At 73.4% G+C, this 55,422-nt stretch carries 56 protein-coding genes and 7 tRNA genes (2 of these 63 cut by a window edge); 29 read left to right on the top strand and 34 right to left on the bottom strand.

Annotation, left to right across the window (positions count from 1 at the left end; all coding sequences use genetic code 11):
* Positions 1-584 carry the 5' portion of a phosphatidylinositol phosphate synthase gene (gene pgsA / locus E4N63_RS27570; protein ID WP_125623833.1) on the bottom strand. 88 nt of this gene lie to the left of the window's left edge, so the window shows 584 of its 672 coding nt (coding positions 1-584); its start codon is at positions 582-584; its stop codon lies off the left edge, out of view.
* A gap of 208 nt (positions 585-792) precedes the next feature.
* Between pgsA and E4N63_RS27565 the strand changes: the two genes are divergently transcribed.
* On the top strand, positions 793-3,012 hold the full coding sequence (locus E4N63_RS27565; RefSeq protein WP_230241937.1) for an elongation factor G-like protein EF-G2: 2,220 nt from the start codon (positions 793-795) through the stop codon (positions 3,010-3,012).
* A gap of 155 nt (positions 3,013-3,167) precedes the next feature.
* Positions 3,168-4,811, top strand: coding sequence for a hypothetical protein (locus tag E4N63_RS27560; protein ID WP_125623835.1), 1,644 nt, complete (start codon positions 3,168-3,170; stop codon positions 4,809-4,811).
* A 148-nt stretch (positions 4,812-4,959) separates the two neighbouring features.
* Here E4N63_RS27560 and rpsN read toward each other — a convergent pair whose 3' ends face one another.
* The gene (gene rpsN, locus E4N63_RS27555) at positions 4,960-5,265 is read right to left on the bottom strand and encodes a 30S ribosomal protein S14 (protein WP_125623836.1); all 306 of its coding nucleotides are present in this window, start codon (positions 5,263-5,265) and stop codon (positions 4,960-4,962) included.
* Positions 5,265-5,501 (bottom strand): 50S ribosomal protein L28, encoded by a 237-nt coding sequence (rpmB, locus tag E4N63_RS27550; protein WP_125623837.1) that lies wholly within the window; start codon positions 5,499-5,501, stop codon positions 5,265-5,267. The genes rpsN and rpmB overlap by 1 nt, the downstream gene beginning before the upstream one ends.
* 98 nt (positions 5,502-5,599) lie before the next feature.
* On the opposite strand from rpmB, the gene rpmG reads away from it, so the two are divergent.
* The 4 genes from rpmG to rpsR are packed head-to-tail and all read left to right on the top strand — an operon-like array spanning position 5,600 to position 7,491.
* Positions 5,600-5,764 carry a 50S ribosomal protein L33 gene (gene rpmG, locus E4N63_RS27545; protein WP_230241936.1) on the top strand — a complete coding sequence of 55 codons (165 nt, stop codon included), beginning with the start codon at positions 5,600-5,602 and terminating at the stop codon, positions 5,762-5,764.
* A 10-nt stretch (positions 5,765-5,774) separates the two neighbouring features.
* Positions 5,775-6,041 carry a type B 50S ribosomal protein L31 gene (locus tag E4N63_RS27540; RefSeq protein WP_125623839.1) on the top strand — a complete coding sequence of 89 codons (267 nt, stop codon included), beginning with the start codon at positions 5,775-5,777 and terminating at the stop codon, positions 6,039-6,041.
* Entirely contained in the window at positions 6,038-7,198 is a 1,161-nt protein-coding gene (locus E4N63_RS27535) for a GTP-binding protein (protein ID WP_230241934.1), read from the top strand. The genes E4N63_RS27540 and E4N63_RS27535 overlap by 4 nt, the downstream gene beginning before the upstream one ends.
* Before the next feature lie 44 nt (positions 7,199-7,242).
* The gene (rpsR, locus tag E4N63_RS27530; RefSeq protein ID WP_125623840.1) at positions 7,243-7,491 is read left to right on the top strand and encodes a 30S ribosomal protein S18; all 249 of its coding nucleotides are present in this window, start codon (positions 7,243-7,245) and stop codon (positions 7,489-7,491) included.
* Between the two features lie 49 nt (positions 7,492-7,540).
* Here the strand turns inward: rpsR and E4N63_RS27525 are convergent, their stop codons facing one another.
* From E4N63_RS27525 to E4N63_RS27510, 4 genes are all read right to left on the bottom strand, one after another.
* Complete coding sequence (locus tag E4N63_RS27525) at positions 7,541-8,098, bottom strand: HIT domain-containing protein (protein WP_125623841.1); 558 nt, start codon at positions 8,096-8,098, stop codon at positions 7,541-7,543.
* 121 nt (positions 8,099-8,219) lie between these two features.
* Positions 8,220-10,199 (bottom strand): threonine--tRNA ligase, encoded by a 1,980-nt coding sequence (gene thrS, locus E4N63_RS27520; RefSeq protein ID WP_230241931.1) that lies wholly within the window; start codon positions 10,197-10,199, stop codon positions 8,220-8,222.
* Between the two features lie 238 nt (positions 10,200-10,437).
* Positions 10,438-10,512, bottom strand: a tRNA-Val gene (locus E4N63_RS27515).
* A 63-nt stretch (positions 10,513-10,575) separates the two neighbouring features.
* Entirely contained in the window at positions 10,576-11,025 is a 450-nt protein-coding gene (locus E4N63_RS27510; protein ID WP_125623843.1) for an SRPBCC family protein, read from the bottom strand.
* Between the two features lie 367 nt (positions 11,026-11,392).
* Here E4N63_RS27510 and E4N63_RS27505 point away from each other — a divergent pair, with 367 nt between their 5' ends.
* Positions 11,393-14,182, top strand: coding sequence for an SCO7613 C-terminal domain-containing membrane protein (locus tag E4N63_RS27505; protein ID WP_230241929.1), 2,790 nt, complete (start codon positions 11,393-11,395; stop codon positions 14,180-14,182).
* A 161-nt stretch (positions 14,183-14,343) separates the two neighbouring features.
* Here the strand turns inward: E4N63_RS27505 and E4N63_RS27500 are convergent, their stop codons facing one another.
* The 5 genes from E4N63_RS27500 to E4N63_RS27480 all read right to left on the bottom strand — a co-directional run bounded on the left by E4N63_RS27500 (position 14,344) and on the right by E4N63_RS27480 (position 17,402).
* Positions 14,344-14,784: a VOC family protein gene (locus E4N63_RS27500; protein ID WP_125623845.1), complete on the bottom strand. Its 441-nt coding sequence runs from the start codon at positions 14,782-14,784 to the stop codon at positions 14,344-14,346.
* A gap of 165 nt (positions 14,785-14,949) precedes the next feature.
* Positions 14,950-15,555 (bottom strand): hypothetical protein, encoded by a 606-nt coding sequence (locus E4N63_RS27495; RefSeq protein WP_230241928.1) that lies wholly within the window; start codon positions 15,553-15,555, stop codon positions 14,950-14,952.
* Positions 15,497-16,042, bottom strand: a complete 546-nt coding sequence (locus E4N63_RS27490) for a YcxB family protein (RefSeq protein WP_230241927.1) — start codon at positions 16,040-16,042, stop codon at positions 15,497-15,499. Before E4N63_RS27490 ends, E4N63_RS27495 begins: the two co-directional genes overlap by 59 nt.
* Positions 16,043-16,290: 248 nt before the next feature.
* Positions 16,291-16,872: a GTP cyclohydrolase I FolE gene (gene folE, locus E4N63_RS27485; protein WP_228429688.1), complete on the bottom strand. Its 582-nt coding sequence runs from the start codon at positions 16,870-16,872 to the stop codon at positions 16,291-16,293.
* Between the two features lie 86 nt (positions 16,873-16,958).
* Positions 16,959-17,402 (bottom strand): DoxX family membrane protein, encoded by a 444-nt coding sequence (locus tag E4N63_RS27480; RefSeq protein WP_125623849.1) that lies wholly within the window; start codon positions 17,400-17,402, stop codon positions 16,959-16,961.
* Positions 17,403-17,568: 166 nt separating this feature from the next.
* Between E4N63_RS27480 and E4N63_RS27475 the strand changes: the two genes are divergently transcribed.
* The 11 genes from E4N63_RS27475 to E4N63_RS27425 all read left to right on the top strand — a co-directional run bounded on the left by E4N63_RS27475 (position 17,569) and on the right by E4N63_RS27425 (position 32,188).
* Positions 17,569-18,234 carry a helix-turn-helix transcriptional regulator gene (locus tag E4N63_RS27475; protein ID WP_374112896.1) on the top strand — a complete coding sequence of 222 codons (666 nt, stop codon included), beginning with the start codon at positions 17,569-17,571 and terminating at the stop codon, positions 18,232-18,234.
* Positions 18,235-18,437: 203 nt separating this feature from the next.
* Positions 18,438-19,082 (top strand): DUF4291 domain-containing protein, encoded by a 645-nt coding sequence (locus E4N63_RS27470; protein WP_230241925.1) that lies wholly within the window; start codon positions 18,438-18,440, stop codon positions 19,080-19,082.
* A gap of 316 nt (positions 19,083-19,398) precedes the next feature.
* A complete protein-coding gene (locus tag E4N63_RS27465; protein WP_230241924.1) occupies positions 19,399-23,196 on the top strand; it encodes a WGR and DUF4132 domain-containing protein in 3,798 nt (1,265 codons plus the stop codon).
* Positions 23,193-24,335, top strand: coding sequence for an AAA family ATPase (locus tag E4N63_RS27460; protein WP_230241923.1), 1,143 nt, complete (start codon positions 23,193-23,195; stop codon positions 24,333-24,335). Before E4N63_RS27465 ends, E4N63_RS27460 begins: the two co-directional genes overlap by 4 nt.
* Before the next feature lie 93 nt (positions 24,336-24,428).
* The gene (locus tag E4N63_RS27455; RefSeq protein ID WP_230241922.1) at positions 24,429-27,131 is read left to right on the top strand and encodes a DUF5682 family protein; all 2,703 of its coding nucleotides are present in this window, start codon (positions 24,429-24,431) and stop codon (positions 27,129-27,131) included.
* Entirely contained in the window at positions 27,128-28,267 is a 1,140-nt protein-coding gene (locus E4N63_RS27450) for a VWA domain-containing protein (RefSeq protein WP_125623853.1), read from the top strand. The genes E4N63_RS27455 and E4N63_RS27450 overlap by 4 nt, the downstream gene beginning before the upstream one ends.
* Positions 28,268-28,379: 112 nt before the next feature.
* Positions 28,380-28,976: a hypothetical protein gene (locus E4N63_RS27445; protein WP_230241920.1), complete on the top strand. Its 597-nt coding sequence runs from the start codon at positions 28,380-28,382 to the stop codon at positions 28,974-28,976.
* Positions 28,977-29,133: 157 nt separating this feature from the next.
* Complete coding sequence (locus E4N63_RS27440; RefSeq protein WP_230241919.1) at positions 29,134-29,439, top strand: hypothetical protein; 306 nt, start codon at positions 29,134-29,136, stop codon at positions 29,437-29,439.
* Between the two features lie 135 nt (positions 29,440-29,574).
* Complete coding sequence (locus tag E4N63_RS27435) at positions 29,575-30,882, top strand: hypothetical protein (protein ID WP_230241918.1); 1,308 nt, start codon at positions 29,575-29,577, stop codon at positions 30,880-30,882.
* A gap of 197 nt (positions 30,883-31,079) precedes the next feature.
* Positions 31,080-31,973 (top strand): helix-turn-helix transcriptional regulator, encoded by an 894-nt coding sequence (locus tag E4N63_RS27430; RefSeq protein ID WP_230241917.1) that lies wholly within the window; start codon positions 31,080-31,082, stop codon positions 31,971-31,973.
* On the top strand, positions 31,970-32,188 hold the full coding sequence (locus tag E4N63_RS27425; protein WP_125625857.1) for a DUF397 domain-containing protein: 219 nt from the start codon (positions 31,970-31,972) through the stop codon (positions 32,186-32,188). Before E4N63_RS27430 ends, E4N63_RS27425 begins: the two co-directional genes overlap by 4 nt.
* Before the next feature lie 77 nt (positions 32,189-32,265).
* Here the strand turns inward: E4N63_RS27425 and E4N63_RS27420 are convergent, their stop codons facing one another.
* The 5 genes from E4N63_RS27420 to E4N63_RS27400 all read right to left on the bottom strand — a co-directional run bounded on the left by E4N63_RS27420 (position 32,266) and on the right by E4N63_RS27400 (position 36,386).
* A complete protein-coding gene (locus E4N63_RS27420) occupies positions 32,266-32,646 on the bottom strand; it encodes a VOC family protein (protein WP_125625856.1) in 381 nt (126 codons plus the stop codon).
* A gap of 189 nt (positions 32,647-32,835) precedes the next feature.
* On the bottom strand, positions 32,836-33,348 hold the full coding sequence (locus E4N63_RS27415) for an ATP-binding protein (protein ID WP_230241916.1): 513 nt from the start codon (positions 33,346-33,348) through the stop codon (positions 32,836-32,838).
* A 442-nt stretch (positions 33,349-33,790) separates the two neighbouring features.
* Positions 33,791-34,363 carry a dihydrofolate reductase family protein gene (locus E4N63_RS27410; RefSeq protein ID WP_125625854.1) on the bottom strand — a complete coding sequence of 191 codons (573 nt, stop codon included), beginning with the start codon at positions 34,361-34,363 and terminating at the stop codon, positions 33,791-33,793.
* 362 nt (positions 34,364-34,725) lie between these two features.
* Entirely contained in the window at positions 34,726-35,199 is a 474-nt protein-coding gene (locus tag E4N63_RS27405) for a carboxymuconolactone decarboxylase family protein (protein WP_125625853.1), read from the bottom strand.
* 284 nt (positions 35,200-35,483) lie between these two features.
* Positions 35,484-36,386 carry a helix-turn-helix transcriptional regulator gene (locus E4N63_RS27400; RefSeq protein ID WP_230241915.1) on the bottom strand — a complete coding sequence of 301 codons (903 nt, stop codon included), beginning with the start codon at positions 36,384-36,386 and terminating at the stop codon, positions 35,484-35,486.
* Positions 36,387-36,528: 142 nt separating this feature from the next.
* Between E4N63_RS27400 and E4N63_RS27395 the strand changes: the two genes are divergently transcribed.
* Complete coding sequence (locus E4N63_RS27395; RefSeq protein ID WP_230241914.1) at positions 36,529-37,449, top strand: oxidoreductase; 921 nt, start codon at positions 36,529-36,531, stop codon at positions 37,447-37,449.
* A gap of 292 nt (positions 37,450-37,741) precedes the next feature.
* Here E4N63_RS27395 and E4N63_RS27390 read toward each other — a convergent pair whose 3' ends face one another.
* Positions 37,742-38,638, bottom strand: coding sequence for a Stk1 family PASTA domain-containing Ser/Thr kinase (locus E4N63_RS27390; protein ID WP_230241913.1), 897 nt, complete (start codon positions 38,636-38,638; stop codon positions 37,742-37,744).
* 334 nt (positions 38,639-38,972) lie between these two features.
* A complete protein-coding gene (locus tag E4N63_RS27385; RefSeq protein ID WP_230241912.1) occupies positions 38,973-39,515 on the bottom strand; it encodes a hypothetical protein in 543 nt (180 codons plus the stop codon).
* Positions 39,516-39,842: 327 nt separating this feature from the next.
* On the opposite strand from E4N63_RS27385, the gene E4N63_RS27380 reads away from it, so the two are divergent.
* Positions 39,843-40,550: a S1 family peptidase gene (locus tag E4N63_RS27380; RefSeq protein WP_230242678.1), complete on the top strand. Its 708-nt coding sequence runs from the start codon at positions 39,843-39,845 to the stop codon at positions 40,548-40,550.
* Positions 40,551-40,659: 109 nt separating this feature from the next.
* Here E4N63_RS27380 and E4N63_RS27375 read toward each other — a convergent pair whose 3' ends face one another.
* The 6 genes from E4N63_RS27375 to E4N63_RS27350 all read right to left on the bottom strand — a co-directional run bounded on the left by E4N63_RS27375 (position 40,660) and on the right by E4N63_RS27350 (position 45,378).
* Positions 40,660-41,301, bottom strand: a complete 642-nt coding sequence (locus tag E4N63_RS27375) for a hypothetical protein (RefSeq protein WP_230241911.1) — start codon at positions 41,299-41,301, stop codon at positions 40,660-40,662.
* Between the two features lie 7 nt (positions 41,302-41,308).
* Positions 41,309-42,157 carry a carbohydrate ABC transporter permease gene (locus tag E4N63_RS27370; protein ID WP_230241910.1) on the bottom strand — a complete coding sequence of 283 codons (849 nt, stop codon included), beginning with the start codon at positions 42,155-42,157 and terminating at the stop codon, positions 41,309-41,311.
* Entirely contained in the window at positions 42,154-43,230 is a 1,077-nt protein-coding gene (locus tag E4N63_RS27365) for a carbohydrate ABC transporter permease (RefSeq protein WP_374112844.1), read from the bottom strand. Before E4N63_RS27365 ends, E4N63_RS27370 begins: the two co-directional genes overlap by 4 nt.
* A 13-nt stretch (positions 43,231-43,243) precedes the next feature.
* The gene (locus tag E4N63_RS27360; RefSeq protein WP_230241909.1) at positions 43,244-44,506 is read right to left on the bottom strand and encodes an ABC transporter substrate-binding protein; all 1,263 of its coding nucleotides are present in this window, start codon (positions 44,504-44,506) and stop codon (positions 43,244-43,246) included.
* A gap of 195 nt (positions 44,507-44,701) precedes the next feature.
* Positions 44,702-44,776 (bottom strand) — tRNA-Val (locus E4N63_RS27355).
* 53 nt (positions 44,777-44,829) lie between these two features.
* Positions 44,830-45,378 carry a TIGR02611 family protein gene (locus tag E4N63_RS27350; RefSeq protein ID WP_374112843.1) on the bottom strand — a complete coding sequence of 183 codons (549 nt, stop codon included), beginning with the start codon at positions 45,376-45,378 and terminating at the stop codon, positions 44,830-44,832.
* 188 nt (positions 45,379-45,566) lie between these two features.
* On the opposite strand from E4N63_RS27350, the gene E4N63_RS27345 reads away from it, so the two are divergent.
* Positions 45,567-45,980 (top strand): SsgA family sporulation/cell division regulator, encoded by a 414-nt coding sequence (locus E4N63_RS27345; protein WP_003959770.1) that lies wholly within the window; start codon positions 45,567-45,569, stop codon positions 45,978-45,980.
* 217 nt (positions 45,981-46,197) lie between these two features.
* A complete protein-coding gene (locus tag E4N63_RS27340; protein WP_125626063.1) occupies positions 46,198-46,758 on the top strand; it encodes a CGNR zinc finger domain-containing protein in 561 nt (186 codons plus the stop codon).
* Between the two features lie 47 nt (positions 46,759-46,805).
* Here E4N63_RS27340 and E4N63_RS27335 read toward each other — a convergent pair whose 3' ends face one another.
* Both E4N63_RS27335 and E4N63_RS27330 read right to left on the bottom strand, forming a co-directional pair.
* Complete coding sequence (locus E4N63_RS27335; protein ID WP_019708792.1) at positions 46,806-47,030, bottom strand: hypothetical protein; 225 nt, start codon at positions 47,028-47,030, stop codon at positions 46,806-46,808.
* An 88-nt stretch (positions 47,031-47,118) separates the two neighbouring features.
* On the bottom strand, positions 47,119-47,616 hold the full coding sequence (locus E4N63_RS27330) for a hypothetical protein (RefSeq protein ID WP_230241907.1): 498 nt from the start codon (positions 47,614-47,616) through the stop codon (positions 47,119-47,121).
* A 197-nt stretch (positions 47,617-47,813) separates the two neighbouring features.
* Here E4N63_RS27330 and E4N63_RS27325 point away from each other — a divergent pair, with 197 nt between their 5' ends.
* Positions 47,814-48,338, top strand: coding sequence for a DsbA family protein (locus E4N63_RS27325; protein WP_230241905.1), 525 nt, complete (start codon positions 47,814-47,816; stop codon positions 48,336-48,338).
* An 86-nt stretch (positions 48,339-48,424) separates the two neighbouring features.
* Here the strand turns inward: E4N63_RS27325 and E4N63_RS27320 are convergent, their stop codons facing one another.
* The 3 genes from E4N63_RS27320 to E4N63_RS27310 all read right to left on the bottom strand — a co-directional run bounded on the left by E4N63_RS27320 (position 48,425) and on the right by E4N63_RS27310 (position 51,308).
* Positions 48,425-49,261 (bottom strand): GNAT family N-acetyltransferase, encoded by an 837-nt coding sequence (locus E4N63_RS27320; RefSeq protein ID WP_230241904.1) that lies wholly within the window; start codon positions 49,259-49,261, stop codon positions 48,425-48,427.
* Positions 49,262-49,377: 116 nt separating this feature from the next.
* Positions 49,378-50,202, bottom strand: coding sequence for an aminotransferase class IV (locus E4N63_RS27315; protein WP_125626060.1), 825 nt, complete (start codon positions 50,200-50,202; stop codon positions 49,378-49,380).
* A complete protein-coding gene (locus tag E4N63_RS27310) occupies positions 50,199-51,308 on the bottom strand; it encodes a chorismate-binding protein (RefSeq protein ID WP_185831345.1) in 1,110 nt (369 codons plus the stop codon). The genes E4N63_RS27315 and E4N63_RS27310 overlap by 4 nt, the downstream gene beginning before the upstream one ends.
* 174 nt (positions 51,309-51,482) lie before the next feature.
* Between E4N63_RS27310 and E4N63_RS27305 the strand changes: the two genes are divergently transcribed.
* From E4N63_RS27305 to E4N63_RS27285, 5 genes are all read left to right on the top strand, one after another.
* A tRNA-Gly gene (locus tag E4N63_RS27305) sits at positions 51,483-51,555 on the top strand.
* Between the two features lie 30 nt (positions 51,556-51,585).
* A tRNA-Cys gene (locus tag E4N63_RS27300) sits at positions 51,586-51,656 on the top strand.
* Position 51,657: 1 nt separating this feature from the next.
* Positions 51,658-51,729: transfer RNA gene (locus tag E4N63_RS27295), tRNA-Val, on the top strand.
* Positions 51,730-51,799: 70 nt separating this feature from the next.
* A tRNA-Val gene (locus tag E4N63_RS27290) sits at positions 51,800-51,871 on the top strand.
* A gap of 12 nt (positions 51,872-51,883) precedes the next feature.
* Positions 51,884-51,955, top strand: a tRNA-Val gene (locus E4N63_RS27285).
* A 78-nt stretch (positions 51,956-52,033) separates the two neighbouring features.
* On the opposite strand, the gene E4N63_RS27280 is transcribed toward E4N63_RS27285, so the two are convergent.
* The 4 genes from E4N63_RS27280 to E4N63_RS27265 all read right to left on the bottom strand — a co-directional run bounded on the left by E4N63_RS27280 (position 52,034) and on the right by E4N63_RS27265 (position 54,781).
* Positions 52,034-52,327 carry a zf-TFIIB domain-containing protein gene (locus E4N63_RS27280; RefSeq protein WP_078649978.1) on the bottom strand — a complete coding sequence of 98 codons (294 nt, stop codon included), beginning with the start codon at positions 52,325-52,327 and terminating at the stop codon, positions 52,034-52,036.
* 63 nt (positions 52,328-52,390) lie between these two features.
* The gene (locus tag E4N63_RS27275) at positions 52,391-53,062 is read right to left on the bottom strand and encodes a phosphotransferase family protein (protein ID WP_374112842.1); all 672 of its coding nucleotides are present in this window, start codon (positions 53,060-53,062) and stop codon (positions 52,391-52,393) included.
* Positions 53,063-54,083: 1,021 nt separating this feature from the next.
* Entirely contained in the window at positions 54,084-54,317 is a 234-nt protein-coding gene (locus tag E4N63_RS27270; RefSeq protein ID WP_125624158.1) for a hypothetical protein, read from the bottom strand.
* 224 nt (positions 54,318-54,541) lie between these two features.
* Positions 54,542-54,781, bottom strand: coding sequence for a hypothetical protein (locus tag E4N63_RS27265; protein WP_030542042.1), 240 nt, complete (start codon positions 54,779-54,781; stop codon positions 54,542-54,544).
* A 204-nt stretch (positions 54,782-54,985) separates the two neighbouring features.
* On the opposite strand from E4N63_RS27265, the gene E4N63_RS27260 reads away from it, so the two are divergent.
* Positions 54,986-55,422, top strand: partial view of a serine/threonine-protein kinase gene (locus E4N63_RS27260; protein ID WP_125624157.1) — the start only. It continues 910 nt past the right edge of the window; only the first 437 of its 1,347 coding nucleotides appear in the window; it begins with the start codon at positions 54,986-54,988; its stop codon lies off the right edge, out of view.

The raw sequence follows: 55,422 nt of genomic DNA, 5'->3' as shown, positions 1-55,422 counted from the left end.
CCGAGGGTGACGGCGCTGCCGAGGGCGACGATCCACAGCGCTATGGGCAGCAGGATGTCGATGCCGGGGACGCCGAAGGCGTGCAGTCCGGCGAGTCCGGCCGCGACCAGCGTGATGACCAGCCGCTCGGCCCGCTCCACCAGCCCGTTGACGTTCACCGGCAGCCCGATGCTCTCGCCCCGCGCCTTGGTGTACGAGACGACCTGGCCGCTGGCGAGGCAGAAGATGGCGATCGCGCACAGCAGCAGGTCCTCGCCGCGGCCCGCGTACCAGAGGGCGAGCCCGCCGAAGACCGCGGCGTCCGCGACCCGGTCGAGGGTGGAGTCAAGGAAGGCGCCCCAGCGGCTGGACCGGCCGGCCTGCCGGGCCATGTTGCCGTCGACCAGGTCGGAGAAGACGAAGAGAGTGATCACGACCGTGCCCCAGAAGAACTCTCCCAGGGGGTAGAAGACCAGGGCTCCCGCCACCACCCCGCCGGTGCCGACGAGGGTGACCGCGTCGGGGCTGATCCCGAGCCGGAGCAGCAGAGCGGCGAACGGCGTGAGAACACGCGTGAAGAAAGCACGCGCGTACTTGTTCAGCATGGCCTTCCCGGGGGGTCGCTGGAGCCGGGCGGCCGGGGGGCCGCCGGGTGGCCCATCGTAGCCACGTCCGTGTCACCCGCCGCCGCGGTCCCCGGGGGCGGGGACCGGACGGCCCGTTCCCCGGGGTGCCGGTGGACCTATGGACGCCCCGTGTCCCCGGTGCAAAGCTCGAATGACCTCAACACGTGCGGACCGGGAGGCGGTACACGTGGGTAATACAGGCGTCAGGACACACCCCGGGGCCGCGGGCAGGGCAGTCGCGGCCGACCGGCCCACCGCGATACGGAATGTGGTGCTGGTCGGCCACAGCGGCTCGGGCAAGACGACTCTGGTGGAGGCGCTGGCCCTCACCGCGGGAGCGGTGAACCGGGCCGGCCGCGTGGAGGACGGCACCACGCTCTCCGACCACGACGAGATCGAGCACCGGCAGGGCCGGTCGGTGCAGCTGTCCCTGGTCCCCGTGGAATGGGGCGGAATCAAGATCAATGTGCTGGACACCCCCGGCAGGGCGGACTTCGTCGGGGAACTCAGGGCCGGTCTGCGGGCAGCGGACGCGGCCCTTTTCGTCGTCTCCGCGGCGGACGGCGTGGACGGCGCCACCCGCATGGTGTGGGACGAGTGCGCCGCCGTGGGCATGCCGCGCGCCCTGGTGGTGACCCACTTGGAGTCGGGGCGGAGCGACTTCGAGGAGATGACCGCCGTCTGCCGCGAGGCGTTCGGCGGTGACGACCCCGACGCGGTGCTCCCCCTGTATCTGCCGCTGCGCGACGGCCCGCGGGACACCACCGGAGGCTCCGGGAACGGGAGTTCGACGGTCACCGGACTGATCGGCCTGCTCTCGCAGCAGGTGTACGACTACTCCTCCGGCACCCGGGTGGCGGCCGATCCGGAGCCCGGTCAGCTGCCGCTGATCGAGGAGGCACGCAACCGGCTCATCGAGGGGATCATCGCCGAGAGCGAGGACGAGACCCTCATGGACCGCTATCTGGCGGGTGAGGACATCGACCTCAGGACCCTCACCGAGGATCTGGAACGAGCCGTCGCGCGCGGCACCTTCCACCCCGTCCTGGCCGCGGCTCCCCCCGCCGCCGGCGCCCGGCAGGGCATCGGCACCGTCGAGCTGCTGGAGCTGGTCACCGGCGGCTTCCCGACCCCGCCGGAGCGCCCGCCCCTGGCCGTCACCACACCGGAGGGGGAGCCGAGGCCGCCGCTCACCTGCGACCCCGGGGGCCCGCTGGCCGCCGAGGTCGTCAAGACCTCCTCCGACCCGTACGTGGGCCGGGTCAGCCTGGTCCGGGTGTTCTCCGGGACGCTGCGGCCCGACGCGACCGTGCACGTCTCCGGGCACGGCCTGGCCGACCGCGGGCACGAGGACCACGACGTGGACGAGCGCGTCGGCGCCCTCTCCGCGCCCTTCGGCGCCCAGCAGCGCCCGCTGGAGCGGGCCGTCGCCGGGGACCTGGCCTGCGTGGCCAAGCTGAGCCGGGCGGAGACCGGGGACACCCTCTCCGCCAGGGACCATCCGCTGCTGCTGGAGCCCTGGGTGATGCCCGACCCGCTGCTGCCGGTCGCGGTGCGGGCGCACAGCAAGGCCGACGAGGACAAGCTGTCCCTGGGCCTGGCGCGGCTCGTCGCCGAGGACCCGACCATGCGGCTGGAGCAGAACCCGGAGACCCACCAGGTGGTGCTCTGGTGCCTGGGCGAGGCGCACCGCGATGTCGCGCTGGAACGGCTCCGCAGCCGCTACGGCGTCCGGGTCGACGCCGTGGCGCACCGGGTGCCGCTCCGGGAGACCTTCGGCGCGAGGGCCACCGGGCGCGGCCGGCACGTCAAGCAGTCCGGCGGGCACGGGCAGTTCGCGATCTGCGAGATCGAGGTCGAACCACTGCCCGGCGGTTCGGGCATCGAGTTCGCGGACAAGGTGGTGGGCGGCGCCGTCCCCCGGCAGTTCATCCCTTCGGTGGAAAAGGGGGTGCGCGCCCAGGCCGAGCGCGGGGTCGCCGCCGGCCACCCGCTGACCGACATCCGGGTCACCCTCCTCGACGGCAAGGCGCACTCGGTGGACTCCTCCGACGCCGCCTTCCAGACGGCGGGCGCGCTGGCGCTCCGCGAGGCCGCGCGCGGGTGCCGCGTCAAGCTGCTGGAGCCGGTCGCCGAGGTGCGGATCATGGTGTCGGACGACTGTGTGGGGCCGGTGATGAGCGATCTCTCCGGGCGCCGCGGCCGGGTCGTCGGCACCGAACAGGCGGGCCCGGGGCGCACGCTCGTCCGCGCCGAGGTGCCCGAACTGGAGATCGGCCGGTACGCCGTGGACCTGCGCTCCCTGTCGCACGGCACCGGGCGGTTCAGCCGCTCGTACGTCCGCCACGAGCCGATGCCGCCGCAGCTCGCCGAGAAGATCCGTGCCGGAGAGGGGGAGGACGGGTAGGAAGCGGGGAGAAAAAGGCCGGTAACCGTCCGGCGCGGGCCAACTCCCCTGCGCCGGGCGGCCATCGCTCGCTACGCTGAGACGCAGGCCGGCAGGTGTGCCGGGGACGGAACCCGGGAAGAGGCCACGCAGCGGACGAGCGGTGGGGGCAATCAGTGGCGAGCGATTTCGACTTCAGGCCCGGGGCGCAGGTTCCGCTCTCCGGCGGGGCGGGGCAGACGGCGGCGACCACCGCCCTGGCCTCGGCGGCCTACCGGGACAGCCCGGTCGCGGAGATCCTCAAGGCCGACAACGAGTGGCACAAGTCGTCCATCACACCGCCGAAGCTGTCGTTGTTCGAGCCCAATCTCGGTGAGGCGTTCTCCCGGGCGGTCCAGGTCCGGATGCTCGGCGGCGCCCGCAAGGCCCTGATCCAGTCCTTCGGGATGGAGCCGCAGACCGTCGTCGAGCACTGCCTGGCCGCCAGCCGCATCCGCAAGGAGCGCGACACGCGGCTGACGGTGCTGATGGCGGTCTTCGGACTGCTGTTCCTGCCCGGACTGCTGCTCTGGCTCGTCGCCTTCCAGCTGCGCCGCACGCTCGCCGGCGCGTCGAACAAGCGGGCCGGCGCCTTCGGCATGGCGGTGCTGGTGGCGTTCGGCGTGCTGGCCGTGGTCTTCCTGATCAAGCTGCCGTTCACGGGCTTCTGGGGCATCTATCTGCGGGCCATGATCGTCGCCCCGGTCGTCGGCTGGCTCTGGGCCAAGCAGGTCTGCGAGCGCACGGCGGCCGACCTGCGGGAGCGCTGGAACGGGCTGCTCTCCGGCGGTGCCGTCGGGGCGAAGATCCCGGAGGCGGTGCCGAAGAACCCGAACGAGACCGCGGCGGAGCAGCTCCGCCAGAATCTGGCCAGACTGACCGCCGAGCAGAACAGCAATCTGGTCTTCTACGCCGGCCCCAAGGGCATCCTCGGCATGGGCACCCGCTGGGGCAGCTGGCAGCTCGCCGAGGAGCTCGTCCCCAAGGACCCGGACAAGGACATCGACCCGTTCCGCAGCTGGGACATCGTCCGCGCCGTCCACGACCAGCTGAAGCTCCTGGAGCGCACCCCGCTGCACACCGGCGGGTTCCCCGCCCCCTCGGTCACCCACTGGATCGTCGCCCCGGTCGGCGAGGGCGCGGGCGAGGTGTCCCGCCCCGGCGACGACGGCTACCAGATCAGGCCCGGCGAGATACAGCGCATCTGCGACCAGCAGCAGTTCGGCAGCGGGAACCGGCACTACCTGGGCGTCCAGTTCGTGCTCTGGGACGGCCAGTTGGTGATCACCCTGCTGGTGAACGTCACGGTGCTCCACCACACCCTGCGCATCGAGGTCACCGGGCACGCGCTGGGCCCGGTGCACGGCCTCTTCACCAGCAAGCCCTCGCCGAAGACGGAGACGATCTCCAAGACCGTCAGGTTCTGGGAGACCAAGGAGCGTTCCCTGCCGCTGGTGGACGCCAAGGAGGTGGTGCGGCTCGCCGCGCGCGCCCCGCTGACGTGGTTCCCGGCCGTCCTCGACCACATGGGCGGCAAGCTCGGCCTGCCCGAGCCGTTCGGTCTCCGGCACGCCTGGGCCGACCAGCCCTGGCGCCACCGCTTCATGGCGGACGACGCCCTGCGCGCGGCGACGCCGGTGCTGCGCGTGGTGCACCAGGCCGCCATACGCGTGCTGGAGGAGCACGACGTCAACACCGAGAGCTTCGGCAGCCGGGCCGGTTTCCTCAGCGGAGCGGTCCAGGGCGCGGAGCCCGGCAAGGCGGACGTCTACAACGCCTGACGCCCTCGCCGCACCGGCTCCTACGGCACGGCGAAACGGCCGGTGACCGGCCCCCGCGAGGGGCACAGGTCACCGGCCGTACGCGTGCCGTCCAGGCCGGCGCGCGGGAGCCGCGTGCCGACGGCCGGCCCGGTGCTCCGCGGGGCGGTTACCAGCTCGCCTTGCGCACCCCCGGCAGGTGACCGGCGTGCGCCTGCTCCCGCAGCCGCACCCGGGACAGCCCGAAGTTCCGCAGATACCCGCGCGGCCGCCCGTCGACGGAGTCCCGGTTGCGGATCCGGGTGGCGCTCGCGTCCCGCGGCTGGTCCCGCAACTCCCGTTGCGCGGCGAGGCGTTCGGCGGGCGGCGTGGAGGGCCGACGGATGATCTCCTTCAGCTCGGCCCGGCGTTCGGCGTACCGGGCCGCCACCCGGCGCCGCCGCTCGTTCGCCGCGATCTTGCTCTTCTTGGCCATCAGATCCTCTCCCCCCGGGCGCGCATCACGGCGACGGCCCGTTCGATGCCCAGGGTGTCCACGGTCTTGATGCCCTTGGCGCTGAGCGTGAGCCGGATGTGCCGGTTCTCGCTCGGCAGCCAGTAGCGCCTGTGCTGGACGTTGGGGTCGAACCGGCGCCGGGTGCGCCGGTGGGAGTGGGAGACGGAGTTGCCGAAGCCCGGCTTGCGGCCGGTCATCTGGCAGTGGGCTGACAAGGCGTTCTCCTCCTGCGTGGTCGGTTCCTCGGAGCGGTGACGACCGCCGCACGCAGGCTACATGAAAACGAAAATCACTTCCGATATAGTCTCGGACCATGGCTCGCAACGACCTGCGCCCCGTGGTGAGGCTCCGCTCCACCGCCGGGACCGGCTACACCTACGTGACCCGCAAGAACCGCCGGAACGACCCGGACCGGATGGAGCTGCGCAAGTACGACCCGATAGCCCGCCGCCACGTCACGTTCCGCGAAGAACGCTGAGGAGATGCCCGTGAAACCCGGAATCCACCCGCCCTACCGGCCCGTCGTCTTCCGCGACCGCGCGGCGGACTTCGCCTTCCTCACCCGGTCCACCCTGACCAGCGAGAAGACGGTCGCATGGGAGGACGGCAACACCTACCCCGTCATCGACGTCGAGGTCTCCTCGGCAAGCCACCCCTTCTACACCGGCACCGCGCGGGTGATGGACACCGCGGGCCGCGTCGAGCGCTTCGAACGCCGCTACGGCACCAAGTCCGCGCCGGAGAGCGACCGGTGACCGGCGCGCACGGCCCCCGGCTGCCGGTGGCGGTGGTCGCCGGTCTCCACTCCGACGCCCGCCGGCGCACCGTGGAGACGCTGCTGCGCGTCCCCGGCACCGTGGCGCTCCACCACGACCTCGCCGAGGCCGCGGACGGCACCGTGCTCCGTACCGTGCGCGACGCCGACGGCGTGCTGGAGACCGGCAGCACCCCGCTGGTGAACGACTGCGCCTGCTGCGCGCTGCGCGAGGACCTCGTGCCGGCACTGAACCTGCTGGCGGAGAGCGGCGAGCACCGGCTGGCCGTCGTGGAGCTGTGGGACTCGGTGGAACCGCAGGGGATGGCGGAAGTCCTGGCCGGGCACGCCGGTGAGGTGTTCGCCCTGACCGCCGTCGTCACCGCCGTCGACCCGGCCCTCGTCCTGCCCTACGCGGCCTGCGGCGACGACCTCGCCGAGGCCGGGCTGGCCGCCGCCCCCGGCGACCGGCGGACCGTCGCCGACGCCTTCGCCCGCCAGCTCGAATACCCTTCGCTGCTGGCCGTCTCGGAGGGCGAGGAGAAACCGGACGCGGCCGACGCCGAGTTGCTCCGGCAGCTCGCCCCCGCCGCCTGCCGGATCCCCCTCGGAACCGGCGAACTCGGCCGGGCGGTTCTCGCGGGGTTCGACGCCGGGGCCGCCGCGGCCCGGCAGCACCCGGCCTGTGCTCTGCTGCCCCAGGAGGCGGACGGGCACGGCGTCTCCACCCTCGTCTGGCAGCGGAGGCGGCCGTTCCATCCGGGCCGTCTCCACGCGGCCCTGGAGGATCTGACCTGCGCCGCGCTGCGCAGCCGGGGCCGGTTCTGGCTGGCGGACCGCCCGGACACCCTGCTCTCCTGGGACGCCGCGGGCGGCGCGCTCTGCGTGGAGGAGTCCGGGCCCTGGCTGGCCGCCCTGCCCGACGCCGCCTGGGAGCTGGTGCCGGCCGGCCGCCGGGTCGCCGCCGCGCTGGACTGGCATCCCGTGCACGGCGACCGGGCCCAGTGCCTCTCCTTCGTCTCCCTGGAGCTGGACCGCGAGGGACTGCTCTCCCTGCTGGAGTCCTGCCTGCTCACCGACGCGGAGTACGCAGCCGGCCCCGAGGGCTGGCGCAGCCTCCACCCGGCCTTCGACGACCTGCTGCGCCCGGTCCGCTGAACGCCCCGGGCGCCTCCGTCCCCGAACCGAAAGGACGTACCACCGTGCCGCACTCCGGCAGCCCCCGGAAGCAGTCCGGACGCGGGCGCCCCGCGCGCCCCAACCCGCTCGACGCCGCGGGGATCACCCACATCGACTACAAGGACACCGATCTGCTGCGGAGGTTCATCTCCGACCGCGGCAAGCTCCGCAGCCACCGGGTGACCCGGGTATCCCGTCAGCAGCAGCGTCTGCTGGCGCGGGCCGTGAAGAACGCCCGGGAGATGGCTCTGCTGCCCCACGGCTCCCGGTAACCGCGGCGCCTCCCCGGGCTGCCCTGCCCGGCGGCGGCACCCGGGTCTCTCAGCTCTCCGGCCATGCCGCGGCGAGCAGGCGGCGGGTGTCGGCCAGGAGCTGCGGCAGCACCTTGGTGTGGCCGACGACCGGCATGAAGTTGGTGTCCCCGCCCCAGCGGGGCACCACATGCTGGTGCAGATGCGCGGCGATGCCCGCGCCGGCGGCGACGCCCTGGTTCATGCCGATGTTGAAGCCGTGGGCCCCCGAGGCGGTGCGCAGCGCCGTCATGGCCTGCTTGGTGAGCGCGGCCAGCTCGGCCGTCTCGGCCTCCTCCAGCTCGGTGTAGTCGGCGATGTGCCGGAACGGTACGACCATCAGGTGGCCACCGTTGTACGGGTAGAGGTTGAGCACCGCGTAGACGTGATCGCCGCGCGTGATGATCAGTCCGTCCTCGTCGGACTTGGCCGGGATGGTGCAGAACGGGCAGCCCTCGGACCCGGGCCCGGTCGGCTTGTTCTCGCCCTGGATGTACGCCATCCGGTGGGGCGTCCACAGGCGCTGGAAGGCGTCCTGGGAACCGACTCCGATCTGCTGCTCCGGCTCACTCGTCATGACGGCCAGCATATTCGCCCGGCGCGGGCGGCAACGCGGCGAGGGGGTGGCTCCCGGCCGGGAACCACCCCCCTCTCCCGCCGCCCTGTGCGGGGCGGCGGTGCCGTGCGGCCGGAGGCTCTGACCTGGACGCTCAGACCTGGACGCGGCGGGCCACCGCGTCGGCGATCTCCCGCAGCGCCTCGTCCCGCGGGATGCCGTTCTTCTGCGTGCCGTCGCGGTAGCGGAAGGAGACCGCGCCGTTCGCCACGTCCTCGTCACCGGCGATGACCATGAAGGGGACCTTCTCGCGCTGGGCGTTGCGGATCTTCTTCTGCATCCGGTCCGAGGAGGCGTCCACCTGGAAGCGCAGCCCCCGCTTCTTCGCCTCCGCCGCGAAGTCCTGGAGGTACGGGACGTGCGCGTCGCCGATCGGGATGCCGACCGCCTGCACCGGCGCCAGCCAGGCCGGGAACGCGCCCGCGTAGTGCTCCAGCAGCACCGCGAAGAACCGCTCGATGGAGCCGAACAGCGCGCGGTGGATCATGACGGGGCGCTGCCGGGAGCCGTCGGCCGCGGTGTACTCCAGGTCGAAGCGCTCGGGCAGGTTGAAGTCGACCTGGATGGTCGACATCTGCCAGCTGCGGCCGATGGCGTCCCGGGTCTGCACCGAGATCTTCGGGCCGTAGAAGGCGGCGCCGCCCGGGTCCATGACGAGCTCAAGGCCCTGCTTCTGAGCGGCCCTGCGGAGCGTCTCGGTGGCCTCCTCCCAGTTCTCGTCGGAGCCGATGAACTTCTCCGGGTCCTTGGTCGACAGCTCCAGGTAGAAGTCCTCCAGGCCGTAGTCGCGCAGCAGGTTCAGGACGAAGGTGAGCAGGCTGTCCAGCTCGTCCGCCATCTGCTCCTTGGTGCAGTAGATGTGCGCGTCGTCCTGGGTGAAGCCGCGGGCCCGGGTCAGGCCGTGCACGACGCCCGACTTCTCGTAGCGGTAGACCGTGCCGAACTCGAAGAGCCGCAGGGGCAGTTCGCGGTACGAGCGGCCCCGCGCGTCGAAGATCAGATTGTGCATGGGGCAGTTCATGGGCTTGAGGTAGTAGTCCACGCCCTCGTCGAGCTGCATGGGCGGGTACATGCCGTCGGCGTACCAGTCCAGGTGGCCCGACTTCTCGAACAGCTTCCCCTTGGTGGCGTGCGGAGTGTAGACGAACTCGTAGTCCGCCTCCTCGTGCCGCTTGCGCGAGTAGTCCTCCATGACGCGGCGGATGATGCCGCCCCTGGGGTGGAAGACGGCGAGGCCGGAGCCGATGTCGTCCGGGATGGAGAAGAGGTCGAGCTCGGAGCCGAGCTTGCGGTGGTCGCGCTTGGCGGCCTCCTCCAGGAAGGTGAGGTGCGCCTTCAGCTCGTCCTTCGTCGGCCAGGCGGTGCCGTAGATGCGCTGGAGCATCGGGTTCTTCTCGCTGCCGCGCCAGTAGGCGGCGGCGTTCCGCATCAGCTTGAAGGCGGGGATGTTGCGGGTGGTCGGCAGGTGCGGACCGCGGCAGAGGTCCTTCCAGCACAGCTCGCCGGTCTTGGCGTCGAGGTTGTCGTAGATCGTCAGCTCGCCGGCGCCGACCTCGACGTCCGCGCCCTCGCCCGCGGTGGCGGAGGAGCCCTTGAGCCCGATCAGCTCCAGCTTGTACGGCTCGGAGGCGAGCTCCTCGCGTGCGCTCTCCTCGGTGACGACGCGCCGGGAGAAGCGCTGGCCGCGCTTGATGATCTCCTGCATCTTCTTCTCGACGGTCTTGAGGTCGTCGGGGGTGAAGGGGCGCTCGACGTCGAAGTCGTAGTAGAAGCCGTCCTTGACCGGCGGGCCGATGCCGAGCCGGGCCTCCGGGAAGAGTTCCTGCACGGCCTGGGCCATCACGTGCGCGGTGGAGTGGCGCAGGATGTTCAGGCCGTCCTCGGTGGCGATGCCGACCGGCTCGACCTCGTCGCCCTCGGCGAGTTCGTACGCGAGGTCCTTCAGCTCGCCGGCCACGCGGGCGGCGACGATCGAGCGGTCGCCGCCGAAGAGATCGGCCGCCGTGGTGCCCGTCGTCACCACGCGCTCTTCCCGCTCGGAATCGCGATGGATGATCACACGGACGTCTGACACCGGTCTCTCCTGACTGATGGGTTCGCGCCGCAGCGGACGCTGCGCATGCGAATCGTACCGAGCCGGACGGCCGCCCCGCGAAAGGCTTTGCAGCCGGCGGCACGGTCATACGGCACCGGCGGGGCGTGTACGGGAGACGGTCCGGAACGGCGGCCGCCCCGGACGGCGAAAAGGCCCTTCCCGCCGGGGAAGGGCCTGCCCGGCCCGCTGCTTGCCGGGCCTCGCCGTGCGTCAGGGGTGGTGGGCGATACTGGGTTCGAACCAGTGACCTCTTCGGTGTGAACGAAGCGCTCTCCCACTGAGCTAATCGCCCCTGGAGTGCCGGGGCTTCCCCCTGCGGCTCGGGCCCGACAATACAGGGCGCGGAGGAGTTCCTTCAAACGGCTTCGGCGAGCCGGGCCCGCAGGCCACGGCGCCCGCCCCGCATCATCAACCGGTGGTTGGCCCGGAACAGCGGGCGGCCGGGCACGGCCAGCACGCGCAACAGCCTGCGGCGCACGGTCACCTCCTGCTCGAAGAGCGCGTGGCTCCCGCCGCCGACGGCCGTCACCGTCCAGCGCGCCCAGCCCTCCAGGTCTCCGGCGAGGACGGTCTCCAGCACCCCGGCCCCCGGGTCGCGCCGGCTCTCCCGCGCGGTGACGACCAGGTCGTACGGGAGGACGGAGCGGAAGCGGGCACGTCCGGCGCCCGACGGGGTGCGCTCGGCCTCCCGGACCTGCGGCCACCACAGCGGGTACTCCTCGGGCCGCTCCAGCACCGCGTACACCGCCTCGGGCGGGGCGTCGAGCGTCCAGAGGCTGCGGAAACGGTAGTGGTGCGGGTCCATGGGGCCTCTCCTTCTCCTCCCGGCCTCCGGCTTCGCCCGCCGGCTCGACCGGAGGATTCCCCGGCCGGGTCCGCCCAAGCCGGCTGCCCGCGGCGGCGGGCCGCGGAAGGTGGTGTTCCGGGCAGGGGATCGCGGCTCACGGCGGCGTAGAGTGCGGCCACACCGGCGACGCTCCCCGCGCGAACGGCCCCGGGCCCTCTCCCGCTCCGGTCGGGGGCGGCCCGGAACCACGGCGCAGGAGTGGGCGGTCGCCGCCCGGAGAAGCCGGGTACGCCCCGGTGCGCACCGCCGGTCCGGGACGGTACTCACGTTCGACTGAGTAGGGGTACCCATGCCGGGGACCGCGGAGGGGGACAGACTCCCGCCCATGGAGAACGAGCCACCGCCCGCGCCCACGCACCAGGAGAACCCGGAAGCCGAACTGCGGGAGATCGACCGCGCCCTGGCCTGGATCGACGCCGAACGCGCCCGGCTGCTCACGCGCCGGTCCGAGCTGCTCGTACGGCTGTGGGGGCAGCAGTCCGCCGCGCTCCCCGTGGCTCGCGCGCACCGGGGCGCGCTTCCGCGCCCGGGTACGGCGGACCGGCGGGAGACGGGTGCGCCCGCCGTACGGAACGTGCTGCTGACCCTGGGCGGGATTCTGCTGGCCGTCGCCGTGATCGCCTTCACCGTCCTCAGCTGGGGACGCATGGGCATCGGCGGCCGTGCGGTGGTGCTCGGCGTCCTGACGGTCTGCGCGCTCGCGATCCCCCTGCCGCTGCTGCGGAAGGCGCTGGGGGCCACGGCGGAGGTGATCGCCTGCCTGGGGCTGCTCCTGCTGGTGCTGGACGCCTACGCCCTGCACCGGGTGGCCCTGCCGGGGGTCGACGGCACGGGGTACGCGGCGGTGGTGAGCGCGGTGCTGGCCGTGGTCTGGGCCGGGTACAGCCGACTGCTGTCCCGGCACGCACCGGCGCCCGGGGCTGTGGCGTCCGGGGCGGCGGGTGCCTCCCCGGTGACCGGCGGCGGAGGAGGTCGCGCGAAGGCTGCCGGAGACCCCGCGGGCGTCGCCGGCGGCGAAGCCGAAGCCGGTCGTGCGACGGGTGACGCGACGGGTGGCCCGGCCGACGGCGTGGCCGGTGGCGTTCCGTCCGGCGACGGGCGGTGGCCCCGTCTGGTGCCTGCCCTGGCCGTACTGCCGGCCCAACTGCCTCTGCTCCTCTGGTCGATCGCGGTGGAGGCCGGTGCCTTCGGTGCCGGGGCCGCGCTGCTCGCCACGGCCGCGCTCGACGCCGTGATCGCCCTGCGGTTCGTGCAGCCCGCGATCCGGCGTACCGCTGCGGTGCTGGGCACGCTCGCGGGTGCCGCCGGGCTGATACCGGCGGTCGGGATGTCGGTGACCGCTGGGGAGGTCGCGGAGGCGGCACGGGCGGCTCTGCTGCTGTGCGGCGCGGCCGTGGTCCTGTGGTCGGTCGCGGCCCGCCTCCCCGCGCCCGGTGCGACCGCCATCGCACCCGAGGTGGCTCCGGGCACCGTCCCGTCCGCGCCGAACCACAGCCCCGCGCCCTTCTCCCCCGCCGTCCGGGCGGGATCGCGCGCTCTCCTGTTCCCCGCCGTTCCGGCCGTGGTCGCCGGGCTGGCCGTCGTCACGGCGGCCGGGGGTCTGCTGCGCATGACCCTGCCCGCCGGGTTCGGTGTGGCGGGTCATCTGCTGTGCGCCGCGCTGCTGCCCTACGCGGTGGGCGCGGTCACGCACCGCGCGCCGGAGCGTGCGCCGGACCGGGGTACGGCCGTGGCGGCGGCCGTCGTCCATCTCCTCGCCCTGCTGTGGGTCCTGCCGGACACCGTTTCAGCCCTGCTGGGGCCGGCCGGCTGGGTGGACGCGGTATGGGAGGGCGCCCCGCGCGGGGCGCGCGCCGCCGTCGCGCCCGGGGCGGTCTGGGCGGGCGGCGCCCTTGTGCCCGTCGTCCTGGCGATGCTCGCCGTCTCCCTGTGCGCCGCGTCCCGGCTCCGCTCTTGGCGGCCGGGGGCGGCGACGAACTCGTGGCCCGGGCGCCGGGCCGTCCCTGCGGGTGCCCTCGTCCTCGCCGCCGCAGCGGCGGCGGTGCTGCCGGTGACCCTCGACCTTCCGTACCCGGTGGCGGTCCTGCTGCTCACCGCGCAGGCGGCGGTGCTGCTGGTGGCGGCCGGGACCTCGGGGTCCGTGGTGCTCTCGCGCACGGCGCTCACCTGCGCCGTGGCGGTGGCGGGCACGGCCACCGCCTGGAGCCTGGCCGAACGGCCGGTGACGCAGGGGGCGTTGGCGGCTCTGCTGGCGGCCTTCGCGGTGGCCGCCGTGACCTCCCCGGCGGACGACCGCGTACGGCAGCCCGTGACGGCGTGCGCGGCGGTCGCGAGCGCCGTCGGCCTGGTGGTGGCGGTGTGCGCGGGCGCCGGTCTCCCGGCACACCGCACGGCCTTCGCCGTCCTCGCCGCAGCGGCGGCCGTGGAACTGCTGGCGGCCCGGCTGCGGGAGCGCCCGGCCGGGCTGCCGCTGGAGATCGCGGGCGCGGCCACCGCGCTGCTCGCGGTGGCCCTCGCGGTCACGGGACCGCCGGTCGTCCTCTCCGCCGTGCTGGCCCTGGCCGGTGTGGTGGCAGCGGGCTGCGCGCTCCGCGCCGACCGCCGCCGCACAGCCGGTTACGCCGCCCCGGCACTGTTCGTCCTGGCTACCTGGGTGCGTCTCGGCGCCGCCGGGGTCGAGGAGCCGGAGGCATACACCCTTCCGGTGACCGTCCCGGCGCTCGTGGTGGGGCTGCTGCGGCGCCGCACGGACGCGACGGCCTCCTCCTGGGTGGCGTACGGCCCCGGGTTGTCGGTGACGCTGCTGCCGAGTCTGGCGGCGGTCTGGGCGGACAGCGGCTGGACACGTCCGCTGCTGCTGGGCCTCGCGGCACTGGCTCTGACCCTGCTCGGCGCCCGCGAGCGGCTGCAGGCGCCGCTGCTGCTGGGCGGCGGGGTGCTGGCCCTCGTCGCCCTGCACGAACTCGCCCCGTACCTAGCCCAGATGGCCGGCGCACTGCCGCGCTGGGTCCCGCCCGCGCTGGCGGGACTCCTGCTGCTCGGCGCCGGCGCGACGTACGAACAGCGCCTGCGCGACGCCCGCAGACTGCGCGAGCTGCTGGGCCGCATGCGCTGAACCGGGCCACGGCGTCAGGCATTTCGCGGCGGCGGCAACCGCACCGGCCGGGGCGTCTTCGTGGCGGCGGTCAGAAACGGCGCTTTCCCCTCACGCTGAGCACTCGCTCTTCCAACGGCCCTCGTGGTATCCGGGGCCACCATGGGCTGAGGGAGATTCCCTCAGGCTTCGGACCCGGCCGCCGCGACGCAGAACTCGTTGCCCTCCGGATCAGCCATGACCACGTGGTGCCCCTCGAACTCCTCCAGGACGGTCCCGCCCGCCGCCACCAGCCGTTCGGATTCCGCCCTGATCCGCGCCCACCGCTCCTCCGCGGTGCCGTGTCCCGGCACCCGGATGTCGATATGGAGCCGGTTCTTCGCCCGCTTCGGTTCCGGGACCTTGAGGACGGAGAGCCGGGGGCCGATGCCCTCGGGATCGCAGAGCCACGCCAGGTCGTCCACCGAGTCGTCCTCCGGCAGGCCGAAACTGGCGTGCCACTCCGCCCGGGTTCGGAAGGGAGCGGGCGGCGGCACATCGACATAGCCCAGCGCCGTTCTCCAGAAGTCGCCGAGGAGCTTCGCGTCCGCGCAGTCGAGGGTCAGAGTGATCCTGTTCGCCATGGCCGGACCGTACTGCGCGCCTCTGACAGTCGCGGCTGAGTCACATCGACCGGGAGCCGGCTCACCCGCCGGGCCGGGCGAACGGGCGGGCCCGCAGCGGATGGTTCCGCTGCGGGCCCTCTCCTGGGTGGGTGGGTCAACTGATCTCCGTGTGGGGGTAGTGGGTCAGTTGGGCGCGTGGATGCGGTCGGACGAGTTGACCGCATAGTCCCGCGTGGCGCCCCGGAGGTACATCTGGTCGCCGCTGTTGCCGGAGAAGTACTGCTTGATGGAGCCTTCGAACGGCGAGGTCGAGACGTTGCGTCCGTACACGTCCGTGTAGACGGTGGTCGGGCCGCTGTTGCTGAGCCTGAGCGTGCCCGGCCGGAACTCGCGCAGCGTTCCCTTGAACGGGGACTCCACGTCGTCCCACTGCACCCGCCGGCCGGTCTGCTCGGTGGTCCGACGGACCTGGTCGCAGTACTGGCCGCGGATGTTCTCGTAGCAGAGGTCGACCTGGCGGGCGAGGTTGTTCGGCTTGCCGGCGTCGAAGTACCGGCTCGGGTTGAGGACGCAGAACAGCGGGCCGATGTTGAAGTTCACGCCCGCGCCCTGCACCGTCACGTCCGAGAACCAGAACTCGTGCAGGTCGTTGGTGTCGAACGGAATGTAGGAGTTGGTGATGGGCTCGTAGTGCGTCTTGCCTTCCCGGATCGCCTGGACGCAGCTCGCGTCACCGGCCGGCGCGGACGGCGTTGCGGTCGAGGATCTCCCGCAGCCGGTCCACGTCACCGGGCCCGTCGGCCCCGCGCTTGGGGAGCATCGCGACCCCCATGGCGCTCCGGTCCCGGCTCAGCGCCACGAAGAGGTTCGCCGTCTCCACATACCGGGGGTAGAGCTCCCAGCCCAGCCGTGAATCCCCGTTCGCCACGACGACGCGCACGCCGTCGTCGCTCACCATGGCGCGGCACTCCCCCTGGGCCCGGGCGAAGCGGGACACCATCCGGACTTGGACGCGCCTGGCGATCAGGAAGGCCGGGCCGCCCGCCAGCGCGCCCGCGAGCGTCGGAATCGCGGCCGAGCCGTAGGGATAAGGGGTGTCCAGGGCGAGGTACAGGGCCACCACCGCGGCATAGATCAGGGCGAACAGTGCCCCGATCATTAGCAGATGCCTGCGACGGTTGAGGCGCCGCCGGGCCCGCAGAGCCTCCCCGATGTCCTTGGCGGTGGGGCTGAAAACCAGCTCGACCGACTGCGCCACGTCCTGTTTCCCGGCCACGGGCCCTCCCCCATCGAATGTTCCACCGGATCCTAGGCCAACACCCTCCGCGACCTGCGCCGACCCCACCCGGTCCGCACAGCTGAGGGGGTGGGACCGCCGCGGAGGTACGGCACCACCCGCCGGCCGGAGCCCTCGCCGTCCGGCGGCGGTGGAGGATGCCCAATCCCCTTGTCCCGGCCACCCCCGCCCGGCGGTCCGCCGGGCGCACGACCCGGTGGACCGGCCGCCCGGCGGGGCGGTGGCGGTCAGGCCGTCCGCCCCACCGCCCCGGTCAGGGCGAAGAACTCCTGCCGCGAGCGGGCATCTTCGCGGAGCAGGCCGTGCAGGGCCGAGGTGACCGTACGGACGCCCTGGGCCTGCACACCGCGCAGTGACATGCACAGATGCTCCGCCTCGATGACGATGCCGACACCCTTGGGCGCCAGGTTCCCGGTCAGCCAGTCGGCGACCTGTTTGGTCAGCCGCTCCTGCACCTGCAGGTCGCGCGCGAACAACTCCACCACGCGGGCGAGTTTGGAGAGACCGAGGATGCGCTCGCCCGGCAGGTAGCCGACGTGGGCGACACCGCGGAACGGCAGCAGGTGGTGTTCGCACAGGGAGGTGACGGGGATGTGCTTGGCGAGGACCAGTTCGTCGTAGCCCTCGTCGTTGGGAAACGTCGTCAGGTCGAACGCTCGCGGGCTGAGCAGTTCGGCATACGTATCGGCGACGCGCCGGGGTGTGTCGGCCAGGTGTTCGCCGAAAGGGTCCCGGCCCAGCGCGGTCAGCAGGTCGGCCACGGCGCGCTCGGCGGCCGCCGAGTCCACGCCTCCCCGTCCGTGCACCACGCGGAGGCGGTGCGCAGGACACGCGGCCGGGGCCGCCGGGGCGGACTCCGAGGGGGGATCCGCCCGGGCTGTGACAGCCGGCCGGTTCACGCGGAACCGTCCCGGCTGCCCGGGGCCGCGTAGCGGTCGGCGAGCCGGGCGAGCGCCACCGCACCGGCGAGCAGCCCGACATCGCGCAGCGCCACGTCGTAGTACCCGCTGTAGGTCAGCAGACTGACGATGATGGCGGCCAGCCAGCCGGCGACCAGCCACCCCCCGAATCGGGGCGCGAGCGCGACGACGATGCCGGCCACCACTTCGATGACGCCGACGGCGTACATGGCCTGCTGCGCGGTGCCCGGGACGACGTCGTCGATCCACGGGGCGAGGTAGCCGGGCCACTCGGCGAGCAGGTTCGCGAACTTGTCCAGGCCGAACAGGATCGGGGCCACGGTGAACGCCAGACGCAGCAGCAGGAATGCCTGGTGGCCGGGGTCTTCGGCGGCCGCACGCCAGGACGTGCCGGACTGCGGGGAGCGGGTTGCTGACATGGCAACTCCTTCTATTGATGACTGATGTTGACGATAGAACTCCCCTCCCTCTTACGTCAATCCCGTTTGCTTTTACAATGAACCCGTGGACCACGAATCCCGACCCCGGAGCCCCGGCGCCGCCGAGGACGCAGCCGACAACACGAAGGAAGCCAGAACGGCGGACATCTCCGCCGTCGCGGCGCTGGACGAACCCACGCGCAGGCGGCTGTACGACCTGGTGTGCGGCCGGGACGACGCCGTCGGCCGCGACGAGGCGGCCGAGGCGCTCGGACTGGCGCGGCAGACGGCCGCCTTCCATCTGGACAAGCTGGCGGAGGAGAACCTTCTCGACGTCGTCTACGAACGGCGCAGCGGGCGCACCGGACCGGGCGCCGGACGGCCGGCGAAGCTCTACCGGCGCTCGGAGCAGCAGATCACCGTCACCCTGCCGGAGCGCCGCTACGACCTCGCCGGGCATCTGCTCGCGCAGGCACTGGAGGAGTCCGAGGCCACCGGGGAGCCGGCGCGTACCGTGCTGCACCGCAAGGCCCGGGAACTGGGCGGGCAACTCGGCGAGAAGGCAGCGGAGAACGGCACGTCCGTGGGCGGCCTGCTGGGAAAGTACGGCTTCGAGCCGCGCGGCGACGGAGAGGCGATCGTCCTCGCCAACTGCCCGTTCCACTCACTGGCCCGCGAGCACACCGACACCGTCTGCGGCATGAACCTGCACCTGCTGCGTGGCGTCCTCGACGGCCTGCCCGGCACGGGCTACCGGGCCAGGCTCGCACCGACCCCGGGTCACTGCTGCGTCCGGCTGGAGCCGGACGCGGAGGCCCGGCCGAAGCCGTAGCCGGCGTCCCGCGGGCTCCCTGCCGGAAACCCGGATGCCGGTGTCGGTGTCGGTGTCGGAGTGACTGTTCCCGATCGTGGCGACGACCTCGGACAAACGGCGAACAGGGGCCGGATCACGTCGGCTCACGAGGACCGGATCACACGGCAGAGCCCGCATAATCGGTGGCCCGGAGGCGGCGGGCGGCGGCACTCTTGCCGTCCATGGACAGACCCGAAAGACCCCGGTACGAGATCCGCGCCCGCCACACGGACACGACCGTCACCGTCTACCAGGCCTACGATCCGCGCATCGGGCTCCCCGCGGCGCGCGAGGGACGCTTCCCGGCGGCCTGGAAACGGGACCGGATGACGTGGATCAAGCCGTCGTTCCTGTGGATGATGTACCGCTGCGGCTGGGGCACCAAGGAGGGGCAGCGGACGGTCCTCGCCGTCGAGATCCGCCGCGAGGGCTTCGAGTGGGCGCTGCGCCACTCCTGCCTCTCCCACTACAAACCCGGTGTCCACCCGGACCACGACTCCTGGCGGCGCGAGCTGCGCCACGCGCCGGCCCGGGTGCAGTGGGATCCCGAACGCGATCTGCGGCTGCGGCCCTTGGAGCACCGTTCGCTGCAACTCGGCCTCGCGGGCGAGGCGACGCGCCGGTACGCGGACGCGTGGACGGTGTCCATCACCGACGTCACCGCGCTCGCCCGGCGCGTTCACGGCCTGGTGCGGGACGGCGATCTCGACGCCGCGGCGCGGGAACTCCCTACGGAAACCGTGTACGACGTCGGCGAGGAACTCCTCGCCCATCTGCGTCCCGGGCCACGCGCCACGGCGCCGGACCAGGGTCGAGCGGAGGGTTGAGCGGTCGGCCCCGGCATGAACAGGCTTGGGGCTCACGCTGGCTGAGCGCGCTTCAAATCTGCCGTCCCGCCGTGACGGTGGAGCACGGCACGGCACCGGCGGGCGGGGAGAGGGCTCCTGTACCCGGCCGTTCCCGGCGCCGCCGGGTGTCACTGTCGGTGCCCGGTCCTAAGGTGAAGCCCATTGATCGCCCGGCTCGCGGAGCGCGGGTGGAATCCACGCGTGTGCCCCCAGGGGTGAAGTGTGCGCTGTGGCGGGGTGGAACGGATCGGAGCAGGCCGGAGCAGGTCCGGCCGGCTCCAGGGGAGGGGCGGACATGCGGCGCTGGGAGTTCGAGGACGGCAAGGCGGCCAAGTTCTGGGAGGCCGGTTCGGCCGGGGCGGTGGTCACCGTCCGGTACGGGCGGATCGGTTCGCAGGGCCGTACACAGGAGAAGGACTGCGGCTCCGCCGAGGGCGCGGAGGCGTATCTGGCGAAGGTGATCGGGGAGAAGGAGCGCAAGGGGTACGTGGCCGTGGATGGCCCGGGCACTCCCGGCGGCCCGGCCTCCGGCGCGTCGGTGGGTGCCTCCGGCGCGACCGGCACGGCAAGTGCCCCCGCCCGCGCCGGGCAGGCCGCCCCGGAAGCCCCGGAAGCCCAAGAGGCACAGGAAGCCCCGGACGAGGACACCTTCGTCATGCCCGCCACCTGGCGGCGCCAGGTGCGGCCGCGCCGCGGCGGGCTGCGCCGGTCCGTGGCCGCGCCGGCGAAGGACGCGGTGGAGCTGTGGCACAGCCGGCTCCGTTCGGGCGAGCAGGCGATCCAGAAGGCACTCGCAGCCGAGGGCCGCGACGAGCGGATGGCGGCCGCGGCGCGGGCCCATCTCGCCGGTGAGGCCGATCCGCTGGGCGCCGCGGTGCTCGCGGTGATCACCGAGAGCTGGCAGCGGCGGTACGAACCCGTGGTGGACGCCTGGGTGCTGCTGCACGGTCTGCCGTTCGCCGCGCGCGCCGTCGTGGAGCTGTTCGACGTGGAGGTCAGGGTCGCGTACAACCAGCGGCACATCCGGACCGCGGACTCCCTCGGGGCGCTTCCCGAGGGCGCGCACCAGTACCTGAGCCATATGCGCCGGCCGGCTGCCGACCGGGTCCGGGCGCTGCTCGCGGTCGCCGGCGAGGACACCCACCGCGAGGCCGTCGCCGCCGTCGCCGCGGTCCGGGGGGAAACGAGCGGGACACGGCGTCGGATCGTCGCCGCCTACCTGGTGCCGGGTGAGACCGGCTGGGTGGACGCGTGCTGCGCCGATCCGGGGCCGAGCGGGACAGAGGACCATTCGATCCGCTCCCTGCTCTTCGAGTCGCTGTACGCGCCGGAGCAGCTCCACGGGCTGGCGGCCGGACCCGGTGTCAACCCGGTGGACGGCACCCTGGCCACCGTCGCCACCCTCGCCGAGGGCACCGGCACGGCCGTGGCCGGTCTCATCGACGCCTATCTGGCCAACAGTTACGTCTCGGCCGATGCGATGAAGGCGATGGCCGGCGCGCTCGTGGAGCTGCCGACCGACGAGGCGTTCGGGATGCTGCTGGCCCGCGTCGAGGACAAGCATGTCCGGACCGCGCTGCTGGAGGCCACGCGGCGGTATCCGGTGCGTGCCGCGCGGATGCTGGCGGAGGCGGCTGCCGGGGCCGGGCGGGAGTCCGGTACGGCCCGGCAGATCCTGGCCGCGCACGTGGCTGTGCACCGGGAACTGCTGGAGCCCCGGCTGGGCGGCTTCTCCCCGGAGGTGGCGGAGACGGTGGCGGGGCTCCTGGACCCGGCGGGCCGGGTTGCGGACGCCCCCGCCGAGGCGCTGCCCGCGCTGCTGGTGAGCCCGCCGTGGACCCGCAAGCGCGTGGTGAGGAAGCCGAGGACGGTCACCGGCCTGTCGGCCGACACACCGGCGCGGGTGGTGTGGCTGCCGGGCGAGCGGGAGGAGTGGGCGGCCACCGAGTCCTCGAGCCGGGAGTGGTACCGGCGGTTCCGGCTGGAGAAGGACGTGGCCAGACTCCGCGAGGGCGGCGGCACAGTGCGCCATCACACCGTCAACCTGTTCGCCGAGGGCCCCGAGGATCTCGTCCGCCCCCTGCTGGCCGACTGGCAGCCGGACACCCTCTGGGACGCCGACGAGGCGATGAAGCCGGTCGCCGCCCGCTTCGGCACGGAGGCCCTGCCGGGGCTGCGCCGGACGGCGGCCCGGCACCCGGCCACGGTCGGCGCCATCCTGCTGCCGTACCTGGACGTGGAAGTCGCCCGGCTGATGGCCGACTGGTCCATGCGGCTCAAGTCGGCCGCCGGCACGGCCCGTTCGTGGTTCGAGCGGCACGGGGCCGCCCCGGCGTCCCTGCTGGTGCCGGATGCGGTGGGCGCCGCGGGTCCCGCCCGGCGCAGGGCCGAGCACGCCCTGCGGCTGATCGCCGCCCGGCACGGCGCCGGCGCGGTGCGCGAGGCCGCCGCCGGCTACGGGGGCGAGGCCGCGGCAGCCGTCGAGGAGCTGCTGTCGGCCGACCCGCTGGAGAACGCCCTGCCCGCTCGGATGCCGCACGTGGACGCCTGGGCCGAGCCCGCGCTGCTGCCACAGGTGCTGCTCCGCGGCGACAGGGGTGCGCTGCCGTCGGCGTCGGTCCGGCATCTGCTCACCATGCTGGCGATCTCCAAGCCGGGTCAGGTCTACCCGGGCGTCGGCATCATCCGGGAAACCTGTGACCCCGGCTCGCTCGCCCACTTCGCCTGGGCGCTGTTCGAGCAGTGGCGGCTGGCCGGGATGCCGGCGAAGGACAGCTGGGCGCTGCACGCGCTGGGGCTGCTCGGCGACGACGACACGGTGCGTGCGCTCTCCCCGGTCCTGCGGGCCTGGCCGGGCCAGGGGGCGCACCACCGGGCCGTGGAGGGGCTGGACGTGCTGGCCGCCATCGGCAGCGATGTGGCCCTGATGCACCTGCACGGCATCTCGCAGCGGGTGAAGTTCAAGGCCCTGAAGGTGCGGGCCAAGGAGAAGATCGCGGAGGTGGCCGCCGGGCTCGGGCTCTCGGGTGAGCAGCTCGCCGACCGGCTGGTGCCGGACTTCGGGCTCGGCGCGAACGGCTCGGCGGTCGTGGACTACGGCCCGCGCCGCTTCACCGTCGGCTTCGACGAGCAGCTGCGTCCGTATGTGCTCGACGAGGACGGCAAGCGGCGCAAGGATCTCCCCAAACCGGGGGCGCGGGACGACGCGGAGCTGGCGCCGCTGGAGCGGAAGCGGTTCCTGGCGCTGAAGAAGGACGTGCGGACGGTCGCCTCCGACCAGGTGCGCCGGTTCGAGAGCGCCATGGTCGAGGGGCGGGTGTGGACCGCCGCCGAGTTCCGCGAGCTGTTCGTGGCGCATCCGCTGCTGGGACACCTGGTGCGGCGGCTGGTGTGGCTGTGCGAGACGGGCGGCGGCGCGGAGGCCGGCGGAGCCGGGGCGGGTGCCTCCGGCGCGGGTACCTCCGCCACTGGCTCCGGTGGCACCGGCTCCGGTGGCGCGGATTCCGGTGGCGGGGCGCGGGGGAAGCGGTCCGTGACGGCGTTCCGGGTCGCGGAGGACCGCACGTTCGCCGACGCCGGGGACGAGGAGTTCACGCTTCCCGGGGACGCCACCGTGCGGCTGGCCCATCCGCTGCACCTCGGCACCGAACTCCCCGTGTGGTCCGAGCTGTTCGCGGACTACGAGATCCTGCAGCCCTTCCCCCAGCTCGGCCGCCCCGTGCACCGGCTGACCGAGCAGGAGGCCGCCGGCGGCCGGCTCGGGCGCTTCGAGGGCATCACCGTGGACACGCGCAAACTGCTCGGCCTGGAGCGGCGCGGCTGGCAGCGCGGCGAGCCGCAGGACGCCGGGGTGGAGTGCTGGATCTCCCGGCGGGTCGCCGAGAAGCGCTGGGTGATCCTCAACCCGAGCGACGGGATCGCCGTCGGCGCCATCGACGTCTTCCCCGAGCAGAAGGTGGAGGCGGTGTGGCTGCACAACCGGCCGGGTGACTGGTCCCCGCCGCACCAGGGCATCGAGCTGGCCTTCGCGGACATCGACCCCGTGATCCTCTCCGAAGTGATCGCCGACCTGGCGGAGCTGACCGCCGCATGAGCACCCACGAGACCCTCCCCCGCGCGAGCGCGCCGGAGAACGGCCGACCCGGTGACGGGGAGTCGTGGCAGCGGCCCCCGGCCGAGGTCCGGTACGCCGGGGAGCTGGCCGCCCTGCGCGCCGCGGACGACGCGCCGCGCCCGCCGGGCTGGCGGCTCAGCCTGCGCGCCGCGCGCCGCTTCATCACCGGTGACGAGGAGGCAGGCGTCACCCGGAAGTTCGTCGGCAACCCGTCCCTGGTCGAACGGGCTCTGGTCACCCTCGCCACCAGCCGCGGGCTGATGCTGGTCGGCGAGCCGGGCACGGCCAAGTCGCTGCTGTCGGAGCTGATCGCGGCGGCCGTCAGCGGCACCTCCACCCTCACCGTGCAGGGCGGCGCGGCCACCACAGAGGACCAGATCAAGTACGGCTGGAACTACGCCCTGCTGGTGTCCGAGGGCCCGTCGAAGCGCTCCCTGGTGCCGGCGCCGATGCTGCGCGGCATGGCCGAGGGCCGGATCGTGCGGTTCGAGGAGATCACCCGCTGCCCGCTGGAGGTGCAGGACTCGCTGCTGTCGCTGCTGTCCGAACGGGTCGTGGCCATACCGGAGCTGGACGGCCCGGACGGCATGGTCTTCGCCCGGCAGGGGTTCAACGTCATCGCCACCGCCAACACCCGCGACCGCGGGGTCAACGAGATGAGCGCCGCTCTCAAGCGCCGCTTCACCTTCGAGACGGTGTTCCCGATCCCCGACCTCGACACCGAACTGGCGCTGGTGGAGGCCGAGACCACCGCCCTGCTCCGCCGCTCCGGCGTCACGGCTCCCCCGGAGCGGGACGTCCTGGAGGTGCTCGTCACCACCTTCCGCGAACTGCGGTCCGGGGCGGGCGGCGAGGGCGCGCGGGCCGCCCGCCCGGACGCCGTGATGAGCACCGCCGAGGCGGTCGCGGTGGCCCACGCGGTCGGCGTCCGCGGCTGGTTCCTGCGCGGGGAGCCGGGCGGCGCCGCGGACGTGGTGTCCTGCCTGGCCGGCACGGCCGCCAAGGACAGCCCGGAGGATCTGGCCCGGCTGCGCCGCTATCTGGAGCAGCGGGTGAAGGGCCGGTCCGGCGCGCAGTGGAAGGCGCTGTACCGGGCACGCCATCTGCTGGACGGCTGACGGGAGCACGTTCATGACAGCGACAGCGGCGAACAGGTCCGCGGAAGCGGACGCGGGCCGCGACGCCGGCACGGGGGCGGGCGGGACGGGGCCGTGGCCGGTACGGATGCCCGTCCTCGTCCTCGTTCTCGTCCCGACGGGGACGTCGCCTTCATCGGGGTACGCCACCACTCCCCCGCCTGTGCCGGGCTGGTGGCCCGTGCCGTCCGTGCGCTGCGGCCCGCGTACGTCCTGGTGGAGGGCCCGGCCGACATGAACGGCCGGCTGGACGAGCTGCTGCTCGGGCACGAACTGCCCGTGGCGGTGTTCAGCCACTACCGGGACGAGCAGCGGGCGGCCACGTCCTGGGCACCCCTGTGCGACTACTCGCCGGAGTGGGTGGCGCTCACCGAGGGCCGGGCGGCGGGAGCCGAGGTCCTGTTCATCGACCTGCCGGCCTGGCACCCGGCGTTCGCCGAGCGCGTCAACCGTTTCGCGGACGCGGAGGCCCGGTACACCGAGGCCACCACCCGGCTCTGCGAACGGTTCGCGGCCGACTCCGTGGACGCGCTCTGGGACCGGCTGTTCGAGGTCGCGGACCACACGGACACGGCCGGGCCCGCCGGCGCGGACAGACGGGGCTCCACGGAGGCGCAGGCCGGGGCCGCGGAGGCGGCGGTCGGCACAGCAGAGGCGGCGGCCGCGGCCGGCGCGGCCCGCTTCGGCGCATTGTCGGAGATGGCCGAGCGCCTGGACGCCTACTTCGCCGTCGTCCGCGGTGACGCGGAGGCCGACGAGGGCGACCGGGCCCGCGAGGCGTATATGGCGTCCTGGGTCCGGGCGGCCGCCGAGCGGGCCGACGGCCGGCCGGTGCTGGTGGTGACCGGCGGCTTCCACCAGCCCGCCCTCCGTGCCCTCACCGGCTTCGGCCGGGACGGACAACCGCAGCCCACCGGCGACGCCGGGCCCGGAACCGGGTTCGCCGGGCCCGGAGTTGAGACCGGTGCCGGTCCCGGCACCCGGCCCCGCGCCGCGTGGCCCCGGGTGCCGGAGCCGCCGGCCGGGGCTCTGGCGGGCAGCTTCCTCGTCCCGTACTCCTTCAAGCAGTTGGACGCCTTCGCCGGATACCAGTCCGGCATGCCCTCGCCCGGCTACTACCAGCGGCTGTGGGAGGCGGGCCCCCGGGCCGCCGCCGACACCCTGCTGCGGGAGGTCGCCGGCCGGCTCCGGGAACGGCGCCATCCGGTCTCCACGGCCGCGCTGATCGCCGCCCGCGCCCAGGCCGAGGGGCTGTCCCTGCTGCGCGGCCATCCGGTCCCCGCCCGGGTCGACGTGCTCGACGGGCTGGCCGGGGCCCTGGTCGCCGACGCCCTCGACCAGCCCCTCCCGTGGACCGCGCGCGGCACGCTCGCGCCGGGGAGCCATCCGGCGATCGTGGAGATGGTCGCGGTCTGCTGCGGTGACCGGACCGGCCGGCTCCACCCCGGCTCCCATGACGTGGCCGCCGAACTGGAGCGCCTCGGTCTCGACGGCGAGCAGCCGGCCGTCCTGGACCTGACGACCCCGCGCGGGCTGGAACGGAGCCGCGCGCTGCACCGGTTGCGCGTACTCGGTATCCCCGGTCACGAGCGGAGATCCGGACCGCGGCACGGGACGGAGGCGGTCTTCTCCGAGCGATGGGAGCGGGTGCCGGCACCCGGCCGGGAGGCGGCACTGGTGGAGGCCGGCGCGTACGGGGCCCGGCTCGCGGACGCCGCCGCGACGGCGCTGACCGAGCGCGCCCGCCGGAAGGGCCGGGACGCGGGCGGACTCGCGCGCACGCTGTTCGACGCCGTGCTGTGCGGAGTCGGTCCGCTGGCCGAGGAGTTGCTGACGGTGCTGGCCGGCCGGGTGCGGGAACTCCCCGAGCCGGGCGCGCTCGGCGAGGTGCTGGCGACCTCTCTCGGTCTGTGGCGCCACGACCGGGTGTACGGCGTGGCGCGCGGCCCGCTTCTCGCGGAGGTCGTGGACGGGGCGGCCGTCCGCCTGCTGTGGCTGCTGGAGGGGGTGCACGGCCCGTCGTCCGGCGTGGACACGGGGAGGCTCGCGGCGGTCGCGGCGCTGCGGGACGCACTGCTCCACGCCCCGCGCCCGCTGTCGCTGGACCGTGAGACGGCAGCCGGCGCGGCCCACCGCGTCGCGGCCGACCGGCGGGCCCCGGCCGATCTGCGCGGCGCGGCCTTCGGCCTGGCCCGCGCCCTGGGCAGGGAGAGCCAACCGGCGGCGGCGATGGCCGAGTTCGGCCCCGACGTGCTGGGCGACTGGCTGGCCGGGCTGTTCGCCGTCTCCCGCGACGACATCGGCGATCTGGTCGGAGTGCTGGACCGGACGGTGGGCGGGATGAGCGAGAGCGCCTTCCTCGCCGCGCTGCCCGCCCTCCGCCAGGCGTTCGCGTTCTTCCCGCCCCGGGAGCGGGAGCGGATCGCCGGCCGGCTGCTGGAACTGCGCGGTGTGCGCGGTTCGGCCCGCGCCCTGCTGCGCACGGGTGGCGACCCGATGGCGCTGGCCGCCGCACGGGCGCTGGAGGACCGGGTCAGCACCCTGCTGACCCGGTACGGGCTCGGCGCACCGCCCCGGCCGGAGCCGGGAACGGAACCGGTGCCGGGAGCGGGAACGGAAGGACCGCCGCCGTCAGCAGCCGGTGGCGAGGCCGGGGGCCGACCCGGGCCCGCAGACGGGACCGGAACCGTGCACGGACCCTGCCACGGGACCGGCGGGAAAACCCAGGTCCGGACTGCCCACGGCACGGAGGACGACCTGAAGGGAATCGACCGGTGACCGCACCCGACCCCGCCCTGGAGCGGTGGCGACTGATCCTCGGTTCACCCGCCGAGCGCTGCGCCGGACCGCTCGGCGCGGAGGCCGCCGCCCGCGACGCCGCCCTCGACTGGCTGTACGGCCGCGACCCGGAGCTGGCCCGGCGCGGCATCCGCCGGCCCTCCCCGGCCGTCCGCGAGGGCGGCGACGGGCCCAGCGCCGTCACGGCCGTCGACTGGCTGGACGATGTGCACCGTCTCTTCCCCCGGGAGACGATCGAGCGGTTGGAGCGGGACGCCGTCGAGCGCTACGGCATCGAGGAGATCGTCACCGACCCGGCCGTGCTGGAGCGGGTCGAGCCGAGCCCGGCCCTCCTCCGCGCCGTCCTGCGCACCAAGCACCTGATGAACCCGGCCGTACTCGGGGCGGCCCGGCGCATCGTGGAGAAGGTCGTACGGCAGCTGATGGACCGTCTCCGTCCGGAGGTGCACCGCGCTTTCACCGGCAGCCGCGACCGCCGTCCCTCCCGGCTGGCCGTCGCCCGCGACTTCGACTTCAGGACGACGGTCCGCACCAACCTCGCCCACTACCAGCCCGAGCACAAGCGGCTGATCATCGAGCGTCCCTCCTTCCACTCCCGCACCCGCCGCCGGCTCCAGCGGTGGCAACTCATCCTGCTGGTGGACCAGTCGGGTTCGATGGCCGGATCGGTCATCCACTCCGCCGTGACCGCCGCCTGCCTGTGGAATCTGCCCGGTCTCAAGACCCATCTCGTCGCCTTCGACACCTCGGTCGTGGACCTGACCGCCGATGTGCCGGACCCCGTGGAGCTGCTGATGCGCGTCCAGCTCGGCGGCGGCACCGACATCGCGCGGGCCGTGGACTACGGCGCCGGTCTCGTCGACAACCCCCGCCGCTGCGTCTTCGCCGTCATCAGCGACTTCTACGAGGGCGGCGACCCGTACCGGCTGATCCACACGGTGCGGCAACTCGTCCAGCAGGGCACGACGGTGCTCGGCCTGGCCGCCCTGGACGAGGAGGCCAACCCCTCCTACGACCGGGAGCTGGCGGGCCGCCTCGCCCGGGAGGGCGCCCACATGGGCGCCATGACGCCCGGGCAGCTGGCCGAGTTCGTGGCGGAGCGGCTGGTCCGGTGACGGCGGCGGAGGCGACGGCGCCCACGGCAGTCGTGCGAGCCGAGACGGAAGAGACGGGAAAAGCGGCATGGATACGGACCCGCCCGCGGACGCGGCGGAAGCGAGGACGGCGATGACGGCACCGAGTGGGAGGCCCCGTGCCGACCTGCTGGCGCTCACCCACGACACCCTTGCCGCCCTCACCAACCGCGGTCTGGTCAAGCGCGCGAGCAAGGACATCGACGCCGGCCGCGCCCCGGTCCTGACGGTCTCGGAGGACGGCCGGGTGCGGGCCGACTACGCCGGTGCCGCGGTGGCGGAACTCCCGCCGGGCGCGGGCCTGGACAACGGCTCCTGCGGGTGCGGGGCCACGGGTGTGTGCCGTCATCTCATCGGCCTGGTCCTCGCCTACCAGCGGACCGCTTCCGCGCACGGCACGACAGGCACACCCGCCGTACCCGTCGCGCCCGCAGCACCCGCCACGACAACCGCCCCCATCACCCCGGCCCCACCGGGCGGCGTGACTCCATCCGCCACCGGCTCGGCCACGACCGTTCGCCCCCGGGCGGCCATGCCGACGGCGGAACCGCCACGACCGCCCCGGCTCCCCGCGCCACCGGCCCCGCGCCCGCTCCGGACGGCGCACCTCCACCCACCCTGCCGACCCCTCCCACCCCGCCGAACCCACCGGCCGGCTGGTCACCGGGCGCTTTCGACGACGAGACGCTGACGGCGGCCGTCGGCGCCCGTGCCGTCACCGCCGCCCGCCGCACGGCCCGCCGCGGCTACACCGCACGGGTCCACCGCACGGTTCCCGCCCTGCCGAACCCGTGGCCCCGGGCACCACCGGCGGCCGGGGCCCGTCCTCCGGTCCTGCCGGGCCGTGGGTGGAACTGCCCACGTGCACCGTCCGGTTCCCGGTGCCCGGCGAGATCGGCTATGCCCTCACCGACGCGGCGGAGGCGGTACGGGGCGAGATGGTGGCCCTCGCCGTCTGGGCGTTCCGCGCGGCGGACGAGGCCGGGACCGGCGACGGCTCCGTCGAGGTGCACCCCCTTCCCGCTCGGGCGGCACCACCCGCAGCGGCGTCCCTCTCCCCGGCACGTCCGACCACCCCGGCACCACGCCCGCAGGCGGGCTCGAATCCATGCCCGCGGGCACCCCGTCGCCACATCCCCGGGCAGACCCGGTGACAACTCCGCCGAGGCACCGGTGACCATCACCGCCGACGCACCCACGGCGCCCGCCCCCACCACTCCCCGTCCCTCGCCACCGCTCTCACCCTGGCCGACGACCTCCTCCTCGACGGCGCGGCCCACGCGGGCCCCGTGCTCGCCGCGGCGCTCCGCCGGACCGCGAGGTCCCTGACGGCCGCCTCCCTGCACTGGCCCGCCGCCGTCACCGCCGAACTCTCGGACCAACTGGCCGCGCACACCGCGCGCGACGCCGCGCACGACCCGCTGCGCCACGCCGCGCTCCTCGCCGAACTCCACGCCCGCCACCGCGCCGCGGGCCGCACCCCCGGCGTGCTCGGTGAGCGCGAGGTGGCGGAGACACCGCTGCGCCGGGTCCGGCTCACCGCTCTCGGCTGCCGCCTCTCCGGCACGCCCGAACACCCGGTGACGCGGACCTTCTTCGCGCATGCCGAGGCGGGCGTGGTGGTCGTCCTGCACAAGACCTGGCAGCCGTCCGACCGCCCGTGGGGCAGCCGCCGCGTTCTCGGTACGACCCTGGCCTCTCTCGCCGCGGGCAGTGTGGTCAGCGAGACCGCGCGGCGCACCGCGAGCCGCGCCCTCACCCTCACCCGTGGCCGGCTCGCCGTCACCACGGTCACCCCGCTCGGTCCGACGGCCTGGTCGGAGCTGCCGAGCACGCTTCTGGTGCGCGATCTGGCCGCGCACGCCGCGGAGTGGGACGGTCGTCCGCCCCGGCTCGTCCGTCCCCGGGTGGAGGCGGAGACGGTGCGGGTCGTGGAGGTCTCCGAGGTGACCGGCATCGGCTACGACCCGGCCGCGCAGCGCCTGGAGGCGACCGTCCTCGACGCGGCCGGCAACACGGCCCTGCTCTCCGCCCCGCACGAGCCCATGGCTCCCGCCGCGCTGGACGCCCTCGCCGCCGCCCTGGCCGACGGCCCCCGCTACGTGGCCGGTGCCCTGCACCGGGACGGCGGCGGTCTCCGGATCACCCCGTACGCCGTCGCCGGCCCGGACCACCGCGGCGGCACGGGCGGCACCGGCCACCCCGGCAGCACTGGCAGCACTGGCAGCGGAAGCCAGAGCGGGAGCGGCACCGTGGACGCCGGCGGCATCACCGTCCCCCATCTGTCGGCCGGCGAGCCCGCGAACCTGCCGCTTCTCCCCGGCTCTCCCCCGCCGGACCGGGTGGCCGACGCGCTCGGCTCCGCCCTGGCCGCCCTGGCCGACGCGGCCCACCAGGGGCTGCGCCATCTCACCGGCCCCGTGCGCACGGCCCTGGCCCGTTCCGCCGACGACCTCGCCCGTACCGGCCTGGCCGTCTGCGCCACCGCGGTGCGCCGGCTCCTGGACTCGCTGCCGGGCCCGGAGGACGCCCCGGCCCGCTGGGCCGACGCCCAGATCCGCCTGCTCACCACCGCCGAACTCCACCGTCGCGGCTGAGCACCCGGCCGGAAGAGCCCGTCCCGGGACGGCCCGAGAGGAGCCGGGAAGGGGAGACGGTCCGGCAGGATCCCGGGCCCGACGTGTCCGTACGGGTCTGTACGGCCGTTGTACGGCCTCGGCGCGTGACCGGTGCACCGTGCGGGCGGTTGGCCGATGAGAGGACCAGCTCACCGCACAACGGGACAGGGGGCGCCATGAGCACGGGCACCGGCCGACCGGCCACCACCACACCGGAAACCACCGCCACCACCAGCGGCATCACCAAGCGCGACCAGCGCCGGGAGAAGGACCACCCGCCCATCTGGCGCGCGTACGGCAAACTCGTCCGCCTCTTCCGCGAACGCGCCGGACACACCCAGCAGACCCTCGCCGAAGCCATCGGTTACTCCGTCGAACAAGTCGCCTCGGTCGAACAGGGCCGCCGCCCCGCGAAGGACACCTTCACCAAAGCCGCCGAACGAGTCCTCAGCGCGGGCGGGGCCCTCTTCGTCCTCCAGGACGACGTGGACCGCGCCAAACTGCCCCAGTTCTTCCGCGACTTCGCGCTGCTGGAGGCCGAAGCCCTGAGCCGCTTCTCCTATGACCCCATGCTCGTCCCCGGGTTGCTCCAGACCGAGGCGTACGCGCGAGCGCTGCTGGAGGCCCACTTCCCGCCGTTGGAGGAGGAGACCATCGAACAGCACCTCGCGGCCCGTATGGCCCGGCAGGCTCTTCTGACAAGGAAGAACCCGACCGTTGTCTTCGTCTTCATCCTGGAGGAAGGCGCTCTGCACCGCATGGTCGGCGGCCCCGAGGTGATGCACGGCCAGATGGAGCACCTGTTGGAGTGCACCCGGATGCGCAATGTCGAGATCCAGGTCATGCCCACGTCGCAATCCGCGCACAGTGGGGTCAACGGCCAAATGGTGCTGCTGGAGACCATCGATCGCCAACGGTTCGTATCCATCGAATCACAGGGGATCGTGAGCGTCAGGTCCGACGAGCACGAGGTCAGCGAGTTCTGGATGCAGTATGGGATGCTGCGCACACAGGCTCTCAATGCCGCGGAGTCTGCCCGTCTCATCGAGCGAGAGGCAGGGAAGAGATGAGCAGTGACCAGCACAACAGCCCACCGGACGAGCTGACTTGGTTCAAGAGCAGCTACAGCGGAACGAACGGCGGGGACTGCGTGGAGGTCGCCATGGTCCCCGGTACCGTTCACGTCCGGGATTCGAAGCGTCCTGACGGCCCTGCGCTCAGCGTCCACCGCGACATCTGGCCCGTCTTCCTGGCCTACGCCACCGGCACGGACACCGGCGCCTGACGGCGGCTGCACTTCCGCGACGGTGCCCTCGACTCGGCCACCCGGTCGAGGGCACCACCGTGCGGGGCCGACGAGCATCAGAGCGGATCGAGGCGGGCCTTGAGCAGGCAGAATTCGTTGCCTTCGGGGTCGGCCAGGACGTGCCACTGCTCTTCCCCGGTCTGGCCGATGTCGGCCGGGCGCGCACCGAGCTTCAGCAGGCGTTCGAGCTCGGCGTCCTGGTCGCGGTCGGTGGCGTTGACGTCGATGTGCAGCCGGGACTTGGCCTTCTCCGGCTCGTCCCTGCGGCTGAGGATGATCGTCGGCTGCGGACCGCCGAACCCCTCGCGCGGTCCGATCTCCACCATGTCGTCGCCCTCGCGGTCGAGCACCACGAAGTCCAGGACCTCGCACCAGAACCGCGCCAGCACCTCGGGGTCGCGGCAACCGAGCACGAGCTCACTGATACGACATGCCATGAAACAAACCTGCTCTCAACGTGGGGACTGCCGGAGGCCGCACGCGAACCTCATGGGCTCCCAGCAGTGAAAACCCTGCGACCGTACCGGACCGGGCGAGTACGGGCGACATGATTTCGGGGCCGGCCCCGTGAACAACGGCCGCTCATGTTGCCGGGCTTCACGAGCCCAAGGCGCAGCGGCCGGCCTTCAGGTGACCACCGGCCGGACGCCCCCGCCCTCAATGACCGGACCCCCCGGGACGCGGCCGGAAGCCCCGGGTGCGGCCACCTCCGCCCAGACCGTCTTCGTGTACGGATCGCGCGCCTCGCAGCCCCAGCGCTCCGCGTGGGCCGCGACGAGCAGCAGACCGCGGCCGCTGTCCCCCTCCGGGTCCGGGGCATCGGGAACCGCCGCGGGCGGTACGCGTTCCGGGCGGGCGTCGGTCACCTCGACCCGCACGGCGCCGGGCCGCAGCAGCAGCGTCAGCCGGAAGTCCCGGCCCGGCAGACGGCCGTGCGTCACGGCGTTGGCCGCCAGTTCCCCGACGACGGCGGCCACGGCCCGGGAGGCGTCGGAGTCGTACGGGATGCGCCACTCGGCGAGCTGGTGCACGGCGAGGTGACGGGCCACCCGGGCGCCCCGCCGGGTGGCGCTGAGGCGGAGGGTGAACCGCGGGGAGCGGATGAAGGGTTGTCCGGCGGTGACGCTGTGCGATCTCATGCCACGACCATCCCGGCCACGGATGGGTCCCGACCAGGGCCGACGGGCGTCACGGATGACCGGTACGGCCGAGCTCGGGGAGCCGTACGCCGCAGGTACGCCGCCCGTGCGTGACCTCCGCCGCCCTATGAAGGAGGCCCCCGGACGACCGCCCGTGAGCACGGCGCGGCGGCTCCCGGTTCCCGGCTCCCGTCGAGCGGTCAGTACGGCAGGCCCTCCGCCGCCGCGCGCAGGGCGCCGTTGACCGTGGCCGCGTGCACCTTGACCCGCAGGTCGTCGGGGCTCGCGCGCGTGCCGCGCCCGGGGCTCCGGCCCGGCACCGGCCACCGTCCCGATGACCGCGGCACCACCTTTTCTCCAAGTCGTCCCGTTTCAACCGAGAGAACTGCATAAAACTATCCGGGCAACGCGGAAGGCGGGGGTGAGATCCGGCCGGGCCCCGTCAGCGGACGACGTCGAAGACGTTCTTCTGCACGCCGTTGGCATAGGCCTCGTGCTCGACCAGCTTCAGCTTCTGCGTGTCCTTGTCCGTCGCACTGAAGAGCCGCTTGCCCGCGCCGAGCAGGAGCGGGAAGACGAGCAGGTGGTAGCGGTCGATGAGGCCGGCGTCCGAGAGGGCGCGGTTCAGGGAGGCGCTGCCGTGGACGATGATCGCGCCGCCCTCGGTCTCCTTCAGCGCGGCGACCTCGTCGAGTGAGCGCAGGATCGTCGTCTCGCCCCAGTCCGAGACGAGGTCGCCCTCGCCGAGGGTGGTGGACACGACGTACTTCGGCATCACCTTGTAGCCGGCGAAGTCCTCCATACCGGGCCATACCGGGCTGAACGCCTGATAGCTGATCCGGCCCAGCAGCATCGCCGTGGCTTCCTTCTGCTCGCGGTCCTTGATGTCGTATGCCTCGGGGAGGAACTCGACGTCCTTGAAGGTCCATCCGGCGTTCCGGTAACCGGGCTCGCCGCCCGGGGCCTCCACGACGCCGTCGAGTGACATGAAGGCGGTGCTGATCAGGGTGCGCATCTCAGTTCCTCGGTGTCTCGTGTCCAGCTTTCGGCAGAGTCGGCCGGCGCGGGCGTCCGCCGCACTCGCGGCTGCGGTGCACCAACCATGATCTCTGACCGCCGGTCACGGAGAAACTCATCGGCCGCCGCCCGCCTTTTTTCGGCGGATTCGGCGATCCCGGCCACCCCGGGGAGCGAGCCGCGCACCTCCCGGTCGCGAGACGTACCGGCGGCGCGGCAGCGACGGTCGGCGCTCCGGCACAACGGAGGCCATCGGAGCACCTGCCGAGCGACCGGGCGCCCCGGGTCCCGTCGAGGATGCCCGGGGCGCGCGCTGCCGCCGGTGCACGAGGCACGGGCGGGCCGGCCGGATGGTCCGCGTTATCCGTGCTGCCCGGGCCGGTAGTCACCGGCGGGCTGCTGGGTGATGACGTTCAGGCGGTTGAAGGTGTTGATGACGGCGATGTGGCACACCAGGACCGCGAGCTGATCCTCGTCGTAGTGCTTGGCCGCGTTCGCCCAGACCTCGTCCGGGACACCACCGGCCGCGTCGGCGATGCGGGTGCCCTGTTCGGTCAGTTCCAGCGCGGCGCGTTCGGCCTCGGTGAACACCGTGGCCTCCCGCCAGGCCGCGACCAGGTTCAGGCGGGTGGAGGTCTCCCCGGCGTGCGCGGCGTCCTTGGTGTGCATGTCGATGCATCCGGCGCAGCCGTTGATCTGGCTGGCGCGGAGCAGCACCAGTTCGCGCGTCGCGGGCGGCAGCGTCGATTCCGTGAGCGCCTGGGCCGCCGCGATGACGTGCTTCAGAAACGTGCCCGCGACCGGGCTGCCGAGGGGGTTCGAGCGAGCTTCCACGGTGAACTCCTGTGTCGTTGCCGGTGGTTACACCTCCTCGACGGAACGGCCCGGCGGGATGTGACAGGAGCGAATGTGACGTGCGCCTCCCCGGGCACGCCCCCGGCGACGGTGTTCCGGGAATCCGCTGCTCCCTCGTCCTCGACGACGCCGGCGACAGCAAGCACGGACGGTGCCCACGCCCCGGCGCGGCCGGCCGGCTCCCACGCCGCCACCCCGGCCTGCGCGTTCAGACGCACCGTGCGGTGCCATACGGCTCTGCCCGTCCGGCCGGGAGGGTACCGTCACCGCCGGCGGAGCGGCGGGGGTTCGATGACGGCGTCGGTGCCGTGGTCACGGGTCGCGCGCAGGGACGCGAGGAGTTGGAGACGCTCGGCATCCGCGCTGCCCGGTTCGGCCGTGTAGACGAGGAGGACGGGGCCCGGGTTGCCGGGCAGCGGGTAGCTGTCCCAGTCCAGGGTGATCTCACCGGCCTCGGGGTGCCGGAAAAGTTTGGTTCCATGGACGTTCTCCCGCACGTCGTGGCGGGCCCACAGGCTGCGGAAGTCTGAGCTGTGGATGCTCAGTTCGCCGATGAGCGCCGTGGCGCGCGGATGGCCCGGGTCCTCCGCGACGGCGGCGCGCAGCATGCCGATGTAGTCCAGGGCAAGGCTTTCCCAGTCCGGGCAGCGCAGGCGGGCCTCGGGATCCCGGAACAGCTGGACGACCATGTTGCGTTCCGCCGGGGGCACGGTGGCGGGGTCGCCCAGCAGGGCTTCGGCCAGCGGGTTCCAGGCGAGCACGTCGAGGTGACGGCCGAGCACCAGTGCGGGGGTGGCCATGACGTGCAGCAGCCGCCGGGTGCTGTCGGGTACCCGTTCGGGACCGCGGCGGACGGGAGCGGACGCCGTCGGCCGCCGCGCGGCCCGGGCGAGGCCGAACAGATGCCGGCGTTCCTCGTCGTCCAGGTCCAGTGCGGAGGCGATGGCATAGAGGGCGTCATCGGACGGCCGCCCCCCGCGGCCCTGTTCCAAGCGCTGGTAGTAGTCGGTGCTCAGTCCGGCCAGCAGGGCGATCTCGTCGCGGCGCAGGCCGGTCACCTTGCGCCGGCCGCCCGGTTCCAGGCCGACGTCCTGGGGACGCAGCCGGCTGCGCCGGGCACGGAGGAAGTCACCCAGTTCTCGCGCGTACAGATGATCGGTGGCCATGCCCCCCAGTGTGCGCGCCGGTCTCCGCCCGAAGGTAGGTCCGGCATTCCCAGGCAACGGTGTCCTACGGAGCCGGGCCCGCCCGTTCCTACTCTCGTCGCGAACGGTCCCCGACACGTCCCGGCATCCCAGGAGCATCGCCATGGCCGCATGGAGCACTCGCCAGATCCCCGACCAGCACGGCAGAACAGCCGTCGTGACCGGCGCGAACTCCGGCCTCGGCCTGGTCACCGCGACCGAACTGGCCCGGCACGGGGCGGAGGTCGTGCTCGCCGTGCGCAACGTCGCGGCCGGTACGCGGGCCGCCGCCCTCATCGGGGACGCGGTGCCCCGGGCGCGGACCGAGGTGCGCGAGCTGGACCTGGCCTCGCTGTCCTCGGTCCGGACGTTCGCGAAGGAGCTGACCGCCGACCACCCGGCGGTCGACCTGCTGGTCAACAACGCCGGACTGGTCCTCCTCGGCCCGGCACACACCACGGCCGACGGGTTCGAACTCCATCTCGGCACGAACATGCTGGGCCACTTCGCCCTCACCGGCCTGCTGCTCGGCACACTCGCCCGGGCCGACGCCCCCAGGGTGGTCGGCCTCAGCTCCATCACCCACAAGAACGCCCGCCTCGACTTCGACGACCTCATGTCACAGCGCGCCTACGACGCCGCCCGCGCGTACGGCCGCTCCAAACTCGCCACCACCGTCTTCGGCCTCGAACTCGACCGCCGGCTGCGCGCCGCCGGCTCGCGGATCACCAGCGTCCTCGCCCACCCCGGGCTCTCCCGGTCCAACCTCACACCCCGGGCCTGGGAACACCGTGGCCGCGCGGGCCGGATCGTCGCACGGGGCGGCCTCCTGCTGACCCAGCCGGCGGAGCGCGGAGCACTGCCCCAGCTCTTCGCCGCGACCGCCCCCGGTGTCCGCGGCGGACAGTTCTTCGGACCGTCCGGGCCCTGGGAGCTCCGCGGCGACGTCACCGAGGTCCGCCCCAGCACCGAAGCCGCCGCACCGGCCACCGGACAGCGGCTGTGGACCGCCGCCGAGAAGCTGACCGGCGTCACCTACCTCTGACCGGACACCGCGGCCGGTCCCGGCCCCCGGATGACGAACCCGGCGGGAGCTCCCGGCACAGCGCGGTGACCGTCGTAGCCCTCTGAGACGCCCGCCGAGCGGACGGGAGACACCGGGAGCACCACCCCCGGGCGGCGCCGGGCGCCCCGGGTCCCCGTCGAGGGATGCCCGGGGCGCGTGCTGCCGCCGGTGCACGAGGCGCAGGCGGGCGGCCGAACGGGTCGCGCCATCCGTCCGTGCCGCCCCGGCCGGAGGGCCGGTTCACCGCCCGCCGTGCGCCGGCCGCGACCGGCTATGAGTAGTTCCAGCGCTGCCCGTCGGGGCGCTCCTTGCAGTAGATGATCCGTCCGCCGGCGTCGTGGGTCTGCATACCGAGGTGCTTGTTGGCGCAGAACTGGCCGGCCCGGTAGCAGTTGCCCGCCGGGGACGTCAGTTCGCACCCGCCGGCCCCCTGGCCGGTGTCGCCGCTGCCGCCGGAGCCGCCGCCCGGCGAGCCACCCGACGAGCCGCCGGACCCGCTGTCGCGCGCCGGGGCCGGCGGGGTGTAGGAGGGGTCGTTCGTCCGGTCCTTGTAGGTGCCCTTCGCCGACGGGCAGGAGCTGCCCTCGACCACGGTGAGCTTCGTCTTGGTGCCGGGCTTGATGTCGCTGCCGGCCTTGATCGACTGGAAGCAGACCGTGTAGTCGTCCGGGTCGTCCTCCACGTCGGCCGAGGCGACGGTGACGTCCTTGTACGCCGAGTCGGCGCTGATGCCGTCCTCGCTCAGCCCGGCCTTGGTCAGCGCCGTGACGGCCTTGGCGTAGACCGCGCCGGTGACGTCGGGGGCCTTGGGCCACGCCAGGGGGCCGCCGTCCTTCTTCGGGCAGAGCGCGCCCTCCTCGACGGCCCCGTAGTCGACCGTGCCGTAGCCGATGTCCTCGAAGCAGACCGTCCAGCTCCCGGAGGGGTCGGCGTCGCCCTTGTTGGCGTTGTGCGCGGACGGGGTGTACCCGGCGGCCTCGGCCGCCTTCCGCGCCTCCCCGAGCTGTGTTCCCTTCTGGGACGGCATCCGCTCCGGCTTCGCCGTCACGGTCGTGGTGGCCGTCGCGGTGACCGTTTCCCTCGGCTCCGCCTGAGGATCTCCTCCGGAACAGGCTCCGAGCAGGGCGACGGCCAGGACGCCGAGAACAGCGGATCGTCCGCGTGTCACGGCACGGCCGGCTATCCGCTCCACCGTTCCCGCATGGCGTCCCGCCCCCGGCCGCTCGTGCACCCGCTGTCTCCGCGGTGCCTTCCACCCGGTGTGAAGGTGTGTCATGACGTACGCCCCCTGATGCCGCCCACAGATGTGATGAACTGCGGTGCAGCTTAGCCCTGTTGACACAGTCAAGAGGCGATACTTCAGATACTCGCGAAGTTATATCCGGCGGCGAAGGATCCGGCGGCGGGCGAGCGGCTGCGCCGGGGCCGGACGGACGCCGTGCCCCGGCGCGCGTCCGGTCCCGCTGCCCGGGTGTCCTGGCGGCAGCGGGGCCGGCTCCGGTTCACCAGGTGTGCGCCACGTCGACCACGAGGTGGTTGCCCGTCTGGAAGACCCGGAACGGCAGCCGGGCGCGGACGCCCAGCCCCACCTGGGTCTGGCCCTCGAAGCTGCCGGCGACCACGACGTCCCGGAAGGTCCGGTACCCGTCGACCTTCACCTTCGTCGCCGGCAGGGTCGGCTCCATGGTCTCCGGGTCGTAGGCGGGCGCGAACGCCACGACCTCCAGAATCGCGCCGCCCTTGACCGGAATCAGGTCACCCGAGCCGTCCTGGCGCAGTTGGCTGACGTAGTGGACGTAGTAGCCGATCCGGTCGGCTGCCGTGCCGTCGATGTCGAAGACCAGACGGTCGTAGCAGTCGTGCCGCCCGCTCCTGATGCCCACCAGCGGCCGGTAGTCGGAATCCCACTCGGCCTTGACCATGCTCCCCCAGCTCACGGAGCAGCTCTCCGCCGCCGGCGCCGCGTTGGCGGCCGGAGCCGTGGCCGCCGCCAGACCGGCGACCGCCAATATCAGTGCGGCCAGTGTGCCGCTCAGTCGTCGCATGACTACCCCCCAGTAGTTCGCTGTACCTCTGTGACCGGTGAGACAAGCGACGCCCTCGGATTGTTGCCCGACATACCGGCCAACCTGGCACGGCCCCTGAGCGGTGCCCCGTGGGGGCGGGGAACCGCGGCTCCCCGCCCGCGTGCGGGAACGGAGGGATTCCGCGGGAAATCACGACTCGGGCGGCCGAGCGCTTCGCCCGGGGCGCACGAGCACGAACGGCGGCCCCGTCCACCCGCCCTGTGGTTGGCGGCTTTCGGCCTGACCGTCCGAGTCCGGGAGGGGCACAATGGCAGGAACATGCCAGAGGAGGCCGCCGTGAGCCGCATGCGTTCCGAGAGACCCCTTCGAACCGTCGTCCGGGCCGTCGTCGCACTGGCGCTGCTCCTCGGCTGGTCCGCCTCCGTCGGACCGGCCGCCCATGCCGGGGAACGAGCGGGGCAACAGGCGGCCTTGACGGTGCGCGGGGGCGACACCCTCTACAGCAACGGCACCCGCTGCACCGTGGGCTTCAACGCCCGCTCCGGCTCCACGGTGTACGCGTTCGTTTCGGGCCGGTGCGCCCAGGGCGCCGGTGCCACCTGGTACGCCGACGCCGCCCAGACCGTCGGCGTCGGCGTCACCGCAGGAGTGAGCTTCCCGGGCAACGACTACGCGAGCGTCCGGTACACCAACACGGCGGTCGCCCACCCGGGCGAGATCTCGCTGGGTGCCGGCGCCGGTACCCAGGACATCACCGGCGCGGCGCATCCCGTCGTCGGGCAGTCGATCTGCCACGTCGGGCGGACCACCGGACACCGCTGCGGAACCGTCCAGGCCGTGAACGTCACCGTCAACTACAGCGGGGGAACCGTATACGGACTGTTCCGGTCCACCATCTGCTCCGAGCCCGGAGACGCCGGCGGTCCGGCCTTCTCGGGCGGCACGGCTCTCGGCATCATCGTCGGCAGCAGCGGGAACTGCAGCTCGGGAGGGGTCACCTACTACCAGCCGGTGACCGAGTGGCTGTCGGCGTACGGCCTGAGCGTCTACTGAGCCGGCCGAGCCGCGCCGACCGGGCGGGCGAAGCTCCCGGCGGACCGAGCCGGCTCCTCCGGCCCCGCCACTCCGCGGGCATCGCATGCTTCGGCGATACCGCAGCGGGCTACGGCCCGTCAGGCTGTCCCACCCGCGCCTCGCAGCGGCGCTCCACCCCGACCGCGCAGGCCACGAGACAGCCCAGCGCCGGCGCCGCCAGCGGCAGTTGCTGTCCGGCCGCCACGGCGACGACGGCCAGCCCGCCGATCAGCAGGGCCGAACCGCCCGGATCGGTGACGCAGGTGCGGCGCAGCGCCCCGGCCGCCGCCCGGGCCCAGGAACCGCCGGGCTCCCGCCCCGCCGCCGTCCGCAGCCCCGTGACGGCCAGCACGGCCAGCCCGGCCCAGGCAGCGGCGGCCATCGGCACGGCACCGGGCAGCGCGCCCGAGCCGGCCACCCACAGGTCCACGGCGAGCAGCGCGACGCCCGTCCACCACAGCAGGGACCAGCCCAGCCCGGTGCGCACCGCCTCGCGCAGCCCGGCCGCGAACTCCCGCCGGGTGCACCGCTCCCCGGCCAGATGACGGCGCAAATGGCCGCAGCCGGCGGCGAAGGCCGGCAGCAGCGTGACGAGGGGCAGCGCGGCGATCAGCACCCACACGCCCGTCAGCAGGCATTCGGCGAAGAGCGCGAAGCGAGCCCCGCCCGGCGTTCCCCCCTCGCGGACGGCCGCGCGGACACCCGCGCCCCGGCGTGCGCCCCCGACCATGACGGCCTCAGCCCTTCAGTCCGGAGGTGGTGGCGCCCTCGACCAGGAAGCGCTGGAAGGCGAGGAAGAAGAGCAGCACGGGCAGCAGCGCGAGCAGCGACATGGCCATCATCCCGCCGTAGTCGGCGAGCGTGTCCTGGTCGATGAAGAGCTTCATGCCCAGGGCGACCGGATACTTCTGCGGATCGTTGAGGTAGATCAGCGGGCCCATGAAGTCGTTCCAGGTCCAGATGAAGGTGAAGATGGTGCTGGTGATCAGGGCCGGGCGGCAGAGCGGCAGCACGATGCTCCAGAAGATCCGCGGATGCCCGCAGCCGTCGAGCCGCGCGGCCTCGTCCAGCTCGCGCGGCAGCCCGCGCATGAACTGCACCATCAGGAAGACGAAGAAGGCGTCCACGGCGAGGTACTTGCCGAGCAGCAGCGGCACATAGGTCTCCACCAGTCCCAGCTTCTGGAAGACGATGTACTGCGGGATCAGCAGGACGTGCACCGGCAGCAGCAGCGTCGAGATCATCAGCCCGAACATCACGGCACGCCCGGCGAAGCGGATGCGGGCGAAGGCGTAGGCGGCGAGCGAGCAGGAGAAGAGCACGCCGCCGACCGAACCGACCGCCAGGATCAGCGAGTTGACGAAGAAGGTGCTCAGCGGGATGTCGGCGATGCCCTCGGTGAGCCGCCGGAAGTTGCCGGTGATCGGCTCGGTGGGGAACAGCTCCAGGCTGCCGACGATGTCCTGCCCCGGCTTGAACGAGGCCCCGATCACCCACACCACCGGGTAGAGCACCACGACGAGAAGTGCCACCGACAGCAGGTGCGGCAGCAGCGAGCGCGCGGTGCGCCGGCGGCGGGCGCTCACCGGCGCACGCGGCGGACGCGGCGGACGCGGACGCGGACGCGGCGTGCCCGCCGGCTCCCCGGCTCCGTCCGGCTCATCGGCCCCCGCCCCTCTCCCTCGTAGTGCACCCAGCCGCGCTGGGTGCGGAACAGGACGAAGGTCACCAGCCCGACACCGAGCATCAGCATCCAGGCCATCGCGGAGGCGTATCCCATCCGGAACTCCCGGAAGCCCTTCTCGTAGAGATAGAGGGTGTAGAAGAGCGTGGAGTCCGCCGGCCCGCCCCGGCCGTTGCTGACGACATACGCCGAGGTGAAGACCTGGAAGGAGTGGATGGTCTCCAGCAGCAGGTTGAAGAAGAGGACCGGGGAGATCAGCGGCAGGGTCACCGAGCGGAACCGCCGCCAGGCCCCCGCCCCGTCCACCTCCGCCGCCTCGTACAGCTCGCGCGGCACCTGCTTGAGCCCGGCCAGGAAGATCACCATCGGGGCGCCGAACTGCCAGACGGCCAGCGCCACCAGTGTGTGGATCGCCCAGTCGGGGTCGCCGACCCAGCCGCCGATGTCCGCCCCGAAAAGCCGCAGCGACCGGTCGACCACCGCCTCGTCCTGGAAGATCGCGCGCCAGACGATGCCGATGCTGACGCTGGCACCGATCAGCGAGGGCGCGTAGAAGGCCGAGCGGTAGAAGCCCAGGCCGCGGCGCGGGCGGGCGAGCAGCAGGGCGACGCCGAGCGCGGCCGCGAGTTTGAGGGGCGTGGCGATCAGGACGTACTGGAGGGTGACGCCCACCGAGGTGGCCCAGCGGGGGTCCTCGAACATGGCGCGGTAGTTGTCGAACCCGGTCCAGCGGGGCGCGTTGAAGAGGTCGTACTCCGTGAAGGAGAGGTAGAGCGAGGCGAGCATGGGGCCGAGGGTCAGCAGCAGCATGCCGAGGACCCACGGCGACAGGAAGAGGTAGCCGGCCAGGGTCTCCCGCCGCCCCCGCCGGCGGGCGTCCCCGGCGGGGGCCACGGGCGGCGGCCCGGTTCCGGTGCGGCGGAACCGGCGGGCGGCGGAGCCGGGGGGCGGCGGACTCGTCTTCGTATGCGTCACGGCGGCCTCCGCCTCAGGACCGGAGCGCCTGCTCGGCCTCCGAGAAGAACTGGTCCACGCCCTCGGCCACGGACGTCGTGCCGTGGGCCACGTCGCCCCAGATCCGCAGGAAGGCCGCCTCGGTGACGGAGGTCCCGGCCGGCTGCGGTGTCATGGGCTCGACGAGATCGGCGATCTGCTGCTCGTACTCGGCGACGAGTCTGTCGGGCCCTTCGGGTTCATAGGCCGCGGCCTGCCGCTCCGTCGCCAGCACCCCGCGGTTGTAGCCCATGATCTTCCCGACCTCGGGGTCGTGGACCATGAAGTCGATGAACCGCGCGACCTCCTCCGGGTGCCGGGTGCGGGCGTAGCCGCTGAGCATGAGGGAGGAGATGTACTGGGCTGTCCGCTCGCCGTCGGTGGTGGGCAGCGGCGCGAGGGCGAGTTCGGCGTCGGTCTCGGCCGACCAGCGGACGATGAAGTTGTCCCAGGAGAACTCGGAGGCGGCGAGACCCGCGGCCAGGACGGACTTGGGAGCCACCTGGTCCGCCTTCTTCTGCGGCACCAGGGTCCCGTCCTCGACCTCGGCGTAGTTGTCGCTCCACCACGTCCGCAGGTCGTCCTTGGTGAAGCCCAGTTCGCCGTCCGCGGTGTAGAAGGCCTTGTCCTGCTGGCGGAGGACGAGGTCGTAGAGGTACATCACCCCGGCGTTGGCCGCGGCTCCCTTGATGCCGCCCGCCTTGCTGATCTTCTCGACGGCCGCGTGGTACTGGTCCCAGGTCCAGCCCTTCTCCGGTGAGACGCCGGCCTTCTCGAACTCCGCCACGTTGTAGATGAGCGCGAAGGTGTTACCGCCGACGGGGACGGCCAGCAGCTTGCCGTCGACCTCCCCGGCCTTCTCCAGTCCGGCCCGGAAGCCGTCCGTGCCGAGGTGCCCGGCCTTCACCTGCGGTGTGAGGTCGAGAAGGACGTTCTTGGCGCCGTACTCGCGCAGGAAGGCGGCGGAGTTCTGGAAGACGTCGGGGGCGCCCCCGCCCGCCGACTGCGTGGCGAACTTCTTCCAGAAGTCCTCGTACTCCAGGAAGTCGGTCTTCACCGTGATGCCGGGGTGCTTCTTCTCGAAGAGCGCCACCGTCTTGTTGATCAGCTTCGCCCGGCTCGCGTCCCCCCACCAGGAGTAGCGAAGGGTGACGGTGCCGTCCCCGCCGCTGCCGCCGCCGCAGCCGGCGGCGAGCAGCCCCAGCGCCAGCGCGGCCGCGGCCGTCCTCAGCCGGCGTCCGTTCCGACCTGCTCTCATGGCGCGCCCCTCCCGGACGGCCCGGGGCCGCCCACCCGATTGAAACGTTTTAGGCAAGCGCTTGCCAGGACAACGTAGAGACCGCTTCGGAACCCGTCAACGGTTCGGACAAGGATCGGGCCGGACCCGGCCGGCGCCTCGCGCACGGAAAAGACCGCGGGCCGGGAGACTCTCCGTCTCCCGGCCCGCGGCCGGTGGTGGGCGATACTGGGTTCGAACCAGTGACCTCTTCGGTGTGAACGAAGCGCTCTCCCACTGAGCTAATCGCCCGGGCGCGGGCCCCACATTACCGCACGCCGACGCCTGCTCAGGACCGCTGTCCGCTACCAGGCCACGTTCCACGGCAGCTGGAATCCGAAGGCCCAGACGTAGTAGCCGCAGCCGATCGCCGCGATCACGCCACCGACGGCCGTCAGGATGATGTTCCGCCGCCGCACCCTGGGGTCGAGCGCCTTCTTGGCGGCCTCCTTGACCTTGCGCTTCGTCCACCGCAGCACCAGCTGCGCCCAGACGAACTCGGTCGCCCAGATCGCCATGCCGGCGAATATCACGACCCAGCCGGGCCCGGGCAGGACGAGCATGGCGGCCCCCGCGGCCACGACCGCGAGGCCGACCAGGAACACCCCGACCTGCCAGCTCAGATGGAGCGGCCGGGAGGCCCGGATGAAGCGGGGGGCCCGCGAGCCGAGGCGCGGCTCGCCACCGTCCTCCGGCTCAGACTCCACTTCCGCCTCCGGCCCGGACTCCGTCCTCATGTCGACCACCGTCGCACTCCGGCCAACGCTCCGCACCTCGGCGGTCGCGGTGCCCGCCGGCCCGCCGGCCGGCACCGGGCCGGCGTACCCCCGGCGACCGTCACTCTCCGCATCCATGGATCAAACCTACCGGACACCCCGGCGCGGCCGGAACGGTCGGGAGTATGACCGAAGACTCCTCCATACGGGTTACACAAAGGCCCGTAAAAGGGTCAGAGGGGTTTACAACCGGACTCTAGGTGGCATGTCGATTTCGCCGACGTGCGAATCCCCGAGCGCACACTGAGCGAAAGGCCATGGCGCTTATGAACACCACGGTCAGCTGCGAGCTGCACCTGCGCCTCGTTGTGTCGAGCGAATCCTCCCTGCCCGTTCCGGCGGGCCTGCGGTATGACACGGCCGACCCCTACGCCGTGCACGCCACCTTCCACACCGGAGCCGAGGAAACCGTCGAGTGGGTGTTCGCCCGCGACCTCCTCGCCGAGGGGCTGCACCGGCCCACCGGCACCGGCGACGTCCGGGTGTGGCCGTCCCGCAGCCACGGGCAGGGGGTCGTCTGCATCGCCCTCAGCTCACCGGAGGGTGAAGCACTGCTCGAAGCCCCGGCGCGGGCGCTGGAATCGTTCCTCAAGCGGACGGACGCCGCGGTGCCGCCCGGCACCGAACACCGGCACTTCGACCTCGACACCGAACTCTCCCACATCCTCGCGGAGAGCTGAGGAGGCAGGAACGCGGGTCAGCCACCCGCAGCAACGCAACCGCTCACCGCTCGCAGCCGTCCGACTCGGGGCGACGGCTCGGGCCGGCAGACAACCGAAGGGGGCGGCGCCCTCACCGCGGTGGCTCCGCGGTGAGGGCGCCGTCGCGCCCGGTGAGCCGCTAGAGTCGGCCGGCATCCGAAGAGGAAGCCGCCGACCACCGGCCAGGGAGCGATCCGTGCTGATCAACCACGACACCCGGTGCGCGCTCGACAGCGTCATCGATCTCGTGAACACCTCGGGGGAGGGCGGCGAGCCCGACGCTCTCCAGAACCTCGCGGACCTCCACCGCTTCGTCCACCGCCACAGCATCAGCGACATCGGCATCCTCGGCGAGGACGACCTCGCCGCCGTGCGGGACGTCCGCGCCCGCTTCGCCGAGGTCTTCGCCGCCGACGGCACCACGGAGGCCGCACAGCTGCTCAACGCCATGGTGGCGGCCGCCGGCACCACGCCCCGGCTGACCGACCACGACGGCTACGACTGGCACATCCACTACTTCGCGCCGGGCTCCTCGATAGCGGACCACCTCGCCGCCGACGGGGGCATGGCCCTCGCCTTCCTCGTCGTCGCCGGCGAACGCGAGCGGCTGCGGCGCTGCGAGGCCCCGGACTGCCGCCGGGCCTTCGTCGACCTCTCCCGGAACCGTTCGCGCCGCTACTGCGACAGCCGCACCTGCGGCAACCGGCTGCATGTGGCCGCCTACCGGGCCCGGCGCCGGGAGGCCGCGGAGCAGTGAGGCCCGCATCCTCCCGGCGGGCGCGGGACGGGCCGGGCGCCGGGGCGTCACCACCGGTGGAGGCCGAGGAGGTCGTAGACGGCGCCGAAGAGCAGCAGGGAGCCGATGACGGTCAGGAAGAGCATCAGCGGCGGCTGGGAGAGCGCGTAGAGACAGCCCCGGCTCTCGGGGGGAGCGGCGGGCTCGGCGGTGACCGGAACGGAACTCCGGGTGCTCGGCTCTGCGCAGGTCAGGGGTGGTTCGGTGGCCCGAAGGGCAAGGTCATCGTTCATCTCGGGCAGATGATGACGCACCCGCGGCCACGCACACCGCCAAGACGCCGGAATTCACCCGGAGTTCAAATGTTCTCGGGTTTACTTTCTAGATTCCGTGCTTCTTCAGGATCGCCTCGATGTCCTCGAAGTCCTCCAGACCGGTGTCCTGCCCGCTCCGCTTGCCGCCCTTGCGGTCCGGCTCCGCTTCGCGTCCCTGCGCCCGTCCGGGGCCCAGGGACGGCGCCGACGCCCCCGGCGCCACCGCGCCCCGCCGCTCCCCCGCGGAGGCCGCGCGGCGTTCCGTACGGGACGGGCCGCGGCGCCTGCCGACGATCCGGGTGACGACGAGCAGCACCACGGACACCGCCAGGACGGCGAACCCGGCCCAGACGGATGGCTTCAGCACCAGATCGGCGGCCCAGTCGGCCGTGGCGGCCGCGATGTCACCGGCCAGATCCGCCAGCCCGGCCATCGCCAGGCCGACCGGGATCAGCGCCAGGGCAGCGATCCGGGTCGCGGCCAGAAAACGCTTCCGGTAGGCGGTGAGCAGGGCGAGGGCCAGGCCGGCCGCGGACAGCGCGACGCAGACGGTCGTGGTCAGCATGGCGGCCCCTCAGCGGCGATCGCGGACATTGCCACTCCCATCCCCCGTACGTTCGTCCCCGTGGTTCCTCCTCCATCCTGCACCCGGTGGCGGTGCCGGGGCCATGCCGGCGGGGAGGGGTCAGGGACTTTCCGGGGTCGCCCGTCATCCTCAGGTGCCGGTCCCGGCCCTCCGGGCGGGCCTGGGAGACTGGCGCCATGATTGACACCACCACCGGCCGCACCGTCGTCCTCGACGTCTGGTGCGAACTGCAGTGCCCCGACTGCCGCACCGCCCTGGCGGACCTCCGCGCCCTGCGCGGCCGCTACGGCGACGCGCTCGTGACCCGGCTGCGCCACTTCCCCCTGGACAAGCACCGGCACTCCCACGCCGCGGCCCAGGCCGCCGAGGAGGCGGCCGCCCAGGGACAGGGCCGGCGCTACGCCGAGGCCGTCCTGGAGCGCGCCGAGGAGCTGGGACGGCGCGGTGAGCCGCTTCTCGTCGAGGTCGCCCGCGAACTCGGCCTGGACGCCGAGGAGATGGACACCGCGCTGGTCGACGGCCGGCACATGCTGGTCGTGGACGCCGACCAGGCGGAGGGCAAGGCGATCGGGGTGACCGGCACACCGACGTATGTGATCGGCGGCGAGCGGCTGGACGGCAGCCGGAGCCAGGAGGGGCTGCGGGAGCGCGTCGAGGAGATCGCGGACCGGCTGCTCGCGGAGGGCGGGGGCGCCGCCTGACCGGCCTGATCCCGCCGGCCCCGGCGCGGCCGGCGTACGGGCCGGACGGATCGACCGGATCGGCCGGACCGGGCGGATCGGGCGGATCAGAGCAGGGGCTTGGTGAGGAGGCGGCGGGCCGTCTCGTAGCCGAGTGAGGTGTAGAGGCGGAGGGCCGGGGTGTTGTCCGTGAAGACGCGCAGGCCGAGGGTCTCCGCCCCGGCCGCACGGCACTCCCGTTCGGCCAGGAGCATCAGCGACCGGCCGTGGCCCCGGCCCCGCAGCTCCTCCACCACCTCCACCTCGTAGACGTGGGCGTCGAGGCCCTCCGGGGCCCGCTCGCCCAGCCCGACCCACAGCACGCCCGCGTCCGTGCCCTCGAGGGAGAGGACGCGCAGCAGGGCCCCCGAGGTGCGGACCCCGTCCGGCAGCAGCCGCGCGTGGTCCGCCCCGGCCTCGGCGCGGGCCTGCTCCTCCGGGACGCCGCGCCCGGTCAGCAGGCGCGCGTAGCTCTCCCGGGACTGCTGCTGCCAGGCGGCGAACTCGGTGGCGTTCATGGGGCGGCCCTCGCTGCCCGCCGGGAGGGGCGGGGGCTCGGCGGGGACGCGCTTGCGCAGATTCCGGGCGAACTCGGTGTAGCCGAGGGCCTCCGCCATCCGCAGGGCCGCGCCGGACGACTCCGGCACGGCGATCTCCGTGCGGACGCAGCCCCAGCCGCGCAGCACCTCCTCGGCGGCCAGCACGGCCACGGTGCCGCGCCCGCGCCGCCGGTCGGGCACGGCGATCCGCAGCCCCTCGATACGGCCCACGGGGCCGAGCCGGGCGTCCGCGGTGAGGCCGACGGTGCCCACGGGGCGGCTGTTGACGCAGACCTCGTAGCCGCGGGCGCGTGAGCCGTCGCGGTCGCGGCGTTCCGGCCCCGTGGGCCGCAGAGTTGTCGTCATCAAGATTTTGTACCGGGCGCGGAGGCCCGGCGTCACCTGTCGTGCGGGCCGGAGTTCCGCAACGGACCGCCGCGGACCGGGCCGGGGCCGCGGGTACGGGTCGGGAGCGGTGCGGGTCAGGCCGGGTCCGGGTCGGCCGCCGAGCGTTCCGCGAAGACCCGCATCGCCTTGGCCGTGACCGGTCCGGGGGCGCCGGGCAGCGTCCGGTCGCCGACCCGGTGCACGGCCTGGACGTCACGGAGCGTGGAGGTCAGGAAGACCTCCTCGGCCCGGTCCAGGACGTCCATCGGCAGCTCGGTCTCCCGCGCGCCGGTCCACTCGGCGGTCAGCGCGCGGGTGATCCCGGCGAGGCAGCCGGAGGAGAGCGGCGGGGTGTGCGGGACGCCGTCGAGGACCACGAAGACATTGGAGCCGGTGCCCTCGCAGAGCTGCCCCACGGTGTTGGCGAACAGGGCCTCCGACGCGCCCTGTTCGCGGGCGCGGGCCAGCGCCAGGACGTTCTCCGCGTACGAGGTGGTCTTGAGGCCGGTGAGGGCTCCGCGCTCATTGCGGACCCAGTCCACGGTGATCACGGCCGTGCTGTCGGGCGAGGGCTTGGCCTCGCCCAGGGCGACGACCAGGGTCGGCCGGGCGGTGCCGCGGTCGGAGCCGAGCGGGGAGAGCCCGCCGGTGTAGGTGATCCGCAGCCTGCCGTAGGGCAGGGGGTTGGCAGCGAGCACGGCCTCGCAGGCGTGCCGGACCTCGTCGCGGTCGGGCTCCGGCAGGCCGAGGCCGCGGGCGGAGACGGCCAGCCGGTCGAGGTGGCGGCTGACGGCGAAGGCCCGGCCGTTCTGGGCCTTGAGGGTCTCGAACACGCCGTCGCCGACGGTGAGTCCGTGGTCGAGCACGGAGACGCGCGCGTCGTCCGCGTCCCGCAGTTTCCCGCCCAGCCAGATCTTCACAGTGTCTCTCCTCGCGTTCCCCGGGCCGCGGTGTGCTCCGCGTCCTGCGGTTGTCCCGCTTCCTCCGGTTTCCCCGGCCTCTCCGACGCTATCGCGAGCAGCCGGCGTGCCTTGAGTTCGGTCTCGGCCCACTCGCGCTCGGGGTCGGAGCCCCAGGTGATGCCCGCGCCGGTGCCGAAGCGCAGCAGCGGGCCGCCGGGGGCCTCGCGGTCGATCCAGAAGGTGCGGATGCCGACGGCCAGTTCGCCGGTGCCGCGGTCGGCGTCGACCCAGCCGATGCCGCCGCAGTACGGGCCGCGGGGCGCCGTCTCCAGCGCCTCGATGATCCGCAGCGCGCTGGACTTGGGTGCACCGGTGACGGAGCCGGGCGGGAAGGTGCCGTCGAGGAGTTCGGGCCAGCCCGCGCCGCCGGCCAGTTCACCGCGCACCGTGGAGACGAGGTGCACCAGGCCCGGGTGGGCCTCGACGGCGCACAGCTCGGGCACGGTCACGGAGCCGGTGGCGCAGACCCGGCCGAGGTCGTTGCGGACCAGGTCCACGATCATGACGTTCTCGGCGTGGTCCTTCTCCAGCAGATCGGCGGCGGTGCGGCCGGTGCCCTTGATCGGCCCCGACTCCACGGTGCGGCCGTTCCGGCGCAGGAAGAGTTCGGGCGAGGCGGTGGCGATCTCCACACCGTGCGCGGGCAGCCGCACGGTGCCCGCGTACGGGGCCGGGTTGCCGCGGGCCAGCAGCGCCGTGAGGGCGTCGATGTCGGCCGTGGCGGGGTCGGGGAGCGGTGCGGAGAGCACCCGGCAGAGATTGGCCTGGTAGACCTCGCCCGCGGCGATGTGCTCCCGGATGCGGCGGACACCGGCGAGGTATCCGTCCCGGTCCAGGGAGGAGGTCCACTCCCCCGGCGCGGGGCCGCGCCAGGCCCCCGGGGCGGGCGCCGGCGGGGGCGCGGGCCGTACGTCGCCGAAGCGGGCGCAGACCAGTCCGCCCTCGAAGCCGGCCACCACCGCCCAGAAGCCGCTGGACTCCAGGGCCGCGGGGTCGCCGGTGACGTCGCGCAGGTCAGCGGCGACGAGTCCGCCGAAGCGGGCCAGAGGGACGAGGTCGGACACGGGTGCGATTCTATGGCCGGCGGGCCGCCCGGCCCTCCCCGCCGGTGATGAGCGCAGCACGCTGGGCAAACGGAATTTGAGCTGGCCCGGGAATCCGCTAGAGTTCGACACGTCGCCGGAACGCGCAAGCGGGCCGGGGACAGGGTGGCTCCCGGAGTGATCCGGGGAAACCGTGCGGACGTGGCTCAGTTGGTAGAGCATCACCTTGCCAAGGTGAGGGTCGCGAGTTCGAATCTCGTCGTCCGCTCGAAGTGGGGATCGTCCCTGGTCCCCGCCTGGTGGAGTGGCCGAGAGGCGAGGCAACGGCCTGCAAAGCCGTCTACACGGGTTCAAATCCCGTCTCCACCTCGGACGATTAGCTCAGCGGGAGAGCGCTTCCCTGACACGGAAGAGGTCACTGGTTCAATCCCAGTATCGTCCACCGGGTCCCCCGGGACCCCGTACCACCCGCGGCTCCGCCGCCGTCCACCGGACGGCGCCGGGCCGCCCCCGCGCGATTAGCTCAGCGGGAGAGCGCTTCCCTGACACGGAAGAGGTCACTGGTTCAATCCCAGTATCGCGCACGCCGTAAACCCGGACGATTAGCTCAGCGGGAGAGCGCTTCCCTGACACGGAAGAGGTCACTGGTTCAATCCCAGTATCGTCCACACCGAAGGACCGAGGGCCGGAGCAGACAGCTCCGGCCCTCGGTCGTCGGCCGTTCTCCGGGGCGGGGCCCGGGAGGCTCAGGAGGAGAAGAGCATCCGGCCGAAGCTCTTCTGCCGGCGGTGTCCGTAGTGCCCATGGCCGCCGTGGTGCTGGGCGCCCCAGGCGGGCGCGGCCGGGGCGGGACCGGCCGGGTAGCCCTGCGGCGCGGGGCCGGGCGGCGGGGCCTGCTGCGACCACTGCGACTCCAGCCGGGTCAGCGACTCCAGCTCCCCGTAGTCGAGGAAGATCCCCCGGCAACCGCTGCACTGCTCGATCTGCACACCGTTGCGGTTGTACGTGTGCATCGGCGCATGGCACTTGGGACACTGCATGATCGGCTCAGCTCCTCGCGAGTCCGTCGGCACCGCCGGGGCCGCCCCCGTCGATGAGTGGGTTCACCCTACGACGGACGCCCGGGCCCCGGCCGGGGGTTCCACCGGGAGCCCGGCCATCCGCGCGCAGGCGTCGACCAGCGCCTCTTCCGGCTCGTCGAGTGCCCGGCGCTCCGCCGCGGCCTTGGCCAGCGCCTGGGCCGCCGACTGGACGGTCAACGCCCGGGCGGGCACGTCGAGATACGGCCACGGGTCGCCACCGGCCGGCAGGGCGGGGCCCGCCGCGGACCGGTAGGCGCCGAGGAAGCGGGTCCAGTCCTCCGGGGCGAGCAGACCCGTGGCGTACCAGGCGGCCGGGCGGGCGAGGTCCCACACCGGCGGGCCGAGGCCCAGGTCGTCCACGTCGATCAGCAGCCAGGGACCGCCGGGGGCGGGGCTCCGGACGAGCTGGCCGAGGTGGAGGTCGCCGTGGCAGAGGGTGTGGCCCGCCGCGCCGGCGGGCGGCGGCTCCTCGCCGCGCGCCCAGGCCGGCAGCCGCCCGGCCGCCCGCAGGACGGCGGCGGACCCGGGGGACGGCGGCACACCCCGCAGCCGCCGCAGCGCCGCCGCGACCTTGGCGGGGCCGCGCATGGGCGGTACCGGGCCGGGCAGCGGGCCCGGCGGTACGGCGTGGAGCCGGGCGAGCAGGGCCGCCGTCTCCTCCCAGGGCGCGGCGTCCGGATCGTCCGGGGACACCGGGAGGCCCTGGGGCCAGAGGGTGGCAGGACGGCCGTCGCGCAGCCCCGTCAGAAGGGCGGAGACCGGGGGCGGGGTCCGGCCCGGGGCGGGGACGGGGTCCGGCCGGGCTCCGGGGCGGGGCGGGGACCGGCAGCGGGGCGAGGAGGATCCCGTCGAGGAGGGGGTGAGCGGCGATGCCGAGGCGTACGGCCAGGGCTTGGCGGTCGCTGTCGGCGGGGTGCGCCTTGGCGACGACGGAGCCGAGCCGGACCACGGTGCCGTCGGGGCGGTCGGCGAGGACGACGGGCCGGCCGGCGTCGCCGGTATCGCCTGCGCTCCCGGTGCACCCGGCGTTCCCGGTGCCGTTGGCGCTTCCGGTGCCGTCGGTGCTCGCGGTGCTTCCGATGCCGTCGGTGAAATCCGCGCTTTCGGCGCCGTGGGCGCTGCCGTCACGCGGGCGCGGGACCGCGCTCCCCGGTGGCCCGGACGCTCCGGGCTCCGGACCGGCCGGAGACCGCGTCGCGGCCCGTGCGGCGATGCCGGCGAGTTCACCGGCGAGTGACCCGGTCATGCGCTGCCCCCTGCCCCCTCACGGCCCGGCGCGGGCCCGCGTGTCCGCGGCCGCACTGCTCCGTACCGGGCCGTCCCGACGCGCAACGTACCCCGCCGTGCCGGGGCCGCGCGACGGGATGGTGGCTCTCGATGCCTTCCGCTTCCGGTGCCCGGTCCATGGCTCCCGTGGGTACGGCTCGCGCTCCGGCTGCTCACCCGCCCCGGGTCTCCAGTGGAGCTGCCGCGCCTGATCGGAGCGGCGAGTCGCCGCGTGTGCGGCCAGGGCTCCGTCGGGTGGACGGGGAGCACCCGATGCCCCGTGCCGGGGCGCCCCGTGACAGGTGCCGGGCTCGGCCGGGCAACACAACGCCCGGACAGCTCCCCGCTGTCCGGGCGTTCGTGCCGTCCGCCGTACCCCCGTCCCCACGGGGTGATGCAGGCCGGAGTTTCCCCGTCCCGGGCCGCTCTCCCGGGGTCCGGGACGCTGTCAGCGCCCCAGCAGTCCAGCCACGGACGACGCCTGTGTCATGACGGCCTCCCAGCCGCCGAAGACCACGGTGAGGACTACCGCCAAGGGCAGCACCATCGCCGCGGCGACAAGCGGATGACGGGTGCCGGAGGCGGCGGTGCCCGCGGGCGGCGTCCTCAGGACGACCCCGACCGCGCCGAGCGCTCTGCGCCCGTGCGTTCGGCTGACCGCTCGCTCGACTGTGCCCGCCATCGCCCCGCTCCTGTCATGTCCGGAGCGGCGGGCGTGTGACCTCGGGGGACGAGTGCGTCCGCCCGCCGCTTGACTTCAACATTAGGGGCGCGGCCGTGCCCGGTCGTCAGCCCCTCGTATCGATTCCGGGCCTCCCGCAGGATGACGGCCGGGCCCTCCGGCTACTCCTGTGGGTGGACATCCGCCGCCGGCCGTGCGGGTGTTCCCCGAGGGGACGCCCCCCGTCACTCCCCCCGCTCCGACTCGTCGATTCTCGGGGCCGGGTGCTCCACCAGGGCGAGAACCCGGTTGGCCATGAAGCGGGCCGTGCGCACCGGCGTGCCGTTGCGGGTGACTTCACTCACCTCCACCACGCCCCGGCGCACCGCCGTCTCCACCCTGCGGCCGGCCCGGCCGGCCGTCATCTCGTACGTCCGAGTCGTGTCCCCCGCGTCCACGACTATCTCCACGCGGTCACCCTTCACGGGATCAAACCCCCTTCTGCGACGGACCGTTGAGGTCGCGCATCCGTGCCGGGTCGCCGCCGTGCGCGCGGCTCCCCCACTCCTTCAGGATCCCACCCGGCACTGACAATTCACGGGTGCGGCGTATGCGCGGCCTATGAGCGCTCCGGCCCGCCGATCCGTAAGCTGTGCCTCGTCAGACCGACCGGGCAGCGGGGATTGAACATGGCGATGATGCGGCTCCGGCGCGAGGACCCGCGTGTCGTCGGCTCGTTCAGGCTTCACCGGCGGCTGGGCGCCGGCGGCATGGGCGTGGTGTACCTGGGCTCGGACAAGCGCGGCCAGCGGGTGGCGCTCAAGGTGATCCGGCCGGATCTGGCGGAGGACCAGGAGTTCCGGTCCCGCTTCGCGCGGGAGGTGTCCGCGGCCCGCCGGATCCGCGGCGGCTGTACGGCCCGGCTGGTGGCGGCCGACCTGGAGGCGGACCGGCCGTGGTTCGCCACCCAGTACGTCCCGGGCCCGTCGCTGCACGACAAGGTGGTCGAGGAGGGCCCGCTGTCGGCGGCCCGTACCGCCGCGATCGGGGCGGCCCTCGCCGAGGGGCTGCTGGCCGTGCACGAGGCGGGCGTCGTGCACCGCGACCTCAAGCCCTCGAACATCCT

This window comes from Streptomyces sp. MNU89, assembly GCF_020982505.1.
Taxonomy (GTDB): Bacteria; Actinomycetota; Actinomycetes; order Streptomycetales; family Streptomycetaceae; genus Streptomyces; species Streptomyces xinghaiensis.
The sequence above is the reverse complement of the archived record's forward strand: the minus strand, read 5'-3'. Positions and strand labels throughout refer to the sequence as shown.

Bases quoted from the DNA above. Each gene is read 5' to 3' on its own strand.
- rpsN (WP_125623836.1), bottom strand. From the start codon at position 5,265: ATGGCCAAGAAGAGCAAGATCGCGGCGAACGAGCGGCGGCGCCGGGTG.
- rpmG (WP_230241936.1), top strand. From the start codon at position 5,600: ATGGCTCGCAACGACCTGCGCCCCGTGGTGAGGCTCCGCTCCACCGCC.
- E4N63_RS27525 (WP_125623841.1), bottom strand. From the start codon at position 8,098: ATGCTGGCCGTCATGACGAGTGAGCCGGAGCAGCAGATCGGAGTCGGT.
- E4N63_RS27510 (WP_125623843.1), bottom strand. From the start codon at position 11,025: ATGGACCCGCACCACTACCGTTTCCGCAGCCTCTGGACGCTCGACGCC.
- E4N63_RS27505 (WP_230241929.1), top strand. From the start codon at position 11,393: ATGGAGAACGAGCCACCGCCCGCGCCCACGCACCAGGAGAACCCGGAA.
- E4N63_RS27500 (WP_125623845.1), bottom strand. From the start codon at position 14,784: ATGGCGAACAGGATCACTCTGACCCTCGACTGCGCGGACGCGAAGCTC.
- E4N63_RS27480 (WP_125623849.1), bottom strand. From the start codon at position 17,402: ATGTCAGCAACCCGCTCCCCGCAGTCCGGCACGTCCTGGCGTGCGGCC.
- E4N63_RS27470 (WP_230241925.1), top strand. From the start codon at position 18,438: ATGGACAGACCCGAAAGACCCCGGTACGAGATCCGCGCCCGCCACACG.
- E4N63_RS27465 (WP_230241924.1), top strand. From the start codon at position 19,399: ATGCGGCGCTGGGAGTTCGAGGACGGCAAGGCGGCCAAGTTCTGGGAG.
- E4N63_RS27460 (WP_230241923.1), top strand. From the start codon at position 23,193: ATGAGCACCCACGAGACCCTCCCCCGCGCGAGCGCGCCGGAGAACGGC.
- E4N63_RS27445 (WP_230241920.1), top strand. From the start codon at position 28,380: ATGACGGCACCGAGTGGGAGGCCCCGTGCCGACCTGCTGGCGCTCACC.
- E4N63_RS27430 (WP_230241917.1), top strand. From the start codon at position 31,080: ATGAGCACGGGCACCGGCCGACCGGCCACCACCACACCGGAAACCACC.
- E4N63_RS27425 (WP_125625857.1), top strand. From the start codon at position 31,970: ATGAGCAGTGACCAGCACAACAGCCCACCGGACGAGCTGACTTGGTTC.
- E4N63_RS27420 (WP_125625856.1), bottom strand. From the start codon at position 32,646: ATGGCATGTCGTATCAGTGAGCTCGTGCTCGGTTGCCGCGACCCCGAG.
- E4N63_RS27415 (WP_230241916.1), bottom strand. From the start codon at position 33,348: ATGAGATCGCACAGCGTCACCGCCGGACAACCCTTCATCCGCTCCCCG.
- E4N63_RS27410 (WP_125625854.1), bottom strand. From the start codon at position 34,363: ATGCGCACCCTGATCAGCACCGCCTTCATGTCACTCGACGGCGTCGTG.
- E4N63_RS27400 (WP_230241915.1), bottom strand. From the start codon at position 36,386: ATGGCCACCGATCATCTGTACGCGCGAGAACTGGGTGACTTCCTCCGT.
- E4N63_RS27395 (WP_230241914.1), top strand. From the start codon at position 36,529: ATGGCCGCATGGAGCACTCGCCAGATCCCCGACCAGCACGGCAGAACA.
- E4N63_RS27385 (WP_230241912.1), bottom strand. From the start codon at position 39,515: ATGCGACGACTGAGCGGCACACTGGCCGCACTGATATTGGCGGTCGCC.
- E4N63_RS27380 (WP_230242678.1), top strand. From the start codon at position 39,843: ATGCGTTCCGAGAGACCCCTTCGAACCGTCGTCCGGGCCGTCGTCGCA.
- E4N63_RS27375 (WP_230241911.1), bottom strand. From the start codon at position 41,301: ATGGTCGGGGGCGCACGCCGGGGCGCGGGTGTCCGCGCGGCCGTCCGC.
- E4N63_RS27360 (WP_230241909.1), bottom strand. From the start codon at position 44,506: ATGAGAGCAGGTCGGAACGGACGCCGGCTGAGGACGGCCGCGGCCGCG.
- E4N63_RS27350 (WP_374112843.1), bottom strand. From the start codon at position 45,378: ATGGATGCGGAGAGTGACGGTCGCCGGGGGTACGCCGGCCCGGTGCCG.
- E4N63_RS27345 (WP_003959770.1), top strand. From the start codon at position 45,567: ATGAACACCACGGTCAGCTGCGAGCTGCACCTGCGCCTCGTTGTGTCG.
- E4N63_RS27335 (WP_019708792.1), bottom strand. From the start codon at position 47,030: ATGAACGATGACCTTGCCCTTCGGGCCACCGAACCACCCCTGACCTGC.
- E4N63_RS27330 (WP_230241907.1), bottom strand. From the start codon at position 47,616: ATGCTGACCACGACCGTCTGCGTCGCGCTGTCCGCGGCCGGCCTGGCC.
- E4N63_RS27325 (WP_230241905.1), top strand. From the start codon at position 47,814: ATGATTGACACCACCACCGGCCGCACCGTCGTCCTCGACGTCTGGTGC.
- E4N63_RS27320 (WP_230241904.1), bottom strand. From the start codon at position 49,261: ATGACGACAACTCTGCGGCCCACGGGGCCGGAACGCCGCGACCGCGAC.
- E4N63_RS27280 (WP_078649978.1), bottom strand. From the start codon at position 52,327: ATGCAGTGTCCCAAGTGCCATGCGCCGATGCACACGTACAACCGCAAC.
- E4N63_RS27270 (WP_125624158.1), bottom strand. From the start codon at position 54,317: ATGGCGGGCACAGTCGAGCGAGCGGTCAGCCGAACGCACGGGCGCAGA.